General features: G+C 39.6%; 51 protein-coding genes, 2 tRNA genes, 3 rRNA genes and 1 pseudogene (1 of these 57 running past the window's edge). 33 read left to right on the top strand and 24 right to left on the bottom strand.

Annotated elements, in window-relative coordinates; translation table 11 throughout:
- Positions 1 to 44: 44 nt before the first annotated feature.
- The 7 genes from argA (at position 45) to F968_RS18625 (ending at position 7,449) form a co-directional block, all read left to right on the top strand.
- Complete coding sequence (gene argA, locus F968_RS18595; protein WP_004795502.1) at positions 45 to 1,400, top strand: amino-acid N-acetyltransferase; 1,356 nt, start codon at positions 45 to 47, stop codon at positions 1,398 to 1,400.
- Between the two features lie 334 nt (positions 1,401 to 1,734).
- Complete coding sequence (locus F968_RS18600; RefSeq protein ID WP_004795504.1) at positions 1,735 to 2,703, top strand: sulfonate ABC transporter substrate-binding protein; 969 nt, start codon at positions 1,735 to 1,737, stop codon at positions 2,701 to 2,703.
- 72 nt (positions 2,704 to 2,775) lie between these two features.
- Positions 2,776 to 3,759, top strand: a complete 984-nt coding sequence (locus F968_RS18605; RefSeq protein ID WP_004795506.1) for a sulfonate ABC transporter substrate-binding protein — start codon at positions 2,776 to 2,778, stop codon at positions 3,757 to 3,759.
- A 26-nt stretch (positions 3,760 to 3,785) separates the two neighbouring features.
- Positions 3,786 to 4,961: an FMNH2-dependent alkanesulfonate monooxygenase gene (gene ssuD, locus F968_RS18610; protein ID WP_004795508.1), complete on the top strand. Its 1,176-nt coding sequence runs from the start codon at positions 3,786 to 3,788 to the stop codon at positions 4,959 to 4,961.
- The gene (ssuC, locus tag F968_RS18615; protein ID WP_004795510.1) at positions 4,958 to 5,755 is read left to right on the top strand and encodes an aliphatic sulfonate ABC transporter permease SsuC; all 798 of its coding nucleotides are present in this window, start codon (positions 4,958 to 4,960) and stop codon (positions 5,753 to 5,755) included. Before ssuD ends, ssuC begins: the two co-directional genes overlap by 4 nt.
- A gap of 13 nt (positions 5,756 to 5,768) precedes the next feature.
- On the top strand, positions 5,769 to 6,569 hold the full coding sequence (locus F968_RS18620) for an ABC transporter ATP-binding protein (RefSeq protein WP_004795511.1): 801 nt from the start codon (positions 5,769 to 5,771) through the stop codon (positions 6,567 to 6,569).
- A gap of 259 nt (positions 6,570 to 6,828) precedes the next feature.
- Positions 6,829 to 7,449 (top strand): TetR family transcriptional regulator C-terminal domain-containing protein, encoded by a 621-nt coding sequence (locus F968_RS18625; protein WP_013199284.1) that lies wholly within the window; start codon positions 6,829 to 6,831, stop codon positions 7,447 to 7,449.
- Positions 7,450 to 7,485: 36 nt separating this feature from the next.
- On the opposite strand, the gene F968_RS18630 is transcribed toward F968_RS18625, so the two are convergent.
- Positions 7,486 to 8,052 carry a 5'-methylthioadenosine/S-adenosylhomocysteine nucleosidase family protein gene (locus F968_RS18630; protein ID WP_004795515.1) on the bottom strand — a complete coding sequence of 189 codons (567 nt, stop codon included), beginning with the start codon at positions 8,050 to 8,052 and terminating at the stop codon, positions 7,486 to 7,488.
- Between the two features lie 80 nt (positions 8,053 to 8,132).
- Positions 8,133 to 9,266 (bottom strand): TDT family transporter, encoded by a 1,134-nt coding sequence (locus F968_RS18635; RefSeq protein WP_004795517.1) that lies wholly within the window; start codon positions 9,264 to 9,266, stop codon positions 8,133 to 8,135.
- A 207-nt stretch (positions 9,267 to 9,473) separates the two neighbouring features.
- Between F968_RS18635 and ribF the strand changes: the two genes are divergently transcribed.
- From ribF to F968_RS18660, 5 genes are all read left to right on the top strand, one after another.
- Entirely contained in the window at positions 9,474 to 10,475 is a 1,002-nt protein-coding gene (gene ribF, locus F968_RS18640; protein ID WP_004795519.1) for a bifunctional riboflavin kinase/FAD synthetase, read from the top strand.
- Between the two features lie 61 nt (positions 10,476 to 10,536).
- Positions 10,537 to 13,374 (top strand): isoleucine--tRNA ligase, encoded by a 2,838-nt coding sequence (gene ileS / locus F968_RS18645; RefSeq protein ID WP_004795521.1) that lies wholly within the window; start codon positions 10,537 to 10,539, stop codon positions 13,372 to 13,374.
- A complete protein-coding gene (gene lspA / locus F968_RS18650; protein WP_003655819.1) occupies positions 13,367 to 13,897 on the top strand; it encodes a signal peptidase II in 531 nt (176 codons plus the stop codon). Before ileS ends, lspA begins: the two co-directional genes overlap by 8 nt.
- Before the next feature lies 1 nt (position 13,898).
- Positions 13,899 to 14,381, top strand: coding sequence for an FKBP-type peptidyl-prolyl cis-trans isomerase (locus F968_RS18655; RefSeq protein ID WP_004640310.1), 483 nt, complete (start codon positions 13,899 to 13,901; stop codon positions 14,379 to 14,381).
- 136 nt (positions 14,382 to 14,517) lie between these two features.
- Entirely contained in the window at positions 14,518 to 15,060 is a 543-nt protein-coding gene (locus F968_RS18660; protein WP_004795524.1) for an NADPH-dependent FMN reductase, read from the top strand.
- Between the two features lie 45 nt (positions 15,061 to 15,105).
- Here F968_RS18660 and F968_RS18665 read toward each other — a convergent pair whose 3' ends face one another.
- From F968_RS18665 to F968_RS18700, 8 genes are all read right to left on the bottom strand, one after another.
- Complete coding sequence (locus F968_RS18665) at positions 15,106 to 15,417, bottom strand: ankyrin repeat domain-containing protein (RefSeq protein WP_004795526.1); 312 nt, start codon at positions 15,415 to 15,417, stop codon at positions 15,106 to 15,108.
- Positions 15,418 to 15,584: 167 nt separating this feature from the next.
- Positions 15,585 to 15,699, bottom strand: a 5S ribosomal RNA gene (rrf, locus tag F968_RS18670).
- 179 nt (positions 15,700 to 15,878) lie between these two features.
- A 23S ribosomal RNA gene (locus F968_RS18675) occupies positions 15,879 to 18,771 on the bottom strand.
- 352 nt (positions 18,772 to 19,123) lie between these two features.
- Positions 19,124 to 19,199 (bottom strand) — tRNA-Ala (locus tag F968_RS18680).
- A gap of 55 nt (positions 19,200 to 19,254) precedes the next feature.
- Positions 19,255 to 19,331, bottom strand: a tRNA-Ile gene (locus F968_RS18685).
- A gap of 59 nt (positions 19,332 to 19,390) precedes the next feature.
- A 16S ribosomal RNA gene (locus F968_RS18690) occupies positions 19,391 to 20,928 on the bottom strand.
- Together the 16S, 23S and 5S rRNA genes with 2 tRNA genes alongside form the textbook arrangement of a ribosomal RNA operon.
- Before the next feature lie 419 nt (positions 20,929 to 21,347).
- Positions 21,348 to 21,899 carry a peptidylprolyl isomerase gene (locus F968_RS18695; protein ID WP_004795528.1) on the bottom strand — a complete coding sequence of 184 codons (552 nt, stop codon included), beginning with the start codon at positions 21,897 to 21,899 and terminating at the stop codon, positions 21,348 to 21,350.
- A 157-nt stretch (positions 21,900 to 22,056) separates the two neighbouring features.
- On the bottom strand, positions 22,057 to 23,127 hold the full coding sequence (locus F968_RS18700; RefSeq protein WP_034596525.1) for an alpha/beta hydrolase: 1,071 nt from the start codon (positions 23,125 to 23,127) through the stop codon (positions 22,057 to 22,059).
- Between the two features lie 211 nt (positions 23,128 to 23,338).
- On the opposite strand from F968_RS18700, the gene F968_RS18705 reads away from it, so the two are divergent.
- A complete protein-coding gene (locus F968_RS18705) occupies positions 23,339 to 23,707 on the top strand; it encodes a hypothetical protein (protein ID WP_004795532.1) in 369 nt (122 codons plus the stop codon).
- A gap of 166 nt (positions 23,708 to 23,873) precedes the next feature.
- Here the strand turns inward: F968_RS18705 and F968_RS18710 are convergent, their stop codons facing one another.
- A complete protein-coding gene (locus F968_RS18710) occupies positions 23,874 to 24,104 on the bottom strand; it encodes a hypothetical protein (RefSeq protein WP_000733015.1) in 231 nt (76 codons plus the stop codon).
- 391 nt (positions 24,105 to 24,495) lie between these two features.
- Positions 24,496 to 25,362, bottom strand: a complete 867-nt coding sequence (locus F968_RS18715) for an MBL fold metallo-hydrolase (protein ID WP_004795534.1) — start codon at positions 25,360 to 25,362, stop codon at positions 24,496 to 24,498.
- A 107-nt stretch (positions 25,363 to 25,469) separates the two neighbouring features.
- On the opposite strand from F968_RS18715, the gene F968_RS18720 reads away from it, so the two are divergent.
- The 6 genes and pseudogenes from F968_RS18720 to F968_RS18745 all read left to right on the top strand — a co-directional run bounded on the left by F968_RS18720 (position 25,470) and on the right by F968_RS18745 (position 31,956).
- Complete coding sequence (locus tag F968_RS18720; protein WP_034596529.1) at positions 25,470 to 26,363, top strand: LysR family transcriptional regulator; 894 nt, start codon at positions 25,470 to 25,472, stop codon at positions 26,361 to 26,363.
- A 162-nt stretch (positions 26,364 to 26,525) separates the two neighbouring features.
- Positions 26,526 to 27,080, top strand: coding sequence for a nucleotide exchange factor GrpE (gene grpE, locus F968_RS18725; protein WP_004795539.1), 555 nt, complete (start codon positions 26,526 to 26,528; stop codon positions 27,078 to 27,080).
- Between the two features lie 118 nt (positions 27,081 to 27,198).
- Complete coding sequence (gene dnaK / locus F968_RS18730) at positions 27,199 to 29,139, top strand: molecular chaperone DnaK (protein ID WP_004795542.1); 1,941 nt, start codon at positions 27,199 to 27,201, stop codon at positions 29,137 to 29,139.
- Between the two features lie 330 nt (positions 29,140 to 29,469).
- On the top strand, positions 29,470 to 30,387 hold the full coding sequence (locus F968_RS18735) for a matrixin family metalloprotease (protein WP_004795544.1): 918 nt from the start codon (positions 29,470 to 29,472) through the stop codon (positions 30,385 to 30,387).
- A 111-nt stretch (positions 30,388 to 30,498) separates the two neighbouring features.
- Positions 30,499 to 31,480 (top strand): annotated as a pseudogene (locus tag F968_RS18740) (M57 family metalloprotease).
- A 101-nt stretch (positions 31,481 to 31,581) separates the two neighbouring features.
- A complete protein-coding gene (locus F968_RS18745) occupies positions 31,582 to 31,956 on the top strand; it encodes a hypothetical protein (RefSeq protein WP_003656007.1) in 375 nt (124 codons plus the stop codon).
- 62 nt (positions 31,957 to 32,018) lie between these two features.
- On the opposite strand, the gene F968_RS18750 is transcribed toward F968_RS18745, so the two are convergent.
- The 4 genes from F968_RS18750 to F968_RS18765 all read right to left on the bottom strand — a co-directional run bounded on the left by F968_RS18750 (position 32,019) and on the right by F968_RS18765 (position 36,305).
- Positions 32,019 to 33,311 (bottom strand): lytic murein transglycosylase, encoded by a 1,293-nt coding sequence (locus tag F968_RS18750; RefSeq protein WP_004795547.1) that lies wholly within the window; start codon positions 33,309 to 33,311, stop codon positions 32,019 to 32,021.
- 703 nt (positions 33,312 to 34,014) lie between these two features.
- Positions 34,015 to 35,136 carry a 5-(carboxyamino)imidazole ribonucleotide synthase gene (locus F968_RS18755; RefSeq protein ID WP_004795549.1) on the bottom strand — a complete coding sequence of 374 codons (1,122 nt, stop codon included), beginning with the start codon at positions 35,134 to 35,136 and terminating at the stop codon, positions 34,015 to 34,017.
- Positions 35,137 to 35,145: 9 nt separating this feature from the next.
- Positions 35,146 to 35,661, bottom strand: coding sequence for a 5-(carboxyamino)imidazole ribonucleotide mutase (gene purE / locus F968_RS18760; protein WP_002115451.1), 516 nt, complete (start codon positions 35,659 to 35,661; stop codon positions 35,146 to 35,148).
- Positions 35,662 to 35,942: 281 nt separating this feature from the next.
- Complete coding sequence (locus F968_RS18765; protein ID WP_081399724.1) at positions 35,943 to 36,305, bottom strand: DMT family protein; 363 nt, start codon at positions 36,303 to 36,305, stop codon at positions 35,943 to 35,945.
- A gap of 241 nt (positions 36,306 to 36,546) precedes the next feature.
- Between F968_RS18765 and mpl the strand changes: the two genes are divergently transcribed.
- Positions 36,547 to 37,920, top strand: coding sequence for a UDP-N-acetylmuramate:L-alanyl-gamma-D-glutamyl-meso-diaminopimelate ligase (gene mpl, locus F968_RS18770; RefSeq protein ID WP_004795552.1), 1,374 nt, complete (start codon positions 36,547 to 36,549; stop codon positions 37,918 to 37,920).
- Positions 37,921 to 37,986: 66 nt separating this feature from the next.
- On the opposite strand, the gene F968_RS18775 is transcribed toward mpl, so the two are convergent.
- Positions 37,987 to 39,237, bottom strand: a complete 1,251-nt coding sequence (locus tag F968_RS18775) for a low temperature requirement protein A (protein ID WP_004795553.1) — start codon at positions 39,235 to 39,237, stop codon at positions 37,987 to 37,989.
- A gap of 135 nt (positions 39,238 to 39,372) precedes the next feature.
- Here F968_RS18775 and F968_RS18780 point away from each other — a divergent pair, with 135 nt between their 5' ends.
- From F968_RS18780 to F968_RS18815, 8 genes are all read left to right on the top strand, one after another.
- On the top strand, positions 39,373 to 39,969 hold the full coding sequence (locus F968_RS18780; RefSeq protein WP_004795554.1) for a phosphatase PAP2 family protein: 597 nt from the start codon (positions 39,373 to 39,375) through the stop codon (positions 39,967 to 39,969).
- Between the two features lie 317 nt (positions 39,970 to 40,286).
- Complete coding sequence (locus F968_RS18785; RefSeq protein ID WP_004795555.1) at positions 40,287 to 41,243, top strand: TerC family protein; 957 nt, start codon at positions 40,287 to 40,289, stop codon at positions 41,241 to 41,243.
- A gap of 189 nt (positions 41,244 to 41,432) precedes the next feature.
- Positions 41,433 to 41,798 carry a hypothetical protein gene (locus F968_RS18790; protein ID WP_004795556.1) on the top strand — a complete coding sequence of 122 codons (366 nt, stop codon included), beginning with the start codon at positions 41,433 to 41,435 and terminating at the stop codon, positions 41,796 to 41,798.
- A gap of 21 nt (positions 41,799 to 41,819) precedes the next feature.
- A complete protein-coding gene (locus F968_RS18795) occupies positions 41,820 to 42,980 on the top strand; it encodes a glutathionylspermidine synthase family protein (protein ID WP_004795557.1) in 1,161 nt (386 codons plus the stop codon).
- Between the two features lie 293 nt (positions 42,981 to 43,273).
- Positions 43,274 to 44,329 (top strand): aromatic ring-hydroxylating oxygenase subunit alpha, encoded by a 1,056-nt coding sequence (locus F968_RS18800; protein WP_004795558.1) that lies wholly within the window; start codon positions 43,274 to 43,276, stop codon positions 44,327 to 44,329.
- Positions 44,330 to 44,385: 56 nt separating this feature from the next.
- Positions 44,386 to 45,711: a guanine deaminase gene (gene guaD / locus F968_RS18805; protein ID WP_004795559.1), complete on the top strand. Its 1,326-nt coding sequence runs from the start codon at positions 44,386 to 44,388 to the stop codon at positions 45,709 to 45,711.
- Positions 45,712 to 45,924: 213 nt separating this feature from the next.
- The gene (hpt, locus tag F968_RS18810) at positions 45,925 to 46,452 is read left to right on the top strand and encodes a hypoxanthine phosphoribosyltransferase (RefSeq protein WP_004795560.1); all 528 of its coding nucleotides are present in this window, start codon (positions 45,925 to 45,927) and stop codon (positions 46,450 to 46,452) included.
- 171 nt (positions 46,453 to 46,623) lie between these two features.
- On the top strand, positions 46,624 to 46,875 hold the full coding sequence (locus tag F968_RS18815; protein WP_000269732.1) for a GlsB/YeaQ/YmgE family stress response membrane protein: 252 nt from the start codon (positions 46,624 to 46,626) through the stop codon (positions 46,873 to 46,875).
- Between the two features lie 52 nt (positions 46,876 to 46,927).
- On the opposite strand, the gene F968_RS18820 is transcribed toward F968_RS18815, so the two are convergent.
- Both F968_RS18820 and dmeF read right to left on the bottom strand, forming a co-directional pair.
- Complete coding sequence (locus F968_RS18820) at positions 46,928 to 47,626, bottom strand: DsbC family protein (RefSeq protein ID WP_004795561.1); 699 nt, start codon at positions 47,624 to 47,626, stop codon at positions 46,928 to 46,930.
- Between the two features lie 95 nt (positions 47,627 to 47,721).
- On the bottom strand, positions 47,722 to 48,681 hold the full coding sequence (dmeF, locus tag F968_RS18825) for a CDF family Co(II)/Ni(II) efflux transporter DmeF (RefSeq protein WP_004795562.1): 960 nt from the start codon (positions 48,679 to 48,681) through the stop codon (positions 47,722 to 47,724).
- Between the two features lie 57 nt (positions 48,682 to 48,738).
- Here dmeF and F968_RS18830 point away from each other — a divergent pair, with 57 nt between their 5' ends.
- Positions 48,739 to 49,002 (top strand): metal/formaldehyde-sensitive transcriptional repressor, encoded by a 264-nt coding sequence (locus F968_RS18830; RefSeq protein ID WP_004795563.1) that lies wholly within the window; start codon positions 48,739 to 48,741, stop codon positions 49,000 to 49,002.
- Between the two features lie 48 nt (positions 49,003 to 49,050).
- Here F968_RS18830 and mnmE read toward each other — a convergent pair whose 3' ends face one another.
- The 5 genes from mnmE to rpmH all read right to left on the bottom strand — a co-directional run bounded on the left by mnmE (position 49,051) and on the right by rpmH (position 53,150).
- Complete coding sequence (mnmE, locus tag F968_RS18835; RefSeq protein ID WP_004795564.1) at positions 49,051 to 50,406, bottom strand: tRNA uridine-5-carboxymethylaminomethyl(34) synthesis GTPase MnmE; 1,356 nt, start codon at positions 50,404 to 50,406, stop codon at positions 49,051 to 49,053.
- Between the two features lie 90 nt (positions 50,407 to 50,496).
- The gene (yidC, locus tag F968_RS18840) at positions 50,497 to 52,257 is read right to left on the bottom strand and encodes a membrane protein insertase YidC (protein WP_004795565.1); all 1,761 of its coding nucleotides are present in this window, start codon (positions 52,255 to 52,257) and stop codon (positions 50,497 to 50,499) included.
- A gap of 5 nt (positions 52,258 to 52,262) precedes the next feature.
- Positions 52,263 to 52,583, bottom strand: a complete 321-nt coding sequence (gene yidD, locus F968_RS18845; RefSeq protein WP_003656027.1) for a membrane protein insertion efficiency factor YidD — start codon at positions 52,581 to 52,583, stop codon at positions 52,263 to 52,265.
- Positions 52,584 to 52,593: 10 nt separating this feature from the next.
- Positions 52,594 to 52,986: a ribonuclease P protein component gene (gene rnpA, locus F968_RS18850; protein ID WP_004795567.1), complete on the bottom strand. Its 393-nt coding sequence runs from the start codon at positions 52,984 to 52,986 to the stop codon at positions 52,594 to 52,596.
- A gap of 29 nt (positions 52,987 to 53,015) precedes the next feature.
- Positions 53,016 to 53,150: a 50S ribosomal protein L34 gene (gene rpmH / locus F968_RS18855; RefSeq protein WP_000831329.1), complete on the bottom strand. Its 135-nt coding sequence runs from the start codon at positions 53,148 to 53,150 to the stop codon at positions 53,016 to 53,018.
- Positions 53,151 to 53,831: 681 nt separating this feature from the next.
- Between rpmH and dnaA the strand changes: the two genes are divergently transcribed.
- The 4 genes from dnaA to gyrB form a co-directional block, all read left to right on the top strand.
- Positions 53,832 to 55,238: a chromosomal replication initiator protein DnaA gene (gene dnaA / locus F968_RS18860; RefSeq protein WP_004795570.1), complete on the top strand. Its 1,407-nt coding sequence runs from the start codon at positions 53,832 to 53,834 to the stop codon at positions 55,236 to 55,238.
- A gap of 97 nt (positions 55,239 to 55,335) precedes the next feature.
- Complete coding sequence (dnaN, locus tag F968_RS18865) at positions 55,336 to 56,484, top strand: DNA polymerase III subunit beta (protein WP_004795571.1); 1,149 nt, start codon at positions 55,336 to 55,338, stop codon at positions 56,482 to 56,484.
- 14 nt (positions 56,485 to 56,498) lie between these two features.
- A complete protein-coding gene (recF, locus tag F968_RS18870; protein ID WP_004795572.1) occupies positions 56,499 to 57,581 on the top strand; it encodes a DNA replication/repair protein RecF in 1,083 nt (360 codons plus the stop codon).
- Positions 57,582 to 57,633: 52 nt separating this feature from the next.
- Positions 57,634 to 57,671, top strand: the beginning of a protein-coding gene (gene gyrB / locus F968_RS18875) for a DNA topoisomerase (ATP-hydrolyzing) subunit B (protein WP_004795574.1). Its footprint extends 2,431 nt past the window's final position; the window shows 38 of its 2,469 coding nt (coding positions 1-38); it begins with the start codon at positions 57,634 to 57,636; its stop codon lies off the right edge, out of view.

Raw genomic sequence — 57,671 nt, forward strand, 5'->3', positions numbered from 1 at the left:
TTAGAATCATCTTTATATCTTTTTGCTGTTGATTCGAGATCGGTATGCCAAGCAAATCTTTAGAAAAGTCGCATAATAACCCCCAGCATTATGTACACTGGTTTCGACATTCAGCACCCTACATTAATGCTCACCGCGATAAAACATTCGTATTGATGTTTGGTGGTGAAGCAGTCCGTCATCCTAATTTCGAACATATCATTCATGATATTGCTTTATTGCATTCTCTTGGTATTCGCTTAATTCTTGTACACGGTGCCCGTCCGCAAATTAATCAAAATCTTAAAGAGAAAGGAATTGAAACTCCTTTTTATGACAACAGCCGTATTACCACACGCGAATCTTTAAGCTGTGTCATGAGTGCCGTAGGCTCTATTCGCCTAGAAATTGAAGCATTGCTTTCTATGGGCTTAGCAAACTCACCCATGTACGGCGCTCGAATCGATGTCGTATCAGGTAATTTTGTGACTGCTAAACCTTATGGCATTCGTGATGGCATGGATTTCCAGCTTACAGGTGAGGTTCGTTCAATAGACACCGATGCAATTGAACGACACCTTGATAATCATAATATTGTGTTACTGGGGCCAACAGGTTACTCCACTACAGGCGAAGTCTTTAACTTACGAGCAGAGGAAGTTGCGACCAAAACTGCAACTTATTTAAAAGCAGATAAACTGATTTTTCTTGGAGAGCAACAAGGTCTTCTGAATGAAGATGAACAAATATTACGTGAGTTAAGCCCACATCAACTAGACTACTATATTCAACAATATCAAACCATTAGTCCAACACTCACCCTACATTTGCAACAAGCAAAAAAAGCGTCTTTATCAGGTGTACACCGCGTTCATCTCATTTCCTATGCCTATGATGGCGCCCTTCTCGAAGAGTTATTTACTCGAGATGGTATAGGAACCATGATTACCGACGCGCATTATGAAGAAGTTCGCACAGCCAATATTCAAGACGTGGGCGGGTTAATGAATTTATTACGCCCATTAGAAGAAGAAGGCATTTTGGTTTATCGTTCCCGTGAGCGTTTAGAACAAGAAATTGGCCAGTTTGCTGTTATTGAACGAGATGGCATGATCTTAGCGTGTGCTGCGCTTTATCCAATTCCAACCGAATTTAACGAAACAACATCGGCAGAAATCGCTTGTGTTGCGGTACATCCAAGTTATCGTAAATCAAATCGTGGTAGCCAAATTCTGCAATTCCTTGAAGAAAAAGCCAAAGAACAAGGTATTCGTCAGTTATTCGTTTTAACAACGCGTACCGCTCACTGGTTTTTGGAACATGGTTTTCATCAAGTCAGCGTTGATGAGTTACCTAATGCCCGTCAGGCGCTCTATAACTATCAAAGGAATTCTTTAGTCTTTAAAAAACTGCTTCCCTAGCCTTTGCTCTTTTTAAGATATTCTTATTTCAGATAAGCTTAGTTAAAAAAGTACAACCATAAACGCTATTCATTTATGGTTGTACTTTTTTTAAATCTCTATTTTTAATGTTTTAATATTTTTTTATTTTATTTACATAAACTTACTCCTAATTTATTAAATATATTTCTATTAGATAAATCACTTTTTTGCATAAGTTTATAGCCTATTGTTTTTAGCTTTTTTTTGCATAAATAAAGACCGAATACTTATTTTTTCTGAAATAAAAATCCCTTTAGGGTATCTGCTCATCCAATTATTTTTTCTTTTTCTCTTTCGGGGAGCACGAAATCTCATGGCACTTTTCAACACCACTTCATGGGCAAAATATTCAGTCATCGCGGCCAGCCTTGCAGGAGTGATGATGTTAAGTGGTTGTGCCAAAAAAGAGGAACAGGCCACCACAACTTTAAATATTGGCTATCAAAAATATGGCATTCTTCCTATTTTAAAGGCTCGTGGTGACCTAGAAAAAGTACTAAAAGAACAAGGCGTGCAAGTAAAATGGGTTGAGTTTCCTGCTGGCCCTCAATTGCTTGAAGGCTTAAATGTAGGGAGCGTTTCACTCGGTGAAGCAGGTGAAGCACCACCTATTTTTGCTCAAGCGGCCAATCCAAATTTAGTCTATGTCGCAAACCAACCTGCTGCGCCAAAAGCCGAAGCATTATTGGTACAAAAAGACTCTCCAATCCACTCTATTAAAGATTTAAAAGGCAAGCGTGTTGCTCTTAATAAAGGTTCGAATGTTCATTACCTATTATTAAAAGTTCTAGAAGCCAACAACTTAAGCTTAAGTGACATTCAACCTGTTTATTTACCGCCATCAGACGCTCGTGCTGCCTTTGAAAAAGGTGCAGTAGATGCATGGGTCATTTGGGATCCGTTCTTTGCAGCAGCTGAACATCAAATTCAAGCTCGAGTTTTAGCAACAGGTGAAAATTTAGTAAGCAATCATCAGTTCTATCTAGCTGACCGTAAATTTGCAGAAAATAATCCGAAAGTTCTCAATAGAGTTGTGCAAACCCTTAACCAGACAACTGAATGGGTGAGCTCACATCAGGATGAAGCTGCGAAGCTACTCGAAAAACCTACAGCACTTGAGTTTGATGTACTCAAAACTTCCATTTCACGTATGGGTTTTGGAGTTCAGCCAATCTCTGACAAGGTGACACAAGAACAACAACAAGTAGCCGATGCCTTTTATGCGCAAAAGCTCATTCCTAACAAGCTCACTATTCAAGATGCCATCTTAAAACTGAAATAAACCCAGCTTGGGCACAGCTTAAATAATCATATAAATGCTGTGCCTAACCTCAAGGGGAACAAGGATATCAATATGCAAGATCAGTCATTATTTAATAAGAGTCAGTGGGCACAATTCGCTAAACGCATCAGTGCAGTCACTGTATTAGGTTTAACAATCGCAGCGCCAGCTTGGGCCATTGATCCAACTGTAAAAGAACTTCGCATTGGTTTTCAAAAAAGTTCAATTAATTTTGCGATTGCCAAACAGCAAAAACTATTTGAACAAGAATTTCCAAATGCCAAAGTTACTTGGAATGAGTTTCCTGCTGGACCACAAATTTTAGAAGCTTTGGCTGTGGGTTCCCTTGATGTCGGAGTTACTGGGGACACCCCTCCTGTCTACGCACAAGCAGCTGGAAAGCCTTTATATTACATTGCCTATGAAGCAGCTAAACCACTAGCATCAGCAATTTTAGTTCCTAAAAACTCGCAGCTCAAACAACTGAAAGACCTTAAAGGTAAACGTATTGCGCTGCAAAAAGGTTCGAGTTCACATTACTTACTTGTACAAGCTGTACGTAAAGCAGGCTTAAACTGGAGTGACATTACTCCGATCTGGCTTACACCTGCCGATGCTCGCGCAGCATTTCAAAAAGGTGCCGTTGATGCATGGGCCATTTGGGACCCTTACTTCGCTTCAGCACAACTAGAAGATCAAGCTCGAGTTCTTGCATCAGGTAAAGGCTTAAGCCCGAACTATACATTTTATTTAGCAGCTCCAGATTTTGTTAAACAACATCCGAAAGCTGTTTCTGGACTCATCAAACAAATTAATCAAGCTGACAAATGGGTTCAAAGCCATCAAGCAGAAACGGCAACGGCCATTAGCCAAAGCACAGGACTGAAGCCTGCAACCAGTGACTTATTTATTAAACGCCGTCCTCGTCCTTCATCAGCCGCTCCGCTGAACAGCAAAGTGATTGCTGAGCAGCAGCAACTCGCGGACATCTTTACTCAACAAGGCATCATTCCAAAACCAATCAGCATCAAACAAGCTGTTTGGATTGCCAAGTAATTTCAATAGACATATAGGTAATGCACATGAAAATTTTCTGGTTTATTCCTACCCACGGTGATAGTCGCTATTTAGGTACAAGTAAAGGCGCTCGTCAGGTTGACCATGCCTATATGAAGCAAATTGCTGTAGCGGTAGATAATTTGGGTTATGAAGGTGTACTTATTCCAACGGGCCGTTCATGTGAAGACCCATGGATTACGGCGGCTAGCCTGATTGATGCAACTCAGCACCTTAAGTTTTTAGTTGCATTACGTCCGGGTGTAACAACACCAGCTTTGGCTGCTCGTATGGCTGCAACATTTGACCGTTTATCGAATGGTCGCGTGTTACTCAACTTAGTGACTGGTGGTGATGAGACTGAACTACGTGGTGATGGTTTATATGAAGACCATGAAACCCGTTATCAAACAGCCAATGAATACGTAAAAATCTGGCGTGAAATTTTGACGCGCTCACATACGGGTGAAGCTTTTACCTTTCACGGTGAACGCTTACAGGTGGATGATGCAAAACTGCTTTACCCACCTGTTCAAAAGCCTTACCCACCACTTTGGTTTGGTGGTTCTTCAGACGTCGCTGTCGACCTCGCGGCTGAACAAGTGGATACCTATCTCACTTGGGGCGAACCGCCAGCAGCAGTCAAACAAAAGATCGAACATGTTCGCGCCAAAGCTGAGGCTAAAGGCCGTAAATTAACTTATGGTATTCGCTTGCATGTCATTGTTCGTGAAACTAACGAACAAGCTTGGGCAGCGGCAAATGAGCTGATTCAATATCTAGATGATGCGACTATTGCTGCTGCACAGAAGAAATTTGCACAAATGGACTCGGTAGGCCAACAACGTATGGCTGCTCTCCACGGCGGTAACCGAGACAAGCTTGAGGTCTCTCCAAACCTTTGGGCAGGTATTGGTTTAGTTCGTGGTGGCGCTGGTACAGCACTTGTAGGTGACCCAGAAACAGTTGCTGCCCGCATTCAGGAATATGCTGATTTAGGTATTGATACATTTATTTTCTCAGGCTATCCGCATCTTGAAGAATCAATCCGTTTTGCAGAGTTAGTATTCCCGTTATTACCAATTGAGACCCGAGCTAAACTTGCTCAGCCAAATTTGACCGGTCCGTTCGGTGAAATTATTGCCAATAACTATGTTCCAGACGAGAAGAAGCAAAATAGTTCCGTCAAGGAGCCTGCATGAGCAAAGACGAAAGTATTGTTTCACGTGGAACAAAACAAATCGGGCAGCGTTTGCTGCCTTGGATTTTCCCTATTGTTCTATTGGTTGTTTGGCAAATTGCCTCAAGCTCGGGTCTTTTAGAGAACCGTATTTTGCCTGCTCCCACTGCTATGGTTTCTGCTTTTTGGCATCTACTCATTAGCGGTGAGCTTTGGCAACATGTCAAAGTCAGTGCTGGTCGCGCTTTGCTTGGGCTTTTGGTTGGTGGTGGCTTAGGTCTGCTCTTAGGTTTACTTAATGGCTCTTCACGCTTCGCCTCTACCTTGCTCGATACGACCCTGCAAATGATACGGAACATCCCAGCATTGGCCCTTATTCCACTCGTCATCTTGTGGTTCGGTATTGATGAAACAGCAAAATTATTTTTGGTCGCAGTAGGCGTTTTCTTCCCGATTTATATTAATACCTATCACGGTATTCGGTCAGTTGACCCACAATTGATTGAAATGGGTAAAAGCTACGGACTTTCACGTTGGCAGCTCTACAAAGAAATTATTCTACCGAGTGCAATGCCTTCTATTTTAGTAGGTCTACGCTTTGCTTTAGGTTTGGTTTGGGTATTGCTCATTGTCGCTGAAACCATTTCAGCTCAAGCTGGTATTGGTTATATGACCATGAATGCACGTGAGTTTTTACAAACAGATATCGTTCTGGTCGGTATTCTTCTGTACGCCTTACTAGGCAAACTGGCCGATGTTTTAGCCCAGCTTTTAGAACGCTATTTATTACGTTGGCACTCCGGATATCAGAAATAAGGGAGCTTAGAACATGACAAATCTGAATTTAAATATTAATCAGAATGAAGTGCAGCTCATTCCGGAAGAACCAACAGAATCTCAAGAACCCGTATTAGGTGCAGAGATTCTGATTGAGCAACTTTATAAATTCTATGGCGAAGTTAAGGTTCTTGAAGATCTTGACCTACACATCCAGCCTGGTGAGTTTTTAGCAATTGTTGGTCGAAGTGGCTGTGGCAAAAGTACGTTACTACGTTTAATTGCTCAACTTGAAAAAGCCAGTTTTGGAGAAATCAAATTCAAATCTGCTCGGCATTTGCGCGAAGGCATTACTAACGATGACATTCGAGTAATGTTCCAAGACCCACGCCTACTTCCTTGGAGGAATATCCTTCAAAATGTTCAACTTGGTTTACCTAAAGCCCAACATGCTTTAGCAGAAGAGTTACTGGAAAAAGTGGGTTTAAAAGAGAAATCAGGGCAATGGCCTTCTCAACTCTCAGGTGGACAACGTCAGCGTACAGCCCTAGCACGTGCGTTATCTCATACACCACGTATTTTGTTGTTAGATGAACCTTTAGGTGCATTAGATGCCCTAACCCGTCTTGAGATGCAAAGCTTGATTGAGCGCTTATGGAAAGAGCAAGGTTTTACTGCAATTTTAGTGACACACGATGTAAGTGAAGCAGTGCAATTGGCTGACCGTATTATCTTATTAGACAAGGGTCAGATTGCTCAAAGTTTCCAAGTTAATTTGCCACGCCCTCGTAAAAAAAGTATTAGTTTTTCCCAACTTGAGCAACAAGTACTCGATGCGGTTTTGGCAACTTAAGATCGTGATGAGTAATGAGAACTGTTCAACCGAAAAATGCCCAATTTACGAGCAATAAAACTGCTGTTTTATTGCTCTTTTTTAGGGCGAAATTTAAAAAATATTTTTAAGAATAACAATAAACTAGTGAATCTCTCTATTTTTTGCACAATAGTATATCTATTACGCAAATAACTAGCCGTTTTTTGATTAAAAAAGCAAGACACCTGTGCACAAATCAAACAATTTCCCTTACAATGGGAGTATTATTTTTTTAATTATGCAGCAGATGGAACAAAAAAAGAGTACCCAAAAGCGCAATCAGCTTCTTGCTGCCGCCCTTGATGTATTTTCAGTCTATGGGTTCACTGGCGCAAGTCTGGATGAAATTGCCCAACTCGCCGACATGCATAAGTCGAATATTTTCTATTACTACGAAAATAAAGAGTCTTTATACGTAGAAGTGCTCACAACCGTTTTACAAAAATGGTTGGCTCCCTTACAAACTTTAGAAGCTGAATTAGAACCAGCCGAAGCCTTATCTCACTATTTAATACAAAAAATCGAACTCTCTCGTAGCCAACCGAAAGCATCTAGATTGTTTGCATTAGAAATCATTCAAGGCGCTCCGCATATTTTACCTATACTCAAAGGACCATTAAAAAAACTATTTAAGCGCAAAGCTAAAGTCATTCAGACGTGGCAAGAAGAAGGAAAGATTTCACCAGATATCGATCCGGAATTATTAATCTTAAACATTTGGGGTCTTACGCAAAACTATGCAGATTTTGCAACCCAAATGGAAATGGTGACTGGAAAAACGCTTCGCAACCGTAGCATGTTCCAACGCTCAATTGAGCATACAGTCCACTTAATGCTCTACGGCGTATTGCCTCGTTAAAACCAAAAAAAGATCGGCAAATTTGCCGATCTTTTTTTAGAAGTGATTTTGATAAAGCGCTAAAAGTTTTTGAGCACCTAATAATAAATTTTCTTCCCAATCTACATGTGCAGTGTCATCTGCCCCATCAGTAATATATTTCACCGAAATCAGCCGTACACCTAACTTATGGCAAACTTTGGCTAAAGCATATCCTTCCATATCCACCACATCACAAGCTACTTTTGGCTGACCCGTTTCAAATGAATCTCCAGTTCCGCAAACTGCTTTTGGCAAATCAGCAAAATGTGGTTGAAGATGAATTTCAGCTCGCAAGTGATCATCTAACGGCGTTACACCTACTTCAAACCCTAGGGGTGAAACATCCATATCACGTTGTACAAAAGTCTTCACCTCGACTAAATCATGTCGATTAAATGCAGAGCTTCCAGCTGTACCGAGATTAATTAAAGTTTTACAGCCAGTTTTTTGAATAACCTCAAATGCTTTAAAGGCGGCATTAATCTTACCAATACCACTGTAATGGACTTCAACACCTGCCTGCTCAAACAAACCTTTAGATTCATTAGGAAGTGCCATAATTAAAGCAATATCAGTGTTCATTCAAAAAGCTCAAATCAAAATTAAATAAATTAGAAAATAAGTATAAATTAGGTGCAAAAGCTTTTTGCACCTTTTCATCATTACTGCATTTTTTGTTGTAAGGCAATTAAACACGGAGAAAAGAACAGTTGGCCGCTATATGCGCCTGCTAGCGTTTTCTTCATTACCACACCCCACATTGTCAATAATAAAAGACTCAAGGCCACAGCAACGTATTGTAAAAATACAATTTCAACCTGATGCCCTAAATTAAACAGTGCAAGAATAAATACGCCTAATGGAAAGGTTAAGCCCCACCAACCCAAATTGAATGGAATACCTGTCTTTGCGTGACGAAGCGTTGTTAAAATTGCAAGACCCAGCCACCATAACCCAAAGCCTAAAAACACGAGACTACCTACGACTCCTAAAGCTTGAAAGACATTCGCAAATTGGTGAAATCCTACATTTGGTGCCACTCTTTGTGCCTGCTCCCCTAGTAACAAGAGACCTAAAGCACCTGTACCAATAGGGCCTAAAGACAACCAGCTAGAAATTGCGACTTCTTTTTCCGGTAACTGATGTAAAGCCATACGCAGCATTAAAATTGTCAAAATAGCGAATGCGGGTAAAACAGAAATTCCCCAAAGTACGTAGCCCGCCATTAATAAATGAAAGCTATGCAAATTTGCTGGTAAATGAGCTACTAACATGCCCGCAGAACTTGCTGCTACTTCACATGCAACCACAGGTAAAAGCCAGATTGCAGTCATGGTATGTAGCTGATGGTTCTGACGGCTAAACATACAAAACGGCACGATCCACGCAATTGCTAGCGCTAAAAAGACATCGATGTACCATAAAGCTTGAGCAATATGTATCGCAACTTCACCGTAAAGCCCGACACCGAAGCTTAAAAAGCCATTTAGTATGGTAGCGAGCCCCATCGGAATAGCGCCTAAAAACAAGCTCATATTGGGATGGTTAAATATTTGCTTTGCTTCATGAGGGAAAAGAAACCACCGCAATAAATAAAGACCTGAAAAAACGCTGAATAAAATAATATTAAATTGCCATAACAAAGTTGCTAGCGTGAATAAAAATGATTGAGCAAATGGAAGCTGAATTAAAATCATACTGACCACGCCAGTACCCATAGTCGCTGTAAACCAATTTGGAGTAAAATGTCGTATAACATCTTTGCTATGATTTAATTGGTAAAAGGGTTTTTTCATCTTAGTTCTCTAATCAAAGAGTGGATAAAGATATAGTAGAGCAAACCATTAATAAGAAAAATTGATTTATTTTTATTTAATTCATCAATATTTTAAATATAAAAATATTCATGTTGAAAAATAACTGAGTAAAAACACAACAACAAGACGAATCTGTGAGATTATGGCAATATATAGCCCTTGCAAAAATAGCCATATTTTAAGTTCATGAAACTGCTTCGTCTTAATGCGTTATCGCCCAATTTTCAGTTACCTCAAACAGCGGTAACTATTGGTAATTTTGATGGTGTCCATTTAGGTCACCAAGCGATGATTGCTCAACTCAAAAAAATTGCTGCAGCACAAGGCTTAAAAACATTGGTTATGATTTTTGAGCCACAACCTCTTGAATTCTTTAAAGGCTACGATGCCCCTCCTCGTATTAATTCACTACGAGAAAAGGTCGAATATCTAACCGAGCTTGGGGTTGATTATATTGCGGTTGCTAAATTTGATCAGCATTTCCGTAGCATGAGTGCGTCTGAGTTTGCAGATTTATTAAAAGATAAACTAAATGCGCAGACTTTGGTTCTAGGGGATGACTTTCATTTCGGCAAAGACCGTCAAGGTAACAGCGAATTTCTAAAGAATTACGGCTTTCAAGTCACAAATTTACATACCATTGAACTTGAAGGTGAACGCGTCAGTTCAACTCGTATTCGCCAAGTGCTTCAGGTAGGAAATCTTGCCTTAGCAGCTAAATTATTAGGTCGTCCGTACAGTATTACAGGACGTGTCCAATATGGCGACCAAATTGGACGAACTTTAGATTTTCCAACGATTAATGTCCGCCTCAACCGCCATAAGCCATGTTTAAATGGGATTTATGGTGTTGAAGTCATTTGTGAAACAACTTCACTTACTCAAAAAGTGCGTCAAGATACACCCGAAAAACCGGGAATTGCCGGATATCATGAAAACAGCCTCTATGGCGCAGGGCATGTCGGTACACGTCCAGCCATTCAGCAAGAACATCCAGAGTGGAGATTAGAAGTACATTTCCCTGATGTTTCTGCTAATCTGTATGGCTTATTTATGCGGGTGACTTTCCTTCACTATCTTCATGGTGAATTGAACTACCCTTCGCTTGAGGCACTTAAGGCAGGAATTGATAATGACGTGCAGCAGTTACGACAATACCGTAACGACACGACACAATTTCCTTTTTAATTCGAATTTTGATTGTAAAACATGTCGGCTCCCTAGCTGATTAAACTGGATGAAAACTTGCATGAGCGATAAGCAAACTCCTGAGAATGCAGTGGACTACAAAGCCACGCTAAACCTGCCGGATACTCAATTTGCAATGAAAGCAAATTTGGCAGTACGTGAAGTGAAATGGTTAGAAGAGTGGTATACCGACAACATTTATCAGCAGATTCGTGCATCGCGTATTGGCAAGAAAAAATATATTTTGCACGATGGCCCTCCATATGCGAACGGTACAATTCACTTAGGTCACGCAGTCAATAAAGTACTCAAAGACGTGATTGTAAAAAGCCGTACTTTGGCTGGTTTCGATGCACCTTATGTTCCGGGTTGGGACTGTCATGGCTTGCCAATTGAGCTAAAAGTTGAAGAAAAAGTAGGTAAAGTTGGCGAAAAAGTTGACGCTGCGACTTTCCGTAAACTTTGCCGTGAATATGCTCTAAAACAAATTGATTTACAGCGTACTGACTTTAAGCGTCTTGGTATTTTAGGTGATTGGGATAATCCTTATCTCACCATGAACTATAAACAAGAAGCCGATATTGTTCGTACTTTAGGCTTAATCCAGAAAAATGGTCATATCCAGCCGGGCTTAAAGCCAGTGAACTGGTGTATGGACTGTGGTTCAGCACTTGCTGAAGCTGAAGTTGAATATGAAGATAAAAAATCTGACGCAATTGATGTTGGTTTTGGCGTTGTTGATCTTAAAGATTTAAGTGCCCGTTTAAACGTAGAAGTTCAAGATCCAACTGATATTGTGATCTGGACGACTACACCTTGGACATTGCCTGCTAACCAAGCTGTTGCTTTGCATGCCGAAATTGAATATCAATTGGTACAAGTGACTACTGAGCGTGGTAAGCAAAACTTTATTCTTGCTAAAGACTTAGTTGCTTCAGCAATTGAGCGTTACAAGCTTGAAAACCCAGTTGTTTTAGCTGACTTTACAGGTTCAGCTCTTGAAAACCTTACTTTACAACACCCTCTACTTACTGATCGTCAAGTTCCAGTAATTTTGGGTGAACACGTTATTGCAACAAGCGGTACAGGTGCAGTACATACAGCGCCTGGCCATGGTGCAGACGACTATAAAGTAGGTCTTCAATACAATCTTAAAGTAGACAATCCAGTCGGTGGTAATGGTGTTTATTTACCAACTGCTCCAATCTATGCTGGTGAGCACATCTATAAAGCCAATCCAAAGATTATTGAAGCTTTGGGTGCTGTAGGCCGTTTATGGGCTCATCAACCAATTAAACACAGCTACCCACACTGCTGGCGTCATAAGACTCCTATTATTTTCCGTGCTACACCACAATGGTTTATTAGCATGGATCAAAAAGGTTTACGTGAAGGCGCGCTTAACGCTATTGAAAACGATATCGAGTTTGTACCGAACTGGGGTAAAAACCGTATTGAATCAATGATCGAAGGTCGTCCGGACTGGTGTATCTCACGTCAACGTACTTGGGGTGTTCCAATTCCTTTCTTCGTTCATAAAGATACGAATGAATTACACCCTCGTACACCTGAACTCATCGAAGAAGTTGCTCAACTGATCGAACAAGAAGGTATCGAAGCATGGTTCAAACGTGAAGCAAAAGACTTCATAGGTGAAGATGCTGAACAATATAATGCTGTTCGCGATACACTCGATGTATGGTTTGACTCTGGTACAACACATTACGCTGTACTTGAGCAACGTGAAGAATTAGAAAGCCCTGCTGATTTATATTTAGAGGGTTCAGACCAACACCGTGGTTGGTTCCAATCTTCTTTATTAACGTCTATAGCAATTCACAATCGTGCACCATATAAGGCCTTGTTAACACATGGTTTTACAGTGGATGAAAACGGTCGTAAATTATCGAAATCTTTAGGTAACTACATTCCGCTTGAAGAAATCATCAAACAGCTTGGTGCTGATGGTTTACGTTTATACGTAGCTTCTAGCGACTATCGCTATGAAATTGCAGCGTCTAAAGAAATCTTTAACCGTGTAAGTGATAGCTACCGTCGTATTCGTAATACCTTACGCTTCTTACTTGCGAACCTAAATGGTTTCAAACCAAGCACAGATGCTTTAGCAGTAGATGACCTTATCGCTCTAGATCAATACATCTTGCAACGCGCGAATGAAGTACAACAAACTATTATCACTGCTTACGAAGAAATGAACTTCCATGTGGTGTGTAGTGCGTTAACAAGCTTCTGTATTAATGACTTAGGTGGTTTCTACTTAGACATTATCAAAGATCGTCAATATACGACTAAGGCTGACTCACAAGCACGTCGTTCTGCACAAACTGCGCTTTATCATATTGTTCAAGCATTTATCCGTTGGATGAGCCCAATCTTAAGCTTTACCGCTCAAGAAGCTTGGCCACTGATTCCAGAACAAACTGAAAAGTATGTATTTACTTCAGAATGGTATGACTTGCCTGTTTCATCAAAAGCAAACCTGCTTTCTGAAGAAGATTGGCAAACATTGATTAGCGTAAAATCTGCAGTAAATAAACAGATTGAAGCAGCTCGTAACGCTAAACTTGTCGGCAGTAATCTTTCAGCCAAAGTTGAACTTTGGGCAAATGAATCATTACAAACAGTTTTAAACCAACTGGCTGATGAACTCCGTTTTGTTCTTATTACTTCTCAAGTAGTAGTACATCCATTTGCTGAGCAAGGTGAAGCAACTGAAATGGAAGGCTTACGTGTACAAATATCTGCAGCTGAAGGTGAAAAATGCGTACGTTGCTGGCATGTCCTTCCAGATGTAAATACACATGCCGATCATCCTGGTTTATGTGGTCGTTGTATTGTGAACGTCACTGGTCGTGGCGAAGTGAGAAAATATGCCTAATTCACAAGCTAAAAAAGGCTTATTCCAGTTTTATCCACACAATCTCATTTGGCTCGGACTTTCTGTCCTTGCCATTGTGTTGGATCAATGGACAAAATGGATTGCGAGTACACATCTGAACTATGCAGATCCGGTGCCTGTGCTTCCATTTTTAAACTGGACACTATTACATAACTATGGTGCAGCCTTTAGCTTTTTATCGGATGCAGGAGGATGGCAGCGCTATTTCTTCACATCTTTAGCAGGCTTAGTTTCAATCCTTTTTGTATTTTGGTTGCTTCGTATGCCTAAAAAAATGGTGGTGCTACCTGTAGCCATCGCTTTAATTTTAGGTGGAGCTTTAGGCAATTTAATTGACCGTATTACCCTAGGTTATGTGGTCGATTTCATTCATGTTTATTACCAAAATCATCACTTTCCAGCTTTTAATATTGCGGACAGTGCCATTACCTTAGGTACCATCTTGCTACTCATCGATACATTCTTCCTTGAGAAGCAACGCAACCAAAATTCGGATGCATAATATGACCGAAATTATCCAACCTAACGAAGAAATTCGTATTACAGACGGCTCTAAAGTCGATCTACACTTTTCTGTTGCTATTGAAAATGGTGTAGAAATCGATAATACACGTAACCGTGAAGAACCTGTTACCTTGACTATTGGTGATGGAAATCTGTTACCAGGCTTTGAAAAAGCATTATTTGGTTTACGTGCGGGTGATCGTCGTACCGTACATCTTCCACCAGAAGATGCATTTGGTCCATGGAATCCAGAAAATATTCAAACTTTCGATACAGTTAAGTTTGAACAACGCCCTATTCCTGGTCATATGATTGAGTTCGAAGACAAGGCAAAAACAACTTTATTCGGTGTAGTGAAGTCAGTTAATGATGACATTACAGAAATTGATTTTAATCACCCATTAGCTGGGAAAAACATTACCTTTGAAGTAGAAATATTTAAGGTTACTCCTGAAGGCCAACAAGGCATTAAACTCATGTAAATAAAAAAGCCCTCTCAATGAGGGCTTTTTTATTATCCAATTTTTTTCATAACATAAGAATCTTTACAAATTCTATATTCTCAGCTACCCATGTAATGAATTAAGTTATAAGTATAAAAATCATTGGGAAAAATACATGCTGGTCTATATTGTCGTGGGAAGTGTTCGCGAAGGACGTACAGCAATTAAAGTTGCCAATTGGGTAGAAACAGCAATTCACTCATTCAATCTAAAAGATTTTCAGATAGAAGTGATTGATTTAAAAGAATGGGATTTACCCCTATTTTCAGGATCTCATCCACCCGCTACCGGAATTTATGATCAACCTAAACAACAAGAATGGGCAGACAAAATTGCTCAAGCAGATGCTTTTATCTTTATTAGCCCAGAATATAACCATGGTTACAGTCCAGCTCTAAAAAATGCTCTGGACTATGTAGGAAAAGAATGGAGTGGTAAACCTGCTGCATTTATTGGTTATGGTTCAACGAATGGCTCTCGATCTATTAGCCAAATACGTCAAGTCACCTCAAGTTTAAGTATTATTGACCCCAACGCTGTAATAGAGATAAGAGATATATTTAAACGTAATAAAGATGAAAAATTCGAAGCTAATGAGTTTGAGGTAAAAGGTCTTCAATCCATTGTTGAGAAACTACAGAAATATCATTTGTCTTAATTGAACAAAAGGCCTCTTTTCCAAACAAAAAAGGCCTTTTTAATTTTATAAACTCTTTAAATATTCCACTACATCAGTATTACCTGCCATTTCTGCAAGCTGTAGTGCGGTATATTCGCTTTTATAAGCAACCTGAGCACCTTTTCCTACTAAGAGTTTAACTATCTCTAAATGATCATTTTCAGCAGCTGCTTGCAAAGCGCTATAACCTTCATCATCTGCCTGATTAGGATCTTGTCCTTCTAAAAGTAATTGCTCTACCTGATCTAGATCACCTAAAGAAGCCCAATAAACTAATTCAGGAAGAGAAAGTTCTTCATCATCTTCAGGTATTAAAGAGAAGGAGTTAATTTTCATGGAAATACCTAAAAATAAGAAACTTCATCATTATTATATTCATAGAACATGCTTGATATGCAAATCTGATTTTAAAGCTGTACTTTCATTAGCTTAAACTCTTCAATTTCATTATTCTTCCATAAAAAAACACCCCCAACTGTTAAGTTGGGGGTGTTTGAATAATGAGCTGGCGATGACTTACTCTCACATGGGAAACCCCACACTACCATCAGCGCTAAGAGGTTTCACTTCTGAGTTCGGGAAGGGATCAGGTGGTTCACTCTTGCTATGGTCGCCAGCACAACTGGTATGGATACTTGCATTGGTCTTAATATGCCGATGCGTTTTCCAAATCTTTACAGATGGGCTGATTGAATCTTACTTTATTTGTTCATTTTAGCTAAGCATATAACTAAATCAAGTTGCTTTGCATATTAATGAATCGATTGATGCTTTATATACAACTGCTTGGGTGTTGTATAGTCAAGCCTCACGAGCAATTAGTATTGGTCAGCTTCACATATCACTATGCTTCCACATCCAACCTATCAACGTCCTAGTCTCGAACGGCTCTTTAGAGGACATAAAGTCCTAGGGAAATCTTATCTTGAGGTAGGCTTCCCGCTTAGATGCTTTCAGCGGTTATCCCTTCCGAACATAGCTACCCGGCGATGCGACTGGCGTCACAACCGGTACACCAGAGGTTCGTCCACTCTGGTCCTCTCGTACTAGGAGCAGATCCTCTCAAATTTCCAGCGCCCACGGTAGATAGGGACCGAACTGTCTCACGACGTTCTAAACCCAGCTCGCGTACCTCTTTAAATGGCGAACAGCCATACCCTTGGGACCTGCTTCAGCCCCAGGATGAGATGAGCCGACATCGAGGTGCCAAACACCGCCGTCGATATGAACTCTTGGGCGGTATCAGCCTGTTATCCCCAGAGTACCTTTTATCCGTTGAGCGATGGCCCTTCCATACAGAACCACCGGATCACTAAGACCTACTTTCGTACCTGCTCGACTTGTGGGTCTCGCAGTTAAGCGCGCTTTTGCCTTTATACTCTACGCGTGATTTCCGACCACGCTGAGCGCACCTTCGTACTCCTCCGTTACTCTTTAGGAGGAGACCGCCCCAGTCAAACTACCCACCAGACATGGTCCTCGCCCCGGATTACGGGGCAGAGTTAGAACCTCAACATTACCAGGGTGGTATTTCAAGGACGGCTCCATTGGAACTAGCGTTCCAACTTCAAAGCCTCCCACCTATCCTACACAAGTAAGGTCAAAGTTCAATGTCAAGCTGCAGTAAAGGTTCACGGGGTCTTTCCGTCTAGCCGCGGGTACACTGCATCTTCACAGCGATTTCGATTTCACTGAGCCTCTGCTGGAGACAGCGCCGCCATCATTATGCCATTCGTGCAGGTCGGAACTTACCCGACAAGGAATTTCGCTACCTTAGGACCGTTATAGTTACGGCCGCCGTTTACTGGGGCTTCGATCAAGAGCTTCGCTTACGCTAACCCCATCAATTAACCTTCCAGCACCGGGCAGGCATCACACCCTATACGTCCACTTTCGTGTTTGCAGAGTGCTATGTTTTTAATAAACAGTTGCAGCGGCCTGGTTTCTGTGGCTGCCAATAGCTCAGACCGCGAGGGTCATCACCGTCAGCAGCGTACCTTCTCCCGAAGTTACGGTACCATTTTGCCTAGTTCCTTCAGCAGAGTTCTCTCAAGCGCCTTGGTCTACTCGACCTGACCACCTGTGTCGGTTTCGGGTACGATTCCTGTGTAACTGAAGCTTAGAGACTTTTCCTGGAAGCATGGTATCAGCCACTTCGCTGTACAAGTACAGCTTGCTATCAGATCTCAGCATAGAGCACCCCGGATTTGCCTAAGATGCATGCCTACTTCCTTCCACCTGGACAACCAACGCCAGGCTGACTTAACCTTCTCCGTCCTCTCATCGCATTACACAGAAGTATTGGAATATTAACCAATTTCCCATCGACTACGCCTTTCGGCCTCGCCTTAGGGGTCGACTCACCCAGCCCCGATTAACGTTGGACTGGAACCCTTGGTCTTTCGGCGAACGGGTTTTTCACCCGTTTTGTCGTTACTCACGTCAGCATTCGCACTTCTGATACCTCCAGCATACTTCTCAATACACCTTCATCGGCTTACAGAACGCTCCCCTACCACTTGACTAAAAGTCAAATCCGCAGCTTCGGCACATAGTTTTAGCCCCGTTACATCTTCCGCGCAGGCCGACTCGACTAGTGAGCTATTACGCTTTCTTTAAAGGGTGGCTGCTTCTAAGCCAACCTCCTAGCTGTCTATGCCTTCCCACATCGTTTCCCACTTAACTATGATTTTGGGGCCTTAGCTGGCGGTCTGGATTGTTTTCCTCTTGACTACGGACGTTAGCACCCGCAGTCTGTCTCCCGGATAGTACTCATAGGTATTCGGAGTTTGCATCGGTTTGGTAAGTCGGGATGACCCCCTAGCCGAAACAGTGCTCTACCCCCTATGGTATTCGTCCGAGGCGCTACCTAAATAGCTTTCGGGGAGAACCAGCTATCACCAGGCTTGATTAGCCTTTCACCCCTATCCACAAGTCATCCCCTGGCTTTTCAACGACAGTGGGTTCGGTCCTCCAGTTAGTGTTACCCAACCTTCAACCTGCTCATGGATAGATCGCCTGGTTTCGGGTCTATACCCAGCAACTAAACGCCCTATTAAGACTCGATTTCTCTACGGCTCCCCTATACGGTTAACCTCGCTACTGAATATAAGTCGCTGACCCATTATACAAAAGGTACGCAGTCACCGAACAAGTCGGCTCCCACTGCTTGTATGCATGCGGTTTCAGGATCTATTTCACTCCCCTCACAGGGGTTCTTTTCGCCTTTCCCTCACGGTACTGGTTCACTATCGGTCAGTCAGGAGTATTTAGCCTTGGAGGATGGTCCCCCCATATTCAGACAAGGTTTCACGTGCCTCGCCCTACTCGTCATCATTATGTGTGCCCTTTCGTGTACGGGAATATCACCCTCTACGTTCGCACTTCCCAGAGCGTTCCACTAAAACACACATAACTTAATGGGCTGATCCCCGTTCGCTCGCCGCTACTAAGGGAATCTCAATTGATTTCTTTTCCTAAGGGTACTGAGATGTTTCACTTCCCCTCGTTCGCCTTGCAACACTATGTATTCATGTTGCAATACCTACCTTAAAGTAGGTGGGTTCCCCCATTCAGAAATCTCCGGATCAAAGGATATTTGCCGCCTCCCCGGAGCTTATCGCAGGCTATTACGTCTTTCATCGCCTCTGACTGCCAAGGCATCCACCACATGCACTTAATTACTTGACTATACAACCCCAAACAGTCGTCAACACTTACAAGTGAGTGTTGTCCGTGCGATTCTTCATCGCTACTATCTGTTGTCTGTGTACTTAAACACTGTACAGCTTCAATCTAAATTCATATACCAAAACGCTTGATTCAGTTAATTTGCTAGTTCTCAATTCATCTAGATTAATTGCTTAATCTAAACTCTTGAGTGAACAATTTATTTCAGACTCAATTTTGCCAATCTGTTAATGAATAAACACGCCTTCGTCAGGTCATGCTTAATACCGTGATACTTAAATCACAGAAGTTAATAAACTAAGATCTAAATCTTTATTTACTAATTTCTGTAATCCGAACTTCTCTTAAGTTCTGGTGGAGACTAGGAGAGTCGAACTCCTGACCTCCTGCGTGCAAAGCAGGCGCTCTACCAACTAAGCTAAGTCCCCAGCTTACATCATCAGTCATGTATCTTTTATCTATAACTTCAACCAGTCAAAGTCATGGTGGGTCTGACAAGACTTGAACTTGTGACCCCACGCTTATCAAGCGTGTGCTCTAACCAACTGAGCTACAGACCCTCAGATACATCTATGAAGAACAACTTGTTGTGGATTCTTACCAATCGTCAATCTTTCGTTAAGGAGGTGATCCAGCCGCAGGTTCCCCTACGGCTACCTTGTTACGACTTCACCCCAGTCATCGGCCACACCGTGGTAACCGCCCTCTTTGCAGTTAGGCTAGCTACTTCTGGTGCAACAAACTCCCATGGTGTGACGGGCGGTGTGTACAAGGCCCGGGAACGTATTCACCGCGGCATTCTGATCCGCGATTACTAGCGATTCCGACTTCATGGAGTCGAGTTGCAGACTCCAATCCGGACTACGATCGGCTTTTTGAGATTAGCATCCTATCGCTAGGTAGCAACCCTTTGTACCGACCATTGTAGCACGTGTGTAGCCCTGGCCGTAAGGGCCATGATGACTTGACGTCGTCCCCGCCTTCCTCCAGTTTGTCACTGGCAGTATCCTTAAAGTTCCCGACATTACTCGCTGGCAAATAAGGAAAAGGGTTGCGCTCGTTGCGGGACTTAACCCAACATCTCACGACACGAGCTGACGACAGCCATGCAGCACCTGTATGTAAGTTCCCGAAGGCACCAATCCATCTCTGGAAAGTTCTTACTATGTCAAGGCCAGGTAAGGTTCTTCGCGTTGCATCGAATTAAACCACATGCTCCACCGCTTGTGCGGGCCCCCGTCAATTCATTTGAGTTTTAGTCTTGCGACCGTACTCCCCAGGCGGTCTACTTATCGCGTTAGCTGCGCCACTAAAGCCTCAAAGGCCCCAACGGCTAGTAGACATCGTTTACGGCATGGACTACCAGGGTATCTAATCCTGTTTGCTCCCCATGCTTTCGCACCTCAGCGTCAGTGTTAGGCCAGATGGCTGCCTTCGCCATCGGTATTCCTCCAGATCTCTACGCATTTCACCGCTACACCTGGAATTCTACCATCCTCTCCCACACTCTAGCTAACCAGTATCGAATGCAATTCCCAAGTTAAGCTCGGGGATTTCACATTTGACTTAATTAGCCGCCTACGCGCGCTTTACGCCCAGTAAATCCGATTAACGCTTGCACCCTCTGTATTACCGCGGCTGCTGGCACAGAGTTAGCCGGTGCTTATTCTGCGAGTAACGTCCACTATCTCTAGGTATTAACTAAAGTAGCCTCCTCCTCGCTTAAAGTGCTTTACAACCATAAGGCCTTCTTCACACACGCGGCATGGCTGGATCAGGCTTCCGCCCATTGTCCAATATTCCCCACTGCTGCCTCCCGTAGGAGTCTGGGCCGTGTCTCAGTCCCAGTGTGGCGGATCATCCTCTCAGACCCGCTACAGATCGTCGCCTTGGTAGGCCTTTACCCCACCAACTAGCTAATCCGACTTAGGCTCATCTATTAGCGCAAGGTCCGAAGATCCCCTGCTTTCTCCCGTAGGACGTATGCGGTATTAGCATTCCTTTCGAAATGTTGTCCCCCACTAATAGGCAGATTCCTAAGCATTACTCACCCGTCCGCCGCTAAGTGATAGTGCAAGCACCATCACCCCGCTCGACTTGCATGTGTTAAGCCTGCCGCCAGCGTTCAATCTGAGCCATGATCAAACTCTTCAGTTAAAAATCATTTTGCACCTTATTAAAGACAAGGTGCCAATTCTGGCTCATCAATTTTCTGACTTAAATTTCGCTCAAATAAACTTCGAGTAATTTAAACCAATCAATCAATGATAATATTTCGATTAATCAATCAGTAAAAATCCACACAAGTTGTTCTTCAATTCTCTTAATGATTTTTCTGCTCTTCGTCAGAGACAGAATTCAACGCAATACTAAGTTTCCATCTTAACCCTGTAAGCTAAGATATTCTCGTGTATCGCGTCGGGATGAGTGCATTATAGGGAAAAAAAACTGGTACGCAAGCACTTTTCTAAATATATGTGTTTGACCGACTCTTTTTTACCCAACTAAAAATCAAAAAAGCCAAAATAATTAACTAAACAACTGATAACAAACAATAAATATTAAATTATTTATTTTCATTCTTTTTTGATTTTCAATTCTAGTATCTTAATAGGTTGTTTAGGAACGTTCTGATGCATGCCATCATTGGTTGTAGGTACCTTTACAATACGGTCAACCACATCCATTCCTTTAATTACTTTTCCGAAAACCGCATAACCTGCGTTACCAGCTGAGCGATTTAGAAAACTGTTATCTGCGACATTAATAAAGAATTGACTAGTAGCAGAGTCCGGATTTGCAGTACGAGCCATTGCTAAAGTTCCGCGGGTGTTAGCAATTCCATTTCCAGCTTCGTTTTTGATTGGTGCTCGGGTTGTCTTTTCCTGCATATTTGCAGTAAGTCCACCACCCTGCGCCATGAAGCCAGGTATTACGCGATGGAAGATCGTATCTTTATAAAAGTTCGACTTTATATAGGTTTTAAAATTCTTTACGCTGATTGGGGCTTTCTCGTCATAAAGTTGTATTTCTATATTGCCTAAATTTGTTTGCATTTCAACTAAAGTGTCAGCCCAAACTGAATGACTGCTTAGACCTAAGCAACATAGCATTAATAATTTTTTCATATTTTCCTACAATAAAATGCAAAATTTAGTAAAGGTTAAATTTAATCGTCTATATAAAAGAATTCTAGTGAGTATTTATTGTCTTTTATTTAAGGCCTAATATTTTGGATGTGTATATGTGTCCATGTTCCACGTGAAACATGGACCAAACTTTTATTTAGCTATTTTTATCCCAAAATTTTCTAAAGTTTTTACTGAACTCAATGGTGTAACGTTTGGCTTTTTTTGAAATAGGCGTCAAATTTATAAAACCATGAGTTTGATCTGAATATTCTTCATAATGCATTTTGACACCATTTTGACGTAGCTTATAACTATAGATTTTTGCCTCGTCATGTAATACATCATGCCCAGCAGTAATCACAAAAGCTGGTGGGTTCTTTTTCAAGTTGCCATAGGTTGGAGAAATAATAGGATCATCTAGTTCTACGTTATGCTGCGTTGCATAATATTGAGTGACATAATTAATATCGCTATCCGTCAAAACCAACCCTTCGTTATAAGCATAAAAAGAAGGATGTCGGCTCTTAAAATCAACTGTAGGGTAAATAAGAAGTTGGGCCTGAGGAGCATAAGGTTTATTTACTGATCTTTGAGCCACGACTGTACTGATGTTTCCACCTGCACTATCCCCCGCTACCGCAATTCGACCTTTTAATATTTTTAACTGTCTACGATTTTGATATACCCAAGCTAAAGCATCTTCACAAGATTGAATTAAATGCCGAGGAGAAACCTCAGGTGCGAGAGGGTAATCGATACTGAGTACTTGTACTTTTGCATACTTTGCCAATATACGACAAACCTCATCATGAGTATCTAAACCACCAACAACAAATCCTCCTCCATGATAGAAAACAATAAGAGGTAATTTTTTATTCGGTGCTGGATGATAGTGTCTTGCGAAAACAGTTCCGCTTTGGAGAGGTAAACGAATATCTTCCACTAAGTCAATCTCTGTTGACTTGTGGCGTATAGCCAGCATTTGCGTATCGAACTGCCTTCTAGATTCAATTGGATCTGAACCAATAAAACCAATACGACCCTGTTTAATTTGTACAGCCATCATACATTTAGTAAATGAGTCAAGATCTGGATATTGGTAAGAATATCCAAGAATTTTAGCAAGTGATTCTTGAGCTAATCGAGGTAACTTATCAAGAGCTCGAGCAGCAGGCCCTTGGCCCTTATCTAGCAATGTTTGAATTTTTTGATTAAATGCTGTCATGCCTATCTCCATGAATTCCTCTTATCCTTCATATTTTCTACAGAATTCTGTTGTTATTTGACTATATTCGCATACAACTCATGTAATCAAGATACAAAGGTAAAACCCAAATTAAGCTAATCTGATTTCAAGCAAATGTCATTAACAAATCTGTCACTTAAAACAGGACTTTTTTGCCAATTATTGTTAACAGACAAAAAGAGGTACGATTATGTCAACAAAACTAGTTGTTACTTTATTAGCAACCAGTCTTTTAACTGTAGGCTGCGTGGCTTATACGGATGACCCTTCTTATCGTGGTGGTTATGGTTACCATGATCATGATAGTAATCGCTATGATCGCAATGATGGACGTCGATATAACGATTGGGAACGAAGACGCTGGGAAGAACGTCAAAGAATATATGAACAACAACGAAGAGTTGCTCGCGAACAGGATCGAAATCGTCATGAATGGGATAAAAGACGCCATGACGAGGATAAGAAACGCTGGGATGACGATAAAAGACGCCACGAGTGGGATAAAAAACGGGTAGAAGATCGTGATCATAATCATCGAGATTATCGTCATGATGACTAAATTCATTACTATATAAAAAGCCCCAATAAGCTACGTCTTTTGGGGCTTTTTTGAGAATTCTAAATTCTCTTAATTATAGAGTAATGAGTAGCAGCTCACTTCATACATAAACCGGCATCTTAAATATATGACTCTATAATCTTTTAACTATTCTTATCACTAAGAATTACTGAGCTGTTGCAGAACCTGAAACAGAACCAGAAGCACCAGCATCAACTTGACCTGGTTGTGCTTGGCCAGAAACGCCCGCATCAACACCTACACCAGCTTGCACGCCAGATGGGCTAGCACTTGTTTGAGCAGAACCTGATGCGTTTAAACCCGCTTCAGATGCGCAACCAACAGCTGTAAAAGCAACACCAGCAAGTACTACAGAGATAAGACCTAATTTTTTCATAATCGCTTTCCTTTCATTACGACAAACACTTAAATGCGAAGATCATCTTCGCGCTGCCTATAATTCACAATTTTTTTTTCTGGCGTGCGTATCATTGGTTGTCTTTTGTAGTAATAGAAGTACAAATTGTGCAATTTTTTATTAAATCCACTTCCCTACCCTTAGCTCTATCTTTTATATAAAACTAGCAACTTAAGCTTTTGTTTAATTTTATCAATTTTCAATTTTTATCTGAGCCTTTTACTCTACTCAAAAAAATTCTATTTATAGAAACACTATATAAGGTGCGTAGAATGTTACAGAGGTTTTTTGTTTAAAAATTCCTGTTTCTATTAAAAAAGCCGGGTTTAAACCACGGCTTCTCTAAAAATTTACGATATTTCGATTTAAATTACGGCCACTGCAACTCGCCTTTTACAACTTTTGCACCCAGCTCTAGGCTATCCACACTTTTTAATGTTGGATATTGTTTTTGCATGAGTTGACTCAGCTCACTCGCATTTTTACTTACTTTAACGGCTTTCTCATAGCTCTTGAGATAGTCGATCGAAAAGTTAACCGCATCCAAACCTTGTGGAGCTCCCTCAACCATATGGGCAGGAACAACTATCTGAGGTTGGAGTGCTTTAATGTTTTCTAGCGTTTGAATTACTTCATTGCGGTCTTTAACTTTTGGTGTATCTGCCATCCATAAATGAATGCCTGAAGAGACAGGAATACCACCTACTACTGCTTTTGAAGAAGGAATCCATAAATAAGTGAGTTCTTTCTTACCTTTAATCTCGATGGACTCATTCTCTAGCTTTAAAGTTTTAGCAGTATAAGCTTGAGGCACAATAATTTGGCTAGGCGCATTTGCACCCATTTGTGGACCCCAATACTTCACTTTGAGCGCTTGAGTATCTTGAATATGTTTAACAGTTTCCGGCGTTGCGATGATTTGTACATTTGGGAAATATTGTTTAAATACATCTAAGCCAAAGTAATAATCTGGATCGCCATAGCTTACGAAAATTGTTTTTAGGGTTTTACCGCTATCGATAATGTCGGCAGCAATACGTAATGCTTCAGATTTTGAGAATTGGGCATTAACCAATAGAACTTCTTTATCGCCTTCAATTAAAGTAGACGTCACGCCAAAATGTTCAGGTTTAGCCAGAAAACTTTGGATTTTTAGATCTTGTGCAAAGGCGGAGGAAGCCATTGTCAAAGCTGTAGCAGTTGCTAGGGCTGAAGCAGTTAATTTAAAAAATTTCATTATGTATTCTCCAATTTCATGAGAAATACTTTAAATTGCAATTCCTGTAAGGTAAATGCACCAAATTAAGATAAACTGTTGCATATATTGTAATAATGATGATGCATATGGACACATTAAAAGCCATACAAGTCTTTGTTTCTATTGCTCAGCATGGCAATTTAACCAAAGCCGCACAACACCTGAATTATTCCCGTGCGATGGTTTCTCGTTATCTTGAGCATCTTGAACACACATTCTCAACTCGACTATTTCAAAGAAATACACGAAAAATATCTCTCACGCCAGCAGGTGAAAAAGCCCTGCTCTACTGCGAGAATATTTTACAACAACAGCAACTTTTACAAGAGCTAGCTGCACCTGAACAATATAACGGTACGATTCGTTTTACCTGTGGTTTATTTTTATTTCAATTAGGGGTTGGAGAATGTATTCGCCAATTTAAACAGCAACATCCGCATATTCAATTTGATGTATATCTGACTGAAAATACAATGGACTTAATTGATGCTCAGGTCGATTTAGCCTTACGTATAACGCAAAAAGTTGCAGATGGATTAATTGCAAGGCCAGTCTGTCAAATTGAGTCTGTTTTCTGTGCTCATCCTGATTATTTAAAGCAGCACAGCCCCCTCTCCCATCCAAGGCAACTTATTCAACATGAATGTTTAGCTCACCATAGCCAACATCAATTTTGGACACTTTTTGATGAAGAGCAACAACCGCAGAATTACCCTTTAAACGTGACCTTTAAAAGTAATGATGTAAATGCTGTTTATGATATGTGTTTACATGCCCAAGGCGTGGCAATGTTGCCTTCACTATTAGTTAAAAAAGATTTAAAAGAAAAAAGATTAGTTCCTTTGTTTAAAAACTTTTCAGCTCCGGAATTAAGTCTGTCAGTGGTATATGCATCGAGACAACATTTACCCAAAATAACGCAGGAATTTATTGCTTTTATGATCGAAAATTTAGATTTTTACTTAAAACCGCAAAATTAAAAGTTTTAAATTGCCGTGTACGCTTGAATTTTTAGGCAATGCCCATACTTCATCCCTATTAATGAATTACAGCATATGCATGGCAGTTCAGGTTTTACCCAGTAAATGCTGATGCCAAAAGGACTGTACATGTTTAAAAACCCATTTAAACGGAGATCATCAATGGCTAATGAGCAAAACGAGCAAGCTCAAGACATTCAACACGAGCAAGCAGAGCAATCTAATGAGCAAACTCAGGCTGAAGGTGTAGAGCAAGCAAACGACGTTACCGTTGAATCTTTACAAGCGCAAATCACCAAATTAGAAGAAAGCCTAAAACTTGAAAAAGCACGTACAGCAAATGCTGTTTACGAAGCACAAAAAAGTGTAGAGCGTATTCAACGTGAGTCTGATAAGCATAAAGAAACTGTGCTTGAAAAATTTGCCAAAGAATTACTTGATTCTGTAGACAATCTAGAGCGTGCAATTCAAGCAGCGGGTGATGAAGAAACACCAGTACTTGAAGGTATCAAATTAACCTTAAAGTCACTGTTAACTGCGCTTGAGAAATTTGGCGTTGTAGAAGCTGATACTAAAAATGGTTTCAATGCAGATTTACATCAAGCAGTAGGTATTGATCCTAACGCTAAAGCAAATGAAATCGGTACTGTTTTACAAAAAGGCTATACGTTAAATGGCCGCTTATTGCGCCCTGCTATGGTTATGGTTGGTCAATAAGTAAATTTTTGAGAGTTTTTAGATTTTTTTTAGCTAAAACGCTTGAAAAAAATAGATTCACTCTCATATCGGATAACAAGCAAAAACATTGCAAAAGAATTTTTGAGGAAAACGTCACATGGCAAAAATTATTGGTATTGACTTAGGTACTACCAACTCATGCGTTGCTGTACTTGAAGGCGATAAAGTAAAAGTAATCGAAAACGCTGAAGGCGCACGTACAACTCCATCGATCATCGCTTATAAAGATGGCGAGATCTTAGTAGGGCAAAGTGCTAAGCGTCAGGCAGTAACTAACCCGAAAAATACATTATTCGCTATTAAGCGTTTAATTGGTCGTCGTTATGAAGATCAAGCGGTACAAAAAGATATTGGTCTTGTACCTTACAAAATCATCAAAGCTGACAATGGTGATGCTTGGGTTGAAGTAAACGACAAAAAATTAGCGCCTCAACAGATCTCTGCTGAAATCTTGAAAAAGATGAAAAAAACTGCAGAAGACTATTTAGGTGAAACAGTTACAGAAGCAGTTATTACTGTTCCTGCTTACTTTAATGATGCTCAACGTCAAGCAACTAAAGATGCTGGTAAAATCGCTGGCTTAGACGTTAAACGTATCATTAACGAACCAACTGCTGCTGCACTTGCGTTCGGTATGGACAAAAAAGAAGGCGACCGTAAAGTTGCAGTTTACGACTTAGGTGGTGGTACTTTTGACGTATCAATCATTGAAATCGCAGACCTTGATGGCGACCAACAAATCGAAGTGTTATCAACAAACGGTGATACTTTCCTTGGTGGTGAAGACTTTGATAACGCATTAATTGAATTCTTGGTTGAAGAATTTAAGAAAGAACAAAGTGTGAACTTGAAAAATGATCCACTTGCGTTACAACGTTTGAAAGAAGCTGCTGAAAAAGCAAAAATTGAGCTTTCTTCATCGAATGCAACTGAAATCAACCTTCCATATATCACTGCCGATGCAACTGGTCCTAAACACTTAGTGATCAACGTAACTCGTGCAAAACTTGAAGGTTTAGTTGCTGATTTAGTTGCTCGTACAATTGAGCCTTGCCGTATCGCGCTTAAAGATGCTGGTCTTTCGACTTCTGACATCTCTGACGTAATCTTGGTTGGTGGTCAGTCTCGTATGCCACTTGTACAACAAAAAGTACAAGAATTTTTTGGTAAAGAGCCACGTAAAGACGTGAACCCTGACGAAGCAGTTGCAATCGGTGCTGCGATTCAAGGTGCAGTATTGTCTGGTGACAAAACTGACGTTCTTTTATTAGACGTAACACCATTAACTTTAGGTATTGAAACAATGGGGGGTGTATTAACACCAATCATTGAGAAAAACACGACGATTCCTGCGAAGAAATCACAAGTGTTCTCTACTGCTGCTGACAACCAGCCTGCTGTAGACATTTCTGTTTACCAAGGTGAACGTAAGATGGCTCAACAAAACAAATTGTTGGGTAACTTCCAATTAGGTGACATTCCGCCTGCTCCACGCGGTGTGCCACAAATTGAAGTATCTTTCGACATCAATGCTGATGGTATCTTGAAAGTATCTGCTAAAGATAAGAGTACTGGTAAAGAGCAATCGATCCAGATTAAAGCAAACTCAGGTTTGTCTGATGCTGAAATCGAAGCAATGATTAAAGATGCAGAAGCGAATGCTGAAGAAGACCGTAAGTTTGAAGAACTTGCAAAAGCTCGTAACGAAGCTGATGCATTAATTTCAAGCTCGAACAAAGCAGTTAAAGATCTTGGTGACAAAGTTACTGAAGATGAAAAAACAGCTGTAAGTACTGCGGTTTCTGAACTTGAAGCAGCAACAAAAGAAAATGATGTTGAAGATATCAAAGCTAAAACTGAAGCTTTACAAAACATCTTGATGCCTATCACTCAACGTGCTTATGAACAAGCACAGCAAGCTGGTGGTGCAGAAGGCTTTGATCCAAATGCATTCCAAGGTGGCGATGCAGGTCAACAAAAAGCTGATGATGGTGTTGTAGATGCAGAGTTTACTGAAGTTAAAGATGACAAAAAATAATTTGTTTCTTTAATAAAAAACCGCGCTTAGGCGCGGTTTTTTATTGGTTACAAAAAATAACAATAGGTTTTTTCATATATTTTTAAATTATTTAATGTCAAAAAGGTCAACTATAAAAACTAATGTATTCATTATAAAAAAGATTTTCTAAACTAAAATACATTGTTACTTATTACATTAATTATTCCATTATTGCCAAGTCTAAAAACATCTTATTAAATTTTTCTACCAAGATCACAAAGCTCTCCCACTCTCCTGTACTTTTTATCATTTTGACGAATTAAATTAAGTAGCTAACAATAAGATTTTATTTATATTTTTTATTTTGCCATGAAAAAAATTCTATGGTGGGGATTGAGCTTATGTGTAGGCATAGGCTTTCAAACGACGAGCTTTGCTCAAAATAATCTAGCAATGGGTTCCTCTAATCAACCTTTAAAGTATCGAATTGCTTTTATTGATCCACGGTTTCAATTAACTCGAGAAAAATTTATTGAGGTTAGCCAACAAGCTGCTGAAATCTGGCACAAAGAAACAGGAAAAACCTATTTTATCTATGATTCAGAAGCTCAGTTGGCAATTAACTTAATTTATGATGATCATCAACTGATGAAAAGCGAGCAACAGGAAAATTTGAATGCACTTTTGCAAAAGCAGGAAGTATGGCGTCTTAAAAATGAAGAAATTATTTTAAATAAACAAGAGATTGATCAGCTATCATCTGATTTAAACAAAAGAAAGATCAGCCTGAAAGCTGAGTTTGAGCAGTATCAACAAGACGTAATACGCTTTAACCAAGGAGAACATCGATACTATCGTGCCGATGAGCTAAAAGAGCAGCAAAACCAACTACAGCAAAAATCTGGAAATCTACAAAAAGAATCAAATATTTTAAATTATAAAATTCAATTACTTAATCTAAAAATTAGGGAACTCAATGAAGAGCAAAATGATTTAAGCTCTTTAAAAACACAATTCAAACTAGAGCAAAAAGCCAGTATTCAACCCTTCCATAAAGGCTTATTCAGCCAAAACCAAATTCAAATTTACGGTTACGCTTCTTTAAATGATTTACGTTTAACCCTTGCTCATGAGTTTGGTCATGCATTAGGACTAAAACATACTACTGATCCTAAATCATTAATGTATCCACGGTTAAAAGAGCAAGATATTCATAATTTCAAATTAACAGATTCAGATTTAGAGCTATTAGGCTCAATTTATAGTTTAATTAAGGAAAATCATTAAAGTTAACTAATTAAAAAAACTACATAAAACCAATTTTACTGAATTTTTTCTACAAAATAGTTTGGCATTTGGTAAAAAACTATGAGACTAAAGTCTCATTTATTTATCTAAATCGTACGTTTTTTGATTGATTTTTCACTTTATATTCTTATAATACGTTTTTTTTAAAATCTCCCACCTTTTTATTATGCGTTTAACATCATTGTTATTAGGCGTAGCCTTTGCTTTTTCTAATTTTCAGGCTAATGCTAATCTTGCTACTCCAGCTCACACTCAAATTCAGCAAAAAGCAGGTCAACATTTGACTTACAAAATTGCTGATATTGATCCACGTTTTGGTTTAAGCCAAGACCAATTAATTCAAATTAGCCAACAAGCTGCAGATATTTGGAAACAAGGCACTGGTCAGGATTATTTTACTTATGATCCAAATGCAAAGTTAGAAATTCGTTTAGTTTACGATAATAGTCAGAGTCGTTCTGAACAGCGTCAAAAAATTGCTGCTCAGTTTCAGCAAGAACAGCAACGTGTAATTGATGAGCAGCAACAAATTAAGCAATTGAAACAAACTCTTGGTCAAACTCAATCTGACCTTGAAAATAAGAAGCAGATTTTGAATGGCAAATTGAAAAATCTTGACGAGCAAATGATGCAGCTTAACCAAGGCAAATTAGCACCTGAATACAGTGCTAAATCTTTGGCTAAAACCCAGAAAGATTTGCAAAAACAAACTGTTGCTTTAAAGAAAGAAATTGCTGCTTATAATGAGCAAGCTAAAGATTTAAATATCAAAGTTGCTCACTTTAATCAGATTAACAATGAGTTCAATAACTCATTAACCCAATTTAAGCAAAATGCCCAAGCTGATGTCTTTAAAAAAGGTATCTACAATGGCAAACAAATTGTGATTTATGAGTTTAAGTCTATTGATGATTTACGCTTAACGATTGCTCATGAGTTAGGACATGCGCTTGGTTTAAAACATAGCGATCAACCAGATGCATTAATGTACTCAGTACGTAAAGATGGTGACAGAAAAGTCACTGGTCTTACAGATGCTGATCGTGATCTATTAAGTGCTTTACCTCAATAATTAAGGACTTGATATAAAATGATGTATCTATTTCTAGGTAGATACATCGAAATTCATATCAAAGTCATGTTATTGTGGTCATAAGAGCTAACTAAAATAGAATGGAGATCAAGATGAGTTACTATCATATCCTGATTGAAGTAAATGATCATATCAGCACAATTGAACAAACCCGTGATATTGAACTGTTTGATATTATTGAAATTAAACCATACCTCCATTCTATTCTAATTCCCTTTTTCAATGAGCATGAAATCGAGCTTGAAGATGAAAATATCGAATATAAAGATATTCTACATCTTGAAGTGAAACAGACCCTGTTACCGATTGAACATTTAATTGAAGAAGAACAAAAGCAATTACCAAGTGATACAGATGTTACGATTACTGCGTATGAAATCTTTAATGATCGAGATTTAAGCCAAGATGTCACTTCAGTTATTTTTGATATTTTGGAAGCGGTAAAATTAGATTAGCAATCTTATATAAGTACTTATAAAAAAGGTCTGCATGTGCAGACCTTTTTATTATTTTCAGTTTATTGCATCATTTTTTGGACTTGTTCTTGACGAAATGCGCGTAAGATTTGTTGCCCTGCCCGACCTGTTGGATTTAAACCTAAACGAGTTTGCTCCTGACGAATAGCTACACGGGTTTTATCCCCAATAAGACCATCAACTGCACCAATATCATAGCCACGATTAATCAAAAACTGTTGGATTTCACGACGTTCCGCGCGTGAAGTTCCTGGATCATCAGTTGGCCAAGATGTTGCAAAAGGACGAGCACCTTTTAAACGATCAGATAGATGGGCAATTGCAAGGCCATAACTTTCCGCAGCGTTATAACTGTAGATAGCATCAAAATTCTTAAATACTAAAAATACTGGGCCATTTACACCTGCTGGTGCCATTAAACCTGCCGAAGTACTGCTAGATAAAGCCCCTTGAACAAGTGGAGAGCCGTCAATTCGAGTTACTCCTCGTGCACTCCAGCTACTTAAAGCTTTCTTTGAGCGTCGCCCTTCTCCATCAATTGAGATACCTTGGGGAATTTTGACCTCAAAACCCCATGGCATTCCTGTTTGCCAACCAGCTTTATTTAAGAAATTAGCCGTTGATGCCAATGCATCTGCAGTACTTGATACTAAATCGCGACGACCATCTCCATCAAAATCAACAGCTAAACGCTCATAGGTCGATGGCATAAATTGTGTATGACCAAATGCCCCAGCCCATGAACCTTTCAGTTGATCTTCGGTTAAGTCACCGCGCTGTAAAATACGCATGGTGGCAAAAAATTCAGTACGGAAATAACTTTGTCGACGACCTTCACAACTTAAAGTTCCGAGCGCTTGTAATAAAGGATATTTTCCAGAAATATCACCAAAATTACTTTCTACCCCCCACACTGCCACGATTGTTTCTGGTGGCACACCGTAAGTTTGAGAAGCACGATTTAAAACATCGCGATATTGCGCTAGTTTTTGTTTTCCAAGCTCCACACGCTCTTCATCGACTAAGCCAGAAAGATAATCCCAAATTGGTGTCGAAAATTCTGGTTGATAGTTTAATTTATCAATAACTGAATAATCTGGAGTTAAGTTTTGAGTATAACGGTCATAAGTTGTTCCCGAGACTCCCGCAGTAATTGCTTGAGAACGTAAATTTGCCAAACAACTTTGGAAATTATTATTAGGCGTATAATCTTCGCTAGTTACTACTGGAACAGTAGCATTGCTAGATATTGTAGAACCATTAATTACGAGCTCTGCTTGAGCCTGAGTCATTGCTAAAAATACAGAGCCAACAATACAAGAAAAACGTCGCATATTATCCCAGTTTCAATTTTTGAATTTAAATTTTTAAGTACCATACCATTATGAGTCTAAAATTTCAGAGAGAAAACGTAAATTTGAATTCATAATCTCTTCTTTAAATTCATTTCCAGTGTTTTAAATTCAAATTTCTCACTTTATTTTGAATTTAAAACTTCCCCTCATTTGCATCACCAGTTTTGAATTCAAAACAATAGCGCATAGTTTAAATTCAAAAGTCTTACTTTAAATTTAAACTATAACTCAGGCGTTTCTGTGGATAAACTTATCCACAATCGAGCAAAAACAGCACTATTTATTGATTCCATTCTATATTTCATTATTCTTGATGACACGAAAAATCCAATCAACCAAACAATCTATATTTTTAAATTCAAAAATCACGCAATAATTTAAATTCAAACTTACCGCGTTATTTTAAATTTAAAACACTTCAGCAAATACCACTAGTTTTAAATTCAAAAAACATGAGCTCTATCATCAGCTACAAATCAAGCTCTCTTGTGGATAACTAACTTTAAATTCAAAACAACTAAGCTTCACTTTTTAAATTTAAAAATACCATCAATATTTAAATTCAAAAATTCCTATAAAAAGTTATCCACAAACAAGAAATTACTCAGGATTTATTATTTTTTAAATTTAAAAAGATAAAAAAAGCGATCCGAAGATCGCTTTTTTTAGAATTAGAAATGCTTTAGAGGGTCATATCTGCTGTTAAAGCGAGTGGTTCTGGCAAAATTTCTGCTAATTGACGGCATAAATTCGTCAATTCATTACTATCCACAGGCATTAAAGTGATATGGCCTAACTTACGGCCAGCACGTTCAGACTTATTATAAAGGTGCAAATGAGCGCCATTTAGTGCCAAAACATCTTCAGTTTTAGGATGTTGACCAATAATATTGATCATAACCGTTGGGCGAACAACGTCTGTTGAACCCAATGGTAGTCCTGCAACAGCTCGAATATGGTTTTCAAACTGAGAACAAACAGCGCCTTCAATTGACCAGTGACCTGAGTTATGCACACGCGGTGCCATCTCATTTGCACATAAGCCTTGTTCTGTCACAAATAGCTCTAGAGTTAACACACCTACATAGTTGAGATGATTCAACAAACGAGTAATGTAGTCTTGAGCCACAGGTTGCAAGGCTTCGCTATTCGGTGCAGGAACAATTGAATGCGATAAAATGCCATTATGATGGTGATTTTCAGCCAGTGGCCAAGTTTTTACTTCACCATTTTGGCCGCGCACCGCAATAATTGAAACTTCACGAGAGAATTTAACAAAGCTTTCGGCAACTAGACTTTTTGCAGGCCCAAGTTCAGCCCAAGCAGTATCAATCTGGTCTTCTGAACGAAGTACAAACTGACCTTTACCGTCATATCCGCCAGTTGCAGTCTTAAGTACAATCGGCAAACCAAGCTCAGCAACAGCCTTTTTCAAGCTTTCTAGACTATCTACAGCACGATACGGCGCAACAGGAATAGTAAGCTCATCAAACAACGCTTTTTCTGACAAACGATTTTGCGCAGTTGCTAAAGCAACACGAGGAGGGTGCAATGCTTTGGTTTGTGTTAAAACATCCACATCTTCAACAGGCGTATTTTCAAACTCAAGACTAAAAACATCAGCACTTTCAATAAACTGCTTTAAGCCTTGCTCATCTTGGCTAGAAAAGACTTGACCTAAAACACCTGCAGGACAATCTGTATTTGCTTCAAAAAAAGTACACTGAATATTTAATGGTAACGCTGCTTGAGCCATCATTCGGCCCAGTTGCCCACCACCAAAAATACCGATAGTTTTATCCATCTCAGCCTCTTACACCTGACCCGGAATATTTTTGCTTGCAACTTTATCAGTTTGCGCAGCGCGGAAATCAGCAACATTTTTTGCGATTTCAGGACGAGTTAAACCTAAGATTTGTGCCGCCATGATTGCAGCATTCGTCGCACCAGCTGGACCAATTGCTAAAGTACCCACTGCAATACCAGCTGGCATTTGTACGATTGAAAGCAAAGAATCTACGCCATTTAAAATTGATGATTTAACTGGCACACCCAAAACTGGTAAATCAGTTTTTGCGGCACACATTCCAGGTAAATGCGCTGCACCACCTGCACCAGCAATAATCACTTGAATACCACGATCACGCGCAGTTTCTGCATATTCAAATAAACGATCTGGAGTACGATGAGCAGATACCACTTCCGCTTCAAATGGGACACCAAGCTGTTTAAGCATATTGGCTGTGTTTTCGAGAGTTGCCCAATCAGATTGAGAACCCATAATAATTCCAACGAGAGGTTGAGCGTCTTGTGCTGCGGCCGCATTCATTGCTAATGTTCCAGAGACAAAAGTAAAAGAAGATAAATCTCGACGAGAGCCAAGTTTTAAATGGTTCGGAAGCCCATTATTATAGACTGATTTTTCATCTCACGAAAATTTAACTGACCAGCTCTGCGAATATTTTTATTCCCATAAAAAAATTGTCATGGTTTAACGGTGACACTTTCTCCAATTTTATTCATATTATTTAAACATCCTGTAAGATCATTAAAGATCTGGAAGAGTAAGAGCTTGTATTAAATAATTGATTCTCTACAAGCTACTACAACTTATTGGCTTCTAAATACGAAATAAACACAACCAAATAGACATAACATCGCCCATAAATAATCGAGTTTAAATGGCTGTTTAAACAAGAAAATCATAAATGGTACAAACACAACCAGTGTGACCACTTCCTGAGTGATCTTCATTTCACCGAGTAACCAACCTTGTGCACTCAATATACGAGTAGCAGGAATCATAAAACTGTATTCAAGTAAGGCAATAATCCAACCGAATAGGATTGCTTGCCAAATGGGAGCATGGTGTAAAAATTTGAGATGCCCGTACCATGCGAGCGTCATAAAGCAATTAGAGATAATTAAGAAAGCAAAAGCTAAAACCGTTGGGCTCAAAGGCACATCCTTCATCATCACGATGATTTAAGAATTGATATGGATCAAAAATATTATAAAAGATAAAACTGTAATTCAGCTTAAATCAAAAAAATAAAGCTGTAGTTTTATTAGGGCCTCAAACACATAGAACAACAACGATTTTTGACTATCTTTTCAAGTTTAGCCTTGCTATCGTTGCTGGCAAATTTATCAATAATGCACACCCAGCAATTCATATTAATGGTGTGTACAAAAGCAGTGGAGAAGGCGAGCAATGCATCTGCATATCTTGGGTATTTGTGGCACTTTTATGGGCTCTTTAGCACTTTTAGCTCGTGATTTAGGACATAAGGTAACTGGTTCCGATTTAAATGTTTACCCACCAATGTCTACCCAGTTAGAAAACGCAGGCATTACACTCATGCAAGGCTACGATCGTAGTCATTTACAGCCTCATCCGGACTTGGTTATTGTCGGAAATGCCATGAAACGTGGTATTGATGCAGTGGAATATATGCTTAACGAAGGTTTGCCATATATTTCTGGTCCTCAGTTCCTTGCTGATCATGTTTTACAGGGTAAACACGTGCTTGGTGTAGCGGGTACTCACGGAAAAACAACCACAACGACTATGTTGGCTTGGGTACTTGATCAGGCTGGTTTAAATCCGGGCTTTTTAATTGGTGGTGTTCCACTTGGCTTTAGTGAAAGTGCTCGTTTAGGTGGTGGCAAATACTTCTGTGTTGAAGCCGATGAATATGACTCTGCTTTCTTTGATAAACGTTCTAAGTTTGTTCACTATCACCCAAAAACGGCGATTTTAAACAACCTTGAATTTGACCATGCCGATATTTTTGATGACCTAGCAGCGATTCAAAAGCAATTCCATCATCTTGTTCGTACCATTCCAAGTGAAGGCCGCATTATTGCGCCAATTACTGAAACTCATATTGATGAAGTGCTTGAAATGGGTTGCTGGACACCAGTAATTCGTACCAGTCTAGAAGCGAATGAAAAAGCTGCTTTATCTGCTGAATTAATCTCAATTGATGGCAGCCATTTTAAAGTACTCGAAAATGGCAATGTCATTGGCGAAGTTAAATGGACCATGACAGGGCAACATAGCGTAGCGAATGCTTTGGCAACGATTGCAGCCGCTCAACATGTAGGTGTTGCACTTGAAACGGCTTGTGAAGCTTTGTCTAATTTTGGCGGCGTAAAACGTCGTATGGAGTTACTTGGTACAGTCAATGGTATTGAGGTCTATGATGACTTTGCTCACCACCCAACAGCAATTGACACCACTTTAGATGGCGCACGTAAACGCTTAGGTGAACGCCGTTTATGGGCCATTATTGAACCACGTTCAAATACAATGCGTATGGGCAGTCATAAAGATGGCTTAGCACATTCAGCACGCTTAGCAGATGAAGTCATCTGGTATCAGCCAGAAGGTTTAGATTGGGATTTACAGCCCGTGATTGAAGCTGCTTCTAACCATGCTCAAGTGAGCCGCTCTCTTGATGAAATTATTGAGCGTATTGTCAATGAAGCAGGTGAGGGCGATGCTGTTGTGATTATGTCTAACGGTGGCTTTGGTGGCTTACATCAAAAACTCATGAGCGCATTAAAAGCGAAAGCTGCTTAACTTTCGCTTTAGATGATTCAATAAAAAACGGGTTTCAAATTGAAACCCATTTTTTATTTTTCTGTTTTAAACCTTTTCTGGTTCTATATTATCCAAAAATTTATTAGAAACGATTAAACGTAAACTATAGACAACGCCCATCGCAAAAATGCTATATCCCACGTTATTACAAATAAACGGAATACATAAAATAATCAGGGCTGTGATCGGGTAAAACCATTTCGTGATTCCAGATAAACATTGGAACTCGTAAAGTATCCAAATACAGGTGGTATAGAGCACCACACTAAACGCAACGACTATTCCCATATATAAATCAGAAATATGCGCATGATGGGTTGTGACATCTACGGCAGCAGCAAGCGCCGCACCTACCGCAGCAATACTGACAAAAACAAAATAATGACCGTATCCCCAAACAAAAGGGCGTACACCTTTAACATGATGGTGTTGTTCGCTACGGTCAAAATAAGCCCACCACATGGCAAACATCAGCATTAATCCACCAACCATCAAGAATACAGCAGGGATATTCATTGACTGAGCGGCTAAGGCATCACGTATTGCATTAAAACTACCGACAATCGATTCACCCAACACAATAATTGTGAGTAGGGCATAGCGCTCTACAATATGATGAGGATGCCACGGCGTTGGAGAATATTTCTCTGCATAGATGGGAATAAATAGCTCCATCACTACTAAAAATAAAAAAACGGGGATAGAAAGTATGTGCGCGAAATTAGCAACGAGCCAACCTACCTGAACTAATACAATGCCTATTGCATAGCGATAAGCCGTAATTCGTCGTTCAGGGTCATGTTTTGCGGCTCTCAGCCACTGGGTAACCAGCGCTAAGCGCATAATCACATAGCCGACAATAATGATGTCAAAGTCCTGACTATGGAATACATCAGGAATACCTGCGGCCATCACTAATGACCCCACAATCTGAACAAAGGTAAGGCATCGATACAATGCATCATCATTATCGTAAGCTGAGGCGAACCACGAAAAATTCATCCATGCCCACCACAACGCAAAAAATACCATCAGGTAGCTTGGTAATGCATGCCAGAGGTGATTTTCAATAATTGCGTGATGTAACTGCTGACCTGCTGTTGCAATCGCGACCACAAAAATTAAATCGAACAATAATTCGAGGGGAGTCGCTGCTCTATGTGGTTGTTTTGGATCTCTTGGAGATAGGGGCCTCAAACTTAATTTTTTCTGTTTTTCTTGAGTAGTCATGAAATAACGTTCTCGAATAAAGTGCCAACACGTTAACACTTTAATATTAACGCCCAGAACACGCATTAAAAAATATATAGATCTGCTGTTTAATCTTTACTCACAAACAAACTATATTTCATTTTTGTGACAATTCTTTATCAAGACAATAGGCTTAATTCTTTATCATAGCCCACGTTTTTGTTCTTGTTTGGAATATGAATGTCTTTAGAAACACTCAACCTTAGCTTATTCCATGTGATTAATGGGGCTCAGGATGCGAGTCAATTTATCATTCGTCTTGCTATCTTTTTTGCTAATGATCTCCTCTATATTCTTTTATTCATCCTTACATTTTTATGGTTCTATGGTGATCAAGATTTAAAAAATAGAGTCATTAAGTCTGTCTTTTTAACCTGCATATCGCTTTTAGTAGGTTACGTTATCTCTCTGTTTTACCATCACTCCAGACCGTTTGTCATGGGTGTTGGCACCACGTTTATTGAGCATGCGCCAACTGCATCTTTTCCAAGTAATCATATGCTAATTTTTAGCACCATCGCCCTGTCTTATTTGTTTGCTCAGCGCAAAATGATTGGAATTATTCTGCTATTTTTGTCATTTGTAGTGGCGTGGTCACGTGTTTATTTAGGTGTGCATTTCCCTTTAGACATGTTGGGTGCTTTTATTGTCGCACTACTGGTCAATGTAGCGGGTTATTACTTCTGGAATATTTATGGTACGCCTTTAACGGCATTCTTTATTCACCTATACCAAATTATATGTAAACCGCTTTTAGACCGTGGTTTGATTAAATAACCTAGAGATTTTTTTGCATTAAAACCACGACATTAAGTTCAGTTGCGTAATACAAAAAAATCTGCCATTCTATGTGAAATTGGATAGGTTTTATCCAATACAGAATTTAGTTTGACAAGGGGAGTAGCCTCCTCCAAACATAACAGCAATGTTATGTGTCAGATATCGTCAATACACTTTTATTAAAAAGTCGGTATCTGAGCATCGTGAAATTCATGATGTAGGCAAGACCTTGATCATGTTGATACAGATGTTTAATTCATCTGGCAACTGGTCGAGGTTTTTTTATGCCCAATTGCCGGATGTGAGGAGGATTTATGGAAACAATCGGCAATCTATGGCTGTACATAGCATTCTTTGGCATTGTCATTGTCATGCTTTTAGTGGACTTTTTAGGCTTTAAGCAAAAGCAAGGTCAGGATGTCTCAATTAAGCAAGCTGCTTACTGGAGCGTGGCGTGGGTAAGCGTCGCGGTCTTATTTGGTGGTGGTTTATGGCTTTACCTACAACAAACAGTTGGGGTGACCTTAGCAAACCAAAAAATCATGGAATACTTTGCAGGTTACCTACTTGAAAAGTCCCTCGCAATTGACAACGTTTTCGTCTGGTTAATGATTTTCGCAGCGTTTGCTATTCCAGCTGCACTACAACGTAAAATTTTACTCTATGGCGTATTAGGCGCAATCGTATTACGTACTCTGTTTATCTTTATTGGCGCATGGTTTGTTCAAGAGTTTTCATGGGTGCTTTATATCTTTGGTGCATTCTTGGTATATACAGGCTTCAAATTCTTAAAAGGCCAAGAAGAAGAAACCAATATTGAAGATATCAAAGCCCTAAAATGGCTACGTAACCATATGCGTATTACCCCACAGCTTGATGGTGACAAATTCTTTGTGCGTCAAAATGGTTTATTGTGGGCAACGCCGTTATTTCTAGTGTTGATTTTGGTTGAAGCTTCAGATGTCATTTTCGCGGTAGATTCTATTCCTGCTATTTTTGCGGTTACTAGCGATCCGTTTATTGTTTTAACAGCAAACTTAATGGCAATTTTAGGTTTACGCGCAATGTTCTTTTTACTTGCTGGCGCTGCTTCTAAATTGCATTACTTACCGTATGGTTTAGGCATCATCTTATTGTTCATTGGCGCGAAAATGTTGTTGCTTGATGTATTCCACATGCCAATCTGGATCTCGTTAAGCTTTATCGTAATCGTGTTAGCAATTACTGCTTATCTCTCTTTACGATACAACAAAAAGCAATTGCAGTCTTAATTCATCACAACAAGGCATCTACACGTGAGATGCCTTGTCATTTAAATCTTTAAAATAGGCTGTACTTTAAAAAAGCAGATTAATATCATATGCCAACCTAAAATTTATCTTTCCTAATCAGAAACATAATAGATAACAGCGATTCGGTTTTTTTATGCCGAACATACTTATTAAAATGTGTGGAGTCTCATGCGTTCTAAAAAAATTAATCTTGTAGTGGTCCCTTTATTACTCACGGCATGTAGCCATAATGATGGTCCTTTAGTACAAGACGTATATAACAACCAATATGACTGTGCTCGCGACTGGAATAATGAAACATGTAAACAAGAAAATAGCTCAAGTGGACATGGTTCTAGTTATGTCGGTAGCCGCTATTTAGGACCTGCGTATTATCGAAATAATCGGGAAGTTTCTTTTCACGGAAATACCTTACATCCTTACAGCAATTTGAGTGTAGGTCATCCCATTATTTCAAGTACGGCAAAAAGCGCATCTTCTTCATCCCCAATTCGTGGGGGTTTTGGTCGTAGCGGCTTCTCTTTCGGCGGCTAAATTCTCAGGCATTCACTTAATATGAAAAGAAAAATATTTACTCCACGACCAGACTGGCAAGTGGAGCATCAAAATATTGGTTTTGATTATTTTAATTTACCTTCTCTCGATGGCTCAATTTACTGGTCTGAAGGGATTGCTTATGAATTTACGCTTAAGCAGATTGAACAACTTGAAGATGCAGCAAATGAGCTGCATCAGATGTGTTTATCGGTAGTAGGAGACCTCATTCAACGGGGCGACTATCCTGCTTATTTTCAAATTCCTGAAGTCGCCATAAACCATATTGAACATTCGTGGAAACAAAATGCTCCCATGCTCTATGGTCGCTTTGATTTCGCTTACGATGGGCGAAATATCAAAATGCTGGAATATAATGCCGACACGCCGACTGGCTTACTCGAAGCCTCTGTCGCACAGTGGCTGTGGATAGAACAAGTCTCAGGCATTACAAATCGAGACCAGTTCAATAGTATTCATGAAGACCTGATTAAACGCTGGAAGACAATTTTACCGCGTGGTAGCCATGTGCATTTTGCTGCCTGTCAGGAGGCTGGAAGGGAAGACTGGGGCAATTTAGAGTATTTGATGGATACCGCTTATCAAGCTCATCTACAGGTTTCCGAACTTTCTATGGAAAACATAGGTTGGAACGGGCAAGATTTTGTCGATCTTCATAATCACCCCATTCAAAACATATTTAAGCTCTACCCATGGGAATGGATCTGGGAAGAAGCATTTTCTCAATATATTCATCCACAAACACAGTGGATTGAACCTTGCTGGAAAATGTTACTTTCAAATAAAGCGATTCTGGTTGAGCTTTGGAAGCGTTATCCAAACCATCCATTATTGGTCGAAACCCATACCTATGACCCGCAACAAATTTTGTCTGGCAAATGGGTGAAAAAGCCAATTTTGGCAAGGGAAGGGGCCAATATTCGAATTTTACAAGATGGTCACGATCAAGGATCAGCTTCTGGTAGCTTTCATTTTGATGACTATGACAAATACGGATATGTTGTACAAAAATGGGTAGATACCCCATTATTTTCAGGACAACTACCTACACTCGGTTTATGGATGGTTGGACATCAATGCGCAGGCCTGTCTATTCGTGAAGATTGTTATGACATTATCGGTAATGATGCTCACTTTGCAGCACATTATTTTGTCGAGTAATAAATGCCCAGAGGTATTTTAAAAAGCACTTTTTAGGTGCTTTTTTATTGTGCCTTCCACGTAGTCAATCAGTGCATTTTAAATATATAGCGAATAATAATTTTTGGTTTTTAAAGCTAAATTAGAACAAAAATTCAAAAAAATAATAACTTAATCTTATGTAATTTAATAATTTTATTCTTATTTCTTTAATTAAAAATCAATATTGGCAAGCTCTTTGCATCTCCTAAAAAGAAAAAAGCCTAGATTTTAAGGGCTCGCGAGAGCCCTGATTTTTTTTAAGGAGTGATGCTATGAATGCTATTCCAACTTTAACGCCACTTGCCATGCCATGTAACAGCAGTTTTGATGCAAAAGATTGGGAAATTTTATCAAGTCATTGGTATCCAGTTGCCCGTATTCAAGATCTCTCTACCGCGCCTCAACGCATCACGCTACTAGACGTCAACATGGCACTCTATAAAACAGAAAGTGGTGAAATTCATCTGGTCCGAGACATTTGTCCTCATCGCGGTGTTCCTTTAACCAAAGGTTGGGTGGATGGTGAGGAGATTGTGTGCCCTTATCATGGTCTACGCTATAACACCGAAGGGAAATGTACCCAAATACCAGCTCAGCCCGAACTAACTAAAATTTCTGATCGTTTTTCTCTGACCAAATTTCCAGTTGTACAAAGATATGGTCTCATTTGGACCAGTATTCATGGTCGTGATATTGCTAAAGCTAATATTCCTATATTAGATACTTGGGACCACGCAGAGCATCAATCAATTTTACCGCCTTTCGTCGATATTGGTGGTTCTAGCGGACGTCAACTTGAAGGGTTTATCGATGTCGCTCATTTTGCGTGGGTACATCACAATGCCTTTGCAAATCGCGATAATCCCATCGTCCCTAAATATCACACTGAACGTACTGAATATGGCTTAAAAACGGTCTATATCAGCAATGTCAGTAACTATCCGCATGAGCTAAAACATCTCGAACCAGAAGGCTTTTTATGGAAGCGCACCTTTGAAGTCTATCCACCTTTTTCAGCCGTGCTTACAGTCGATTTTCCAGAAGGTGGGGTCTTAAAAATCTTGAATGCCTGCTGTCCTATTTCGAGCAATAGAACCCGTTTATTTGTTCCACTCACCCGTAACTTTGATCAGACAGGTGATTTAGAAAAGGTATACGCATTTAATGCTCAAATTTTTGCCGAAGATCAAGACATGGTCGAATCACAAAAGCCAGAAGAACTACCGCTTGATTTAATGATGGAAGCACATTTTGAAGCAGACCGTTCATCAACGACTTATCGACGGATTTTGGCTGAATGGGGACTAAGTAAACGTTATACCGTTTAAATATTGGCTAAGTGGGGTACAATCAATCGAAAAAAGTGAAAATATAAAGGCTTTCCATGTCATTGATCGCAAATACCACCGTTGTGCGTGGTCGTTTTTTAGATATCCTACAAACCGTCTCTGAGCCAACTGATATTCCAAATCAGGTGCGTTATTTAGAAGATGGTGTATTGATTAGTGAACATGGAAAAATCACATGGTTTGGTGCATGGGAAGACGCTCAAGCGCATCTTCCTGCTGGGGTTGAGGTTCAACATTACCCAGAACAATTGATTGTACCTGGCTTTATTGATACCCATATTCATTTTCCACAAACCGAAATGGTGGGAGCTTACGGCGAACAACTTTTAAGCTGGCTCAATACCTATACTTTTCCCACTGAAATCCAGTTTCAAGACAAAGCATATGCAAATGAAATTGCCCAGTTCTTTGTTCAGGAACTCTTAAAGCACGGTACAACCACGGCCCTCGTTTTCTGTACGGTTCATCCTGAGTCTGTTGATGCCTTATTTGAAGCCGCAGAGCGCGTTCAGATGCGTTTAATCGCTGGTAAGGTACTCATGGACCGTAATGCACCTGAAGCGCTTTGTGACACACCAGAAACGGCTTACAGTGACACCAAGGCACTCATTGAAAAATGGCATGGTAAGGGCCGTGCTCTGTATGCGATTACGCCACGTTTTGCACCGACTTCTACACCTGAGCAATTAGAAAGAGCAGGGCAGTTAAAGCAAGAATTTCCAGATGTTTATGTACATACGCATTTAAGTGAAAACAAAGATGAAATTGCTTGGGTAAAATCTTTATTTCCTGAACAAGCAGGCTATTTAGATGTTTATCAACATTATGGCCTGACTGGTAAGCGTTCTGTATTTGCGCATTGCGTTCACTTAGAAGATGAAGAATGGCAATGCATGCATGATACGCAGTCTGCTATCGCATTTTGCCCAACTTCAAACTTGTTCTTAGGCAGTGGTTTATTCCCATTGAAAAAAACATGGGAAAAACAAGTAAAAGTGGGCTTAGGTACAGATATCGGCGCTGGGACATCGTTTAGTTTACTGCAAACTGTTAACGAGGCCTATAAAGTTCAGCAGTTACAAGGTGATAAACTTTCAGCCTATGAAGCGCTTTATCATGCAACTTTAGGTGGAGCAAAAGCGCTTGATTTACAAGATCAGTTAGGCAACTTCAATGTCGGTAAAGAAGCAGACTTTATTGTATTGAATCTTAAGCCGACCGCATTACAGCAACTGCGCCAGTCTAAATCCAAATCTGTTGAAGATTCGCTGTTTGCTTTATTCACTTTAGGTGATGACCGTAATATTGAGGCGACTTATATTTATGGAAAACCTGCTTATCAAAAAGAAACAGCCCAATAAAAATCGGGTGTTTAAGTTTTTGTTATTATTTGGAATATGTGCGGTTGTGTTAAAACGTGATCGCCATAATCTGCAAAATGATAAAATTTCAAAGCCATCAAAGGGTGCATGAAACATCATTTTGCTTTAAAATTTTACCATTAACTCAGATTTTAGAGGTGTTGCAGGTCAACACCTTTTTTATTTTTCTTTTATATCTTGTAGGAATCTGACATGACTGTTGCAATGAGCATCATGATTTCAACCGAAGAAATTCAAGCAAAAGTCAAAGAGCTCGGCGAGCAAATTAACGCTCACTATGCAAATAGCGACAAAGAGTTAGTCCTGATTGGGCTACTGCGTGGTTCTGTTATTTTCATGGCAGACTTGTGCCGAACGATTACCAAACCGCATGAACTCGACTTTATGACAGTCTCTAGCTACGGCGGCGGTACGACTTCAAGTCGAGATGTTAAAATCTTAAAAGATCTTGATGGTGAAATTCGCGGTAAAGATGTACTGGTCGTTGAAGATATTATCGACTCAGGTAATACCTTAAGCAAAGTTATGGAAATGCTGCAAACTCGCGAACCAAATTCGATTCAATTGTGTACGTTAGTGAGTAAACCATCTCGCCGTGAAATTGATCTCGAAGTGAAATTTTTAGGTTTTGAAGTTGAAGACAAGTTTATTGTGGGTTATGGATTAGACTACGATCAAAAATATCGCCACTTACCATTTATTGGCGAAATTGGTTTATAAATTTCAAAAAAATAGCACCGCGAGGTGCTTTTTTTTATATAAAACTTTAGCTTCGAACAAAAAAGACACAAAAAGTCGCAATCTGCTACAGACAAAACAGACAGCTCTGCCGCACGATAGAATATGAAGCAAAATCATTAACTTCATCAAAAAAACAACTGGAGAACAAATATGTGGTCACTCATTGTCGCTATTGTAGTTGGTTTCTTTGCTGGCTTAATCGCTCGTGCCTTACATCCAGGGGATGATAAAGCAGGTTTCATCGTAACCACCCTAATTGGTATTGCAGGTTCACTTCTCGCCACTTATGGTGGACGTTTACTTGGCCTTTATGGAGAAAATTCAGCTGCGGGCTTTATCGCATCTGTAATTGGTGCAGTCATTATTCTCTTTATTTACAATTTAATTGCACGAAAAAGTTAATGACTTTTAGGCAATAAAAAAGCACCAAATGGTGCTTTTTTTTTAATTCATTTTATAGACCTAATTCTTTCCAAACTGCCTGAATTTCTTCGGCAGATCGAGCGCCTACTAGTTTAAATCCATTTGCAAAAATTAAGGTAGGGGTACCATTAAAACCTAGTTTTTTTCCAAGCTCTAAATTACGATCAATTGGATTAGCACAGTTTGTCACTGTTGGTTTAACACCTTGTTGAATCAGTTTTTTCCATGAATAGGATTGATTTGGCGCACACCAAACCTGCCTAGAAACAACAATAGACTGAGGTTTTAAAGGATAGATGAACGTGTAAATGGTTACATCTTTCAGCTTATCGAGTTCAGGTTCAAGTTGTTTGCAATAAGGGCAGTTTGGATCAGAAAATACTGCTAAAACATGCTGTCCATTACCTTTAACCGTTTTAATGGCATCTTTTAAAGGTAATTGTTTCCAATCAATTGAGTTCTGTCCTAACACTAGATCTTTGGTTAAGTTTTTCTGATCTTTTAAACGAATCATAGAGCCTACAAACATATGCTGCCCATCTTCGCCAACATAAATGATTTGCTGATCGAGATTAGCGCTATATAGCCCAGGCATTTCGGTTTTCTGAATATTGCTAATTTTCAAATTAGGATATTGTTTTTTAATATTTTCCCTAACAGTATCTACATTAGCGAAACTCACACTTGCTGTTAAGCTAAATAACGCCAATATTCCTAATTTTTTAAGCATAAAACCGACTCATAGGTAGGAGAGGAGCTCATTTTAATCAGTTCAGCTTTTGAAAACAGAACTGATTACCGAGTTATAACCAAAATGCCACTCATTTATGCCAATGTTTCACGTGGAACATAAGCAGATTTTAGAATATTAATTTCTACCGATATATGCACAATTTCATCATGAATTGATAAAGCCTGACGAATCTGATCTGCGGTTAAAGAAATATCATCAGTTTCGAGCGCTAAAATACAAGAAAACTTACCTTTTGCGACTTTCCAGACATGAATATCCGTAATTTCAATATTTTTAGGAAATTCAGCAATTACTTCTCGAATTTCTTCAACCACAGGATGATCCATTTCTGCATCTAAAAGGGTTTTTCCTGTCTCTTTCATTAACCCAAGAGACCATTTTGCAACCAAAATAGCACCTAAAATCCCTAAAAGCGCATCTAAAAAATCCCATCCGAAATATTTGCCAGCACAAAGCGCAATAATTGCAAAAACCGAGGTCACAGCATCTGCAACCACATGTAAAAAAGCAGCTTTTTGGTTTAAATCATGGTGGTGATGTTCGTGATGGTGATGTTCGTGATGGTGATGGTGATGGTGCCCATCATCGTGAAGTAACCATGCGCAAATCAAGTTAATGACCAAACCTAAAATTGCAATGGGAATCGCTTCATTATAAAAAATCTCAACTGGATTAAATAACCTTTGTATCGACTGAAAAGCCATAAAAATGGCGACAACCATCAGCAAAATTGCACTGCTATAACCCGCTAAAATCTCGATTTTCCAAGTTCCAAAACTAAATCGACGATCTTTGGAATAATGACGAGCTGCACGATAAGCAAAATAGGCTAAACCGAGTGCCAACATATGTGAACTCATATGCCAACCATCAGCGAGAAGTGCCATTGAATTGAAAAACCATCCACCAAATATCTCTAACACCATCATGGATGCCGTTAAAATCGTTGCAATCAAAATACGTTTTTGTGCAAGTGGATTTCCTTCATCAAACTGATGTTGATGATGACGTGATACACTATGATCCTGCATAAAATTTAAACCCAATATACTCCCTACCAGTATATTGAATTATACAAGAGAACACAGATGAGTCACATTGGTCAGGATAAAAAAATAGTTAATCGCGTAAAACGACTAAAAGGGCAAATTAATAGTATTGAGCATGCCGTTGAACAGCCTGATATTTCATGCATAGAAATACTGCAACAAGTTGCTGCAATTAAAGGTGCGATAAACGGTTTAATGAGTGAATTAATGGAACAACACTTACATCACCATGTGCTCAAAGAAGCACAAGTTGATCAGAATGAGTTAGATGAGTTTTTAAAGGTTCTAAAAAGATACGGCTAACGAGGTATCTGAATGACACAGCCATGTGCATCATTCAGAGTTTTTTAATTATTTTCCAATACAAAACGAACCAAAGATTTTGCCTAATAGGTCATCGGCGCTAAAGTCACCGGTAATTTCACCTAAAGCATTTTGAGCAAGGCGTAATGATTCAGCAACGAGTTCACCTGCGTTAAACACAACAAGTTGCTCATGTGCTTCTGAAAGATAGAGCTGTGTGCGCTTCATTGCGTCTAAATGACGTGTTCTCGCAATAAAGGTGTCTTCCTCAGGGTGAAAGCCTGCATGCGCTGTAATCGCATTTACGAGGCCTTGTACGCCCATCTCTTGTTTTGCTGAAACTGTAATATGACGGAACCCTTGATGGTCAGTTATTTCAGCTAATTGACCAGTTAAATCGCATTTATTGCCAATTAACATTAAGCGACGCGGTTCAATGTATTCAGCAAAATATTCTTGAGCAAGTTTTAATGGGTCATCGCCTTGATTTAAATCATAAACCAGCAATAACAAATCAGCTTGTTCAATTTCTTTAATTGCTCTGCGAATCCCTTCTTTTTCAACAATGTCACCTGTTTCACGTAGACCAGCTGTGTCTGTTAAGGTAATTGGTAGGCCATTTAAGCTAATTTTTTCATGTAAAACATCGCGAGTTGTACCAGCAATATCGGTGACAATTGCGCGTTCAACGCCAGCTAGCGCATTCAACAAGCTAGATTTACCTGCATTTGGTTTACCCGCAATCACGACTTGTAAACCTTCACGTAGTAATTGACCTTGTCGTGCAGATGTTTGAACAGCATGGACTGACTGCTGAACATCTTCAAGTAAAGCTAGAATCTTACCGTCTGCCAAGAAATCAATTTCTTCTTCAGGAAAATCAATTGCAGCTTCAACATGCAAGCGTAAATGGATCAGTTTTTCTAAAACCGTATTAATTTTTGTTGAAAACGCGCCTTGTAAAGAGCGAACAGCAGAACGTGCTGCAGCTTGTGAAGTCGCATCAATCAAGTCGGCAATCGCTTCTGCTTGTACCAAGTCCATTTTGCCATTCTCAAAAGCGCGCATGGAGAATTCACCAGCTTTTGCAGCAATTGCACCCAGCTCAAATAGACGTCCCAGCAAGGCATTTTGGATGACTGGACCACCGTGACCTTGTAGCTCTACAACATCTTCACCTGTAAACGAGTGAGGATTGGGAAAGCATAGAACAATCCCTTCATCCATAATGCTGCCATCAGCATCATAAAACTTACGAAAACCTGCCATACGTGCTTCAGGCAAGTTTTTCTGTGTCAGGTTTTGAGCAATTTCATAAGCTTTAGGTCCCGATAGGCGAATCACCCCCACACCACCACGCCCTGGTGGCGTTGCAATTGCGGCAATCGTGGTTTGACTTTGCATATTATTCACCTAAAAACCTAAAATCCAGCCAAAGAAAAATCCGCCTAAGATTACCATCTTAAGCGGATTTATTCAGCAAAAGTTCAACGATTAAGAAGCTGATTCAGTCTTATTTATACGACTTTTTTCAACGCTCTTGTTAATAAACGACTGCTGTAAAATAGTAATACTGTTGTTCACAATCCAGTACAGCACGAGACCTGCTGGGAAGAACAACATAAATACCGTGAACATAATCGGCATAATGCGGAACACTTTTGCCTGCATAGGATCAGCGGGTTGCGGGTTCAACATTTGCTGTGCAAACATGGTAGCACCCATGATTAACGGCAATATGAACCAAGGATCCATTGCTGACAAATCTTGAATCCAGCCTAACCACGGTGCATGACGTAATTCCACACTTTCCATGAGTACCCAATACAAGGCAAGGAAAATTGGCATTTGTAGCAACAATGGTAAACAACCTGAAAGTGGATTCACTTGTTCACGTTTGTATAAAGCCATCATTTCTTGCGAGAAGCGCATACGGTCTTCACCGAACTCTTCCTTCATGCGTTGCATTTCTGGTGCAATCACACGCATTTTCGCCATAGAACGATAACTTTTTGAAGATAAAGGCCACAAAATCATCTTCACCATCACGGTAAGTAAGATGATTGACCATCCCCAGTTGCCCACAATGCTATGGAAGAATTGAAGACCTAAGAACAATAACTTGGCAATCGGCCATAACCAGCCATAATCAACAGTCTGATTCAAGCCAACCGCTAAATCTTTTAATTCAGATTGTACTTTCGGACCTGAATAAAGTTTTGCGTCCACTTCCATTGAAGTGCCTGCCGGAACATTAATCACTGGTGAGGTAAAACCAATGATATTCATATGATCAGCAGATTGACGAGATTCAAGTTTAGCTACATAAGGCTGACCATTCGCTTGAGTCAGTTTAAGATTCCCAGGAATCCAAGCACTTACAAAATAATGCTGAACAATCGCAACCCATCCACCTTTCGCTTCAGTATTTACTTTTTCTTCTGAGAAATTAGCAAACTTAAGCTTATTGTAGTGTGAATCAGGTGTTCCCCAAGCTCCACCTAAGAAAGTTCCTAGAGTGAAAATACCTTGAGAAGATTTACCAGGATCATCAGAGTTATCACGCTTTAATTGTCCAAACATCTGACCTTGCCAGCTTTGTTGGCTACGGTTAATCACTTGATGTCTTACAACAATTGGATATTGCCCTTGGGTAAAGGTGAAAGTTTTAATAATTTCAACGCCTTCAGGTGTTTTAAATACCATCGGAACGTTTAAAACTTTTTCAGATTGACCCTTTTGATCTTGTACACCCTTAGCATCAGCCAAAGTATATGATGTTTTTTCAACCGCATATAATGGACGACCACCACGACTGCTATCTGGTCCATTCAAACCAATTAAGCCAGATTGAGCAACATATGTACGCTTGGCATCATTTTCAAGCATAACAAATGGCTGATCGCTGTCTTTGCTTTTGTCGTGTGAGAGTAATTCAATACGAACAATATCACCACCTTTTGGATTGATCCAAATATGGTAAAGGTCAGTTTGTACTGAAATAAGCTGTTGATTCACAGGTGCAGTTGCATCTGTGGTTTGTGACTGCGCAATATTTGCTTGTGGCACATCGGAAGCCACTGTTGCATTTTTAGCATTTGGCAAATCAGCAGATACTTCATGTGAACTTACAGCCGCCGCTTGTTTTTGCGGTGCAGTTGCAGCATTTCCATAATCTTTTTGCCAAGCCAAAATGAGCAAATATGCGGTGACAAACATGGCCCCGAGAATTGCAAACCTGGCCCATTGTTGCATATCTATTACCCCAAATGGTTAGAGAGATTTTGCTTCAGTAAACGATCACGAAAGGGTACAGCAACATGATGCGTTTGAGAATCTATTTGATGAAACGAAATAAAACGAATTGCTTTTGGCGGTACCGGATCATATCCAGATCCACCCCACGGATGACAACGACAAATTCGTTTAGAAGATAACCAAACGCCTTTGATTGCACCATGAGTTTGCAATGCTTCTATCGCATATTGGGAACAGGTCGGGATATAACGACAACGGGGTCCAAGAAGCGGACTAATCGCAATTTGATACAGTCGAATCAACCAACGTAGAAAACGAACCATTGGCTATCTCTTAATTCTGCGAGGTTGTGCCAACTTTAGAATGTTTTTTTGCTAAGCGTTGTAATTTTTGCCAAGCAAAATCTAATTGTTGATATAGCTCAGCATTCGTAATCGCTTCTATACCGACTTTCGGCATTACCACAATATCTATATCTGATCCAAAATTCGGCTGATGTAGACGAAAGCTCTCACGAGCAAGACGTTTTATTCGATTTCTTTCATGCGCACGGCGCACTTTTTTCTTAGCAACAACAATACCCAAACGGCTATTAGGCTGTTCGGTTAATTTTGCAAGAAATAAAAAATGGGGTTGATGCACTTTAAAAAGCGCACCATCGAATACACTTTTATAATCTGCAGCACAGCGTATTCGCACATCTGTGCTAAAATTGTAAAGTGTCATCACACCCAAGTCTGGTCAGCGTAACAGTATTAAACAGTTAAGCTATGACGACCTTTTGCACGACGACGAGCTAATACTTGACGACCAGCTTTAGTTGCCATACGAGCACGGAAACCATGAACGCGTTTACGCTTTAATTCAGATGGCTGGAAAGTACGTTTCATATCGAAACTCCCAAAAATGATCTTTCTATAAAGGTCCGCGATTTTATTGTGCAATGTTTACTCTGTCAATGAAAAACCAAGAAAGTTTTGTATTTATCCCAAATTTTTAATCTCTCTACTTCTTTTTATGATTGTCATAATTCAGTGCAATATATAGTTTTTAAAGTTATACACAAAGTAATTGTCTATTTTTATTAGAACTTTTATTATATACATACCTTATATACATATTTATCAACAAAACAAGATATCATCTTGGCTTTGATTTGCTGCATTTGAATTTAAATTCATATTTTGTAGTTATCCACAAAAGATCACACCCCTATTAAATAAATTCAAATTTTAAAATTTATATTTATTCTTATTAGGAGCGGTTTTTTCTGTGGATTTCGTACTTTTAAATTTAAAAAACATGTATTTGGGTTGTTGATAACTCTGTTTTTATTATATTTATGGATTGTGGATAAGTTTGTGTGATAATTTATCCACAGGTTGTGCAAAAAGTTATACACAAGTGATTTTGAATTTAAATTTATTCACAAGAGTTTTCTTTTTAGACAAAATCACTCGAATTCGTCATGACAGATGTGGATAACTTGGTTAGAATGGCGACCCCTTCTCATATGGAAGGGTGAATCTTTAGATTGTTTGAATTTAAAAACGCAAAAATAGGGGATACACATGCTTTGGACAGACTGCTTAACTCGCTTGCGACAAGAGCTCTCTGATAACGTCTTTGCGATGTGGATTCGCCCATTAGTTGCTGAAGAAGTAGAAGGGATACTACGTCTCTATGCTCCTAACCCTTATTGGACGCGTTACATTCAAGAGAATCATTTAGAATTAATTTCTATATTGGCTGAGCAGTTGTCAGAAGGACGTGTACGTCAGGTTGAGATTTTAGTTGATTCTCGTCCTGGGAGTATTTTGTCATCGAGCGAACAACCAGCAACCACTACATCTGCTTTGCAAACTGCACCACCACAAAGTATTAAAGTAAAAAAAGAGCCTGAGTCTGTTTCTAGTCCTCATGCGAATAGTGTCGTCAATCCGAAAACATCAAAAAAGAAACTACTGAATCCTCAGTTTACTTTTTCTTTATTTGTTGAAGGCCGTTCGAACCAGATGGCTGCTGAAACATGTAGAAAAGTATTAACTCAATTAGGTGCTTCACAGCATAACCCTTTGTTTTTATACGGTCCTACAGGATTAGGTAAGACACACTTAATGCAAGCAGTTGGTAATGCTTTATTACAAGCCAAACCAAATGCTCGTGTGATGTATATGACTTCTGAGAGTTTTGTTCAGGATTTTGTGAGTTCTTTACAAAAAGGCAAAGTAGAAGAATTTAAGAAGAACTGTCGTTCTTTGGATTTATTGTTGGTCGATGATATTCATCTCTTAGCAGGTAAAGAGGCGAGTCTAGTTGAGTTCTTCTATACATTTAATGCTTTACTTGATGAATCTAAACAAATTATTTTAACATCAGATCGTTATCCAAAAGAATTAACAGAGTTAGATCCACGTTTAGTTTCCCGTTTTTCTTGGGGACTTTCAGTAGGTGTTGAACCACCCGATATTGAAACTCGTATCGAAATTTTATTAAAGAAAGCCGAAAATAGTGGCGTTGATTTACCTCGAAATTGTGCACTATTTATTGCACAACAAGTCGTTGCTAACGTACGTGAACTTGAAGGAGCACTTAATAAAGTCGTTGCAATTTCTCGTTTTAAAGGTGCGCCAATCGATCTTGATGTTGTGCGTGAGTCTTTGAAAGATGTGTTGGCTATCCGTGCACGAACAATTAGTGTAGAAAATATTCAGCGCGTCGTGAGTGAGTATTTCCGTATCCCATTAAAAGAATTAGTAGGGCCTAAACGTACGCGAATTTATGCTCGACCACGTCAGTTAGCAATGGGACTTGCTCGTGAATTGACCGGTGATAGTTTTCCAGAAATTGGAATGGCTTTTGGTGGACGCGACCACAGTACTGTGATGCATGCTTGTGAAAAAGTAACCAGTCTGCGCGGAGAAGATCCAATTTTTGACGAAGATTATAAAAATCTACTGCGTCTACTTCAGAGTTAATGAAATAATAAGACCTTGTTGCAAAGTCTACGTAAGTGCAGCATAGTACACAGCTAAAAAATGAAATATTTGCTCCAAGTTGCTAGAGGAATGAATCGTGCGTTTGAAAATCGCTAAAGAAAGTTTACTCAATGTTTTATCGCATGTTGTCGGTGCGGTAGAACGTCGTCATACATTGAATATTCTTTCAAACGTCAAAATTCAGACTAATGCTCAGGCGCTCACCATTACTGGTTCCGATCTAGAGGTCGAACTGGTTGCGAGCACTGTTTTAACAGAAGGGGCATGCCTTGAAGCAGGGGAAACCACAGTCCCTGCGCGTAAATTAATGGAAATTTGTAAATCATTGCCTACAGCTGCATTAATTGATTTACAAATTACTGAAGATCAAAGATGTATCTTAAAATCTGGTAATAGCCGTTTCGTATTAGGAACTTTACCAGCAGAAGATTATCCATTATTGACGACTGAAAATAGTCAAGGTACTCAAGTACAGGTAACTCAACGTGAGTTAAAGCGTTTATTTGAAAAAACTGCTTTTGCGATGGCTGTGCAAGATGTACGTTTCTATTTAACAGGTACTTTATTGGAAATTGATGAAAATCAATTACGTGCAGTAACAACAGATGGACACCGTTTAGCACTTTGCGAAATAACGGCTTCTTCTACATCATCTCAATTGGTTCAGGCCATTGTACCTCGTAAAGCTGTTGGTGAATTACAGCGTTTACTGAGTATTGAAGATGAACAATTAACATTGTTGATTGGTCGTGAGTTGTTAAATGTAACCATCAATACGCCAAGTCGTGACAAAGAGCATGGTGATATTACTGTTCGTTTTACAACAAAATTGATTGATGGAAAATTCCCTGATTATCGTCGTGTAATTCCACGTGGTGGCGATAAACATGTATTAATTAGCCATGATGTATTTAAGCAATCATTGCAACGTGTGGCAATTTTGAGTAATGAAAAATTGCGTGGTGTTTTCTTGAATTTTAATCAAGATTCTTTACAGCTTCGTGCTAATAACCCTGAGCAAGATGAGGCGATTGAAGATTTAGCTATCCAATATCAAAACGTACCGCTTGAAATGTCATTTAATGCGCAATATTTACTTGAAGTATTAGGTGTACTTGATGGCGATGACGTAAATATGAGTATGAGTGAAGCGAATCAGTCTGTTTTGGTTCAAGACCCAGCACATACTGATCAAACTTATGTAGTTATGCCGATGCGTGTATAATCTGGCTATCTAATATGCATCTTACGCGCTTAAACATTGAACGTGTGCGTAATTTAAAAACGGTTGCACTCCAAGGGTTGCAACCGTTTAATATATTTTATGGCGCTAATGGTTCAGGGAAAACCTCAATTCTGGAAGCAATTCATTTGCTTGCAACTGGGCGATCGTTCCGCACTCATATTCCTAAAAATTATATTCAGTATGCTGCCGAAGATGCGATTGTCTTTGCCCAGTCTAGTACTGAAAAAATTGGCATGCAAAAGTTAGCATCTGGTGAGCAGTTGATGAAGGTCAATGGCGATACCGTAGCTACCCAAGGCCAACTTGCTAAATTACTTCCTTTACAGCACCTCGATCCACAAAGTACCGACATTATTGACCATGGTGCAAAACCACGACGCCAACTTTTAGATTGGCTGATGTTCCACGTGGAACCTGAGTTTTATTTTGCGTGGCAATATTATTCGCGTGCATTAAAACAGCGAAATACGTTACTTAAAACCCGAAGAAATTTGTCGTTGGTTGATTTAGAGCCTTGGAACAAAATGCTGAGTGATTATGGTGAAATTTTGCACTCTCAGCGCTTGGGTATTGTGGAACAATGGAATGTGTTTTTTCAAAATGATTTGAGCCAATTACTCCCTGATCTTGAAATTGAACTGGAATACAGTCCAGGTTTTCATACAGAGCAGGGGCTCATGCAAGACCTGCTAAATCAACACCAAAAAGATATCGAAAGACGGTATACCGAATATGGTCCGCATCGTGCAGATTTGCGCTTAAAAACCCCGTTTGGACACGCTGATGTGGTTTTATCAAGAGGTCAGAAAAAACTGCTGATTATTGCTTTAAAACTGTCACAAATTGCAATGTTACATGCGAGTAATAAGGAAACTGTGGTATTATTAGATGATCTGACAGCAGAATTAGACTTAACCGCACAACAACGTTTAATTGAACGATTAAGCCAACTTGGTAGCCAGGTTTTTATGACAACTTTAGATCATGCATCGGTAAAAAAACACTTACATGATCTGTCTATTTCATATCAATTATTCAATGTTGAATCCGGTCAAGTTAGTCTTGCTTCACCATAATTTTTTGATGTTAACCATCTTTGAATAAACCTATATTTGCTAGGGAGAAACCATGAGTTCAGAGTCTCAATCAGCCTCTCAAACAGAACA

Source organism: Acinetobacter sp. NIPH 817, assembly GCF_000368405.1.
Lineage (GTDB): Bacteria > Pseudomonadota > Gammaproteobacteria > Pseudomonadales > Moraxellaceae > Acinetobacter.

Bases quoted from the DNA above. Each gene is read 5' to 3' on its own strand.
- F968_RS18665 (WP_004795526.1), bottom strand. From the start codon at position 15,417: ATGAAAATTAACTCCTTCTCTTTAATACCTGAAGATGATGAAGAACTT.
- F968_RS18630 (WP_004795515.1), bottom strand. From the start codon at position 8,052: ATGAACACTGATATTGCTTTAATTATGGCACTTCCTAATGAATCTAAA.
- dmeF (WP_004795562.1), bottom strand. From the start codon at position 48,681: ATGCAGGATCATAGTGTATCACGTCATCATCAACATCAGTTTGATGAA.
- rpmH (WP_000831329.1), bottom strand. From the start codon at position 53,150: ATGAAACGTACTTTCCAGCCATCTGAATTAAAGCGTAAACGCGTTCAT.
- rnpA (WP_004795567.1), bottom strand. From the start codon at position 52,986: ATGACACTTTACAATTTTAGCACAGATGTGCGAATACGCTGTGCTGCA.
- guaD (WP_004795559.1), top strand. From the start codon at position 44,386: ATGTCATTGATCGCAAATACCACCGTTGTGCGTGGTCGTTTTTTAGAT.
- F968_RS18625 (WP_013199284.1), top strand. From the start codon at position 6,829: ATGCAGCAGATGGAACAAAAAAAGAGTACCCAAAAGCGCAATCAGCTT.
- F968_RS18815 (WP_000269732.1), top strand. From the start codon at position 46,624: ATGTGGTCACTCATTGTCGCTATTGTAGTTGGTTTCTTTGCTGGCTTA.
- F968_RS18820 (WP_004795561.1), bottom strand. From the start codon at position 47,626: ATGCTTAAAAAATTAGGAATATTGGCGTTATTTAGCTTAACAGCAAGT.
- mnmE (WP_004795564.1), bottom strand. From the start codon at position 50,406: ATGCAAAGTCAAACCACGATTGCCGCAATTGCAACGCCACCAGGGCGT.
- F968_RS18700 (WP_034596525.1), bottom strand. From the start codon at position 23,127: ATGACAGCATTTAATCAAAAAATTCAAACATTGCTAGATAAGGGCCAA.
- F968_RS18655 (WP_004640310.1), top strand. From the start codon at position 13,899: ATGACCGAAATTATCCAACCTAACGAAGAAATTCGTATTACAGACGGC.
- F968_RS18775 (WP_004795553.1), bottom strand. From the start codon at position 39,237: ATGCGTGTTCTGGGCGTTAATATTAAAGTGTTAACGTGTTGGCACTTT.
- F968_RS18735 (WP_004795544.1), top strand. From the start codon at position 29,470: ATGAAAAAAATTCTATGGTGGGGATTGAGCTTATGTGTAGGCATAGGC.
- F968_RS18795 (WP_004795557.1), top strand. From the start codon at position 41,820: ATGAAAAGAAAAATATTTACTCCACGACCAGACTGGCAAGTGGAGCAT.
- F968_RS18705 (WP_004795532.1), top strand. From the start codon at position 23,339: ATGTCAACAAAACTAGTTGTTACTTTATTAGCAACCAGTCTTTTAACT.
- ribF (WP_004795519.1), top strand. From the start codon at position 9,474: ATGAAACTGCTTCGTCTTAATGCGTTATCGCCCAATTTTCAGTTACCT.
- dnaK (WP_004795542.1), top strand. From the start codon at position 27,199: ATGGCAAAAATTATTGGTATTGACTTAGGTACTACCAACTCATGCGTT.
- ssuC (WP_004795510.1), top strand. From the start codon at position 4,958: ATGAGCAAAGACGAAAGTATTGTTTCACGTGGAACAAAACAAATCGGG.
- F968_RS18750 (WP_004795547.1), bottom strand. From the start codon at position 33,311: ATGCGACGTTTTTCTTGTATTGTTGGCTCTGTATTTTTAGCAATGACT.
- hpt (WP_004795560.1), top strand. From the start codon at position 45,925: ATGACTGTTGCAATGAGCATCATGATTTCAACCGAAGAAATTCAAGCA.
- F968_RS18765 (WP_081399724.1), bottom strand. From the start codon at position 36,305: ATGAAGGATGTGCCTTTGAGCCCAACGGTTTTAGCTTTTGCTTTCTTA.
- ileS (WP_004795521.1), top strand. From the start codon at position 10,537: ATGAGCGATAAGCAAACTCCTGAGAATGCAGTGGACTACAAAGCCACG.
- mpl (WP_004795552.1), top strand. From the start codon at position 36,547: ATGCATCTGCATATCTTGGGTATTTGTGGCACTTTTATGGGCTCTTTA.
- F968_RS18695 (WP_004795528.1), bottom strand. From the start codon at position 21,899: ATGAAAAAATTATTAATGCTATGTTGCTTAGGTCTAAGCAGTCATTCA.
- argA (WP_004795502.1), top strand. From the start codon at position 45: ATGCCAAGCAAATCTTTAGAAAAGTCGCATAATAACCCCCAGCATTAT.
- yidD (WP_003656027.1), bottom strand. From the start codon at position 52,583: ATGGTTCGTTTTCTACGTTGGTTGATTCGACTGTATCAAATTGCGATT.
- lspA (WP_003655819.1), top strand. From the start codon at position 13,367: ATGCCTAATTCACAAGCTAAAAAAGGCTTATTCCAGTTTTATCCACAC.
- F968_RS18785 (WP_004795555.1), top strand. From the start codon at position 40,287: ATGGAAACAATCGGCAATCTATGGCTGTACATAGCATTCTTTGGCATT.
- dnaA (WP_004795570.1), top strand. From the start codon at position 53,832: ATGCTTTGGACAGACTGCTTAACTCGCTTGCGACAAGAGCTCTCTGAT.
- F968_RS18720 (WP_034596529.1), top strand. From the start codon at position 25,470: ATGGACACATTAAAAGCCATACAAGTCTTTGTTTCTATTGCTCAGCAT.
- recF (WP_004795572.1), top strand. From the start codon at position 56,499: ATGCATCTTACGCGCTTAAACATTGAACGTGTGCGTAATTTAAAAACG.
- ssuD (WP_004795508.1), top strand. From the start codon at position 3,786: ATGAAAATTTTCTGGTTTATTCCTACCCACGGTGATAGTCGCTATTTA.
- F968_RS18830 (WP_004795563.1), top strand. From the start codon at position 48,739: ATGAGTCACATTGGTCAGGATAAAAAAATAGTTAATCGCGTAAAACGA.
- purE (WP_002115451.1), bottom strand. From the start codon at position 35,661: ATGAATGCGGCCGCAGCACAAGACGCTCAACCTCTCGTTGGAATTATT.
- yidC (WP_004795565.1), bottom strand. From the start codon at position 52,257: ATGCAACAATGGGCCAGGTTTGCAATTCTCGGGGCCATGTTTGTCACC.
- F968_RS18755 (WP_004795549.1), bottom strand. From the start codon at position 35,136: ATGGATAAAACTATCGGTATTTTTGGTGGTGGGCAACTGGGCCGAATG.
- F968_RS18800 (WP_004795558.1), top strand. From the start codon at position 43,274: ATGAATGCTATTCCAACTTTAACGCCACTTGCCATGCCATGTAACAGC.
- F968_RS18710 (WP_000733015.1), bottom strand. From the start codon at position 24,104: ATGAAAAAATTAGGTCTTATCTCTGTAGTACTTGCTGGTGTTGCTTTT.
- F968_RS18790 (WP_004795556.1), top strand. From the start codon at position 41,433: ATGCGTTCTAAAAAAATTAATCTTGTAGTGGTCCCTTTATTACTCACG.
- grpE (WP_004795539.1), top strand. From the start codon at position 26,526: ATGGCTAATGAGCAAAACGAGCAAGCTCAAGACATTCAACACGAGCAA.
- F968_RS18635 (WP_004795517.1), bottom strand. From the start codon at position 9,266: ATGAAAAAACCCTTTTACCAATTAAATCATAGCAAAGATGTTATACGA.
- F968_RS18620 (WP_004795511.1), top strand. From the start codon at position 5,769: ATGACAAATCTGAATTTAAATATTAATCAGAATGAAGTGCAGCTCATT.
- F968_RS18600 (WP_004795504.1), top strand. From the start codon at position 1,735: ATGGCACTTTTCAACACCACTTCATGGGCAAAATATTCAGTCATCGCG.
- F968_RS18605 (WP_004795506.1), top strand. From the start codon at position 2,776: ATGCAAGATCAGTCATTATTTAATAAGAGTCAGTGGGCACAATTCGCT.
- F968_RS18715 (WP_004795534.1), bottom strand. From the start codon at position 25,362: ATGAAATTTTTTAAATTAACTGCTTCAGCCCTAGCAACTGCTACAGCT.
- F968_RS18780 (WP_004795554.1), top strand. From the start codon at position 39,373: ATGTCTTTAGAAACACTCAACCTTAGCTTATTCCATGTGATTAATGGG.
- F968_RS18660 (WP_004795524.1), top strand. From the start codon at position 14,518: ATGCTGGTCTATATTGTCGTGGGAAGTGTTCGCGAAGGACGTACAGCA.
- F968_RS18745 (WP_003656007.1), top strand. From the start codon at position 31,582: ATGGAGATCAAGATGAGTTACTATCATATCCTGATTGAAGTAAATGAT.